Source organism: Galbibacter mesophilus (assembly GCF_023721415.1).
Lineage (GTDB): Bacteria > Bacteroidota > Bacteroidia > Flavobacteriales > Flavobacteriaceae > Galbibacter > Galbibacter mesophilus.
Window position 1 is genome coordinate 1 of the sequence record NZ_JAMQVC010000004.1, and the last position, 57,671, is coordinate 57,671.

General features: G+C 37.2%; 37 protein-coding genes (1 of these 37 running past the window's edge). 23 read left to right on the forward strand and 14 right to left on the reverse strand.

Annotated features, from left to right (window positions below):
* Nucleotides 1–178: 178 nt before the first annotated feature.
* On the reverse strand, nucleotides 179–997 hold the full coding sequence (locus tag NDQ75_RS13535) for a helix-turn-helix domain-containing protein (protein WP_202029136.1): 819 nt from the start codon (nucleotides 995–997) through the stop codon (nucleotides 179–181).
* A gap of 151 nt (nucleotides 998–1,148) precedes the next feature.
* Here NDQ75_RS13535 and NDQ75_RS13540 point away from each other — a divergent pair, with 151 nt between their 5' ends.
* The 6 genes from NDQ75_RS13540 to NDQ75_RS13565 all read left to right on the forward strand — a co-directional run bounded on the left by NDQ75_RS13540 (nucleotide 1,149) and on the right by NDQ75_RS13565 (nucleotide 7,080).
* A complete protein-coding gene (locus NDQ75_RS13540; protein WP_202029137.1) occupies nucleotides 1,149–2,348 on the forward strand; it encodes an aldo/keto reductase in 1,200 nt (399 codons plus the stop codon).
* A 23-nt stretch (nucleotides 2,349–2,371) separates the two neighbouring features.
* Nucleotides 2,372–3,490 (forward strand): aldo/keto reductase, encoded by a 1,119-nt coding sequence (locus NDQ75_RS13545; RefSeq protein ID WP_242513701.1) that lies wholly within the window; start codon nucleotides 2,372–2,374, stop codon nucleotides 3,488–3,490.
* Nucleotides 3,491–3,563: 73 nt separating this feature from the next.
* The gene (locus tag NDQ75_RS13550) at nucleotides 3,564–4,022 is read left to right on the forward strand and encodes a nuclear transport factor 2 family protein (protein ID WP_202029139.1); all 459 of its coding nucleotides are present in this window, start codon (nucleotides 3,564–3,566) and stop codon (nucleotides 4,020–4,022) included.
* Between the two features lie 310 nt (nucleotides 4,023–4,332).
* Nucleotides 4,333–5,094 carry a tetratricopeptide repeat protein gene (locus tag NDQ75_RS13555; RefSeq protein WP_202029140.1) on the forward strand — a complete coding sequence of 254 codons (762 nt, stop codon included), beginning with the start codon at nucleotides 4,333–4,335 and terminating at the stop codon, nucleotides 5,092–5,094.
* Nucleotides 5,095–5,149: 55 nt separating this feature from the next.
* The gene (locus tag NDQ75_RS13560; RefSeq protein ID WP_202029141.1) at nucleotides 5,150–6,421 is read left to right on the forward strand and encodes a YncE family protein; all 1,272 of its coding nucleotides are present in this window, start codon (nucleotides 5,150–5,152) and stop codon (nucleotides 6,419–6,421) included.
* A 170-nt stretch (nucleotides 6,422–6,591) separates the two neighbouring features.
* Nucleotides 6,592–7,080, forward strand: a complete 489-nt coding sequence (locus NDQ75_RS13565) for a hypothetical protein (protein ID WP_202029142.1) — start codon at nucleotides 6,592–6,594, stop codon at nucleotides 7,078–7,080.
* Nucleotides 7,081–7,107: 27 nt separating this feature from the next.
* Here NDQ75_RS13565 and NDQ75_RS13570 read toward each other — a convergent pair whose 3' ends face one another.
* From NDQ75_RS13570 to NDQ75_RS13590, 5 genes are all read right to left on the reverse strand, one after another.
* A complete protein-coding gene (locus NDQ75_RS13570) occupies nucleotides 7,108–11,922 on the reverse strand; it encodes a RecQ family ATP-dependent DNA helicase (protein ID WP_202029143.1) in 4,815 nt (1,604 codons plus the stop codon).
* Between the two features lie 427 nt (nucleotides 11,923–12,349).
* Nucleotides 12,350–13,798, reverse strand: a complete 1,449-nt coding sequence (locus tag NDQ75_RS13575; protein WP_202029144.1) for a type IV secretory system conjugative DNA transfer family protein — start codon at nucleotides 13,796–13,798, stop codon at nucleotides 12,350–12,352.
* The gene (mobB, locus tag NDQ75_RS13580) at nucleotides 13,795–14,829 is read right to left on the reverse strand and encodes a MobB family relaxase (RefSeq protein ID WP_202029318.1); all 1,035 of its coding nucleotides are present in this window, start codon (nucleotides 14,827–14,829) and stop codon (nucleotides 13,795–13,797) included. The genes NDQ75_RS13575 and mobB overlap by 4 nt, the downstream gene beginning before the upstream one ends.
* On the reverse strand, nucleotides 14,798–15,421 hold the full coding sequence (locus tag NDQ75_RS13585) for a BfmA/BtgA family mobilization protein (RefSeq protein WP_251762032.1): 624 nt from the start codon (nucleotides 15,419–15,421) through the stop codon (nucleotides 14,798–14,800). Before NDQ75_RS13585 ends, mobB begins: the two co-directional genes overlap by 32 nt.
* Nucleotides 15,422–15,849: 428 nt before the next feature.
* On the reverse strand, nucleotides 15,850–16,008 hold the full coding sequence (locus NDQ75_RS13590; RefSeq protein ID WP_202029145.1) for a hypothetical protein: 159 nt from the start codon (nucleotides 16,006–16,008) through the stop codon (nucleotides 15,850–15,852).
* Between the two features lie 102 nt (nucleotides 16,009–16,110).
* Between NDQ75_RS13590 and NDQ75_RS13595 the strand changes: the two genes are divergently transcribed.
* Nucleotides 16,111–16,302 (forward strand): hypothetical protein, encoded by a 192-nt coding sequence (locus NDQ75_RS13595; RefSeq protein ID WP_202029146.1) that lies wholly within the window; start codon nucleotides 16,111–16,113, stop codon nucleotides 16,300–16,302.
* 134 nt (nucleotides 16,303–16,436) lie between these two features.
* Here NDQ75_RS13595 and NDQ75_RS13600 read toward each other — a convergent pair whose 3' ends face one another.
* Together NDQ75_RS13600 and NDQ75_RS13605 are read right to left on the reverse strand one after the other, a co-directional pair.
* A complete protein-coding gene (locus NDQ75_RS13600) occupies nucleotides 16,437–16,886 on the reverse strand; it encodes a JAB domain-containing protein (protein WP_202028482.1) in 450 nt (149 codons plus the stop codon).
* 72 nt (nucleotides 16,887–16,958) lie between these two features.
* On the reverse strand, nucleotides 16,959–17,300 hold the full coding sequence (locus tag NDQ75_RS13605; protein WP_202027785.1) for a single-stranded DNA-binding protein: 342 nt from the start codon (nucleotides 17,298–17,300) through the stop codon (nucleotides 16,959–16,961).
* Nucleotides 17,301–18,079: 779 nt separating this feature from the next.
* Here NDQ75_RS13605 and NDQ75_RS13610 point away from each other — a divergent pair.
* The gene (locus NDQ75_RS13610) at nucleotides 18,080–18,256 is read left to right on the forward strand and encodes a histone H1 (protein ID WP_202029147.1); all 177 of its coding nucleotides are present in this window, start codon (nucleotides 18,080–18,082) and stop codon (nucleotides 18,254–18,256) included.
* Nucleotides 18,257–18,344: 88 nt separating this feature from the next.
* Here NDQ75_RS13610 and NDQ75_RS13615 read toward each other — a convergent pair whose 3' ends face one another.
* Complete coding sequence (locus NDQ75_RS13615; protein WP_202029148.1) at nucleotides 18,345–21,200, reverse strand: triple tyrosine motif-containing protein; 2,856 nt, start codon at nucleotides 21,198–21,200, stop codon at nucleotides 18,345–18,347.
* Between the two features lie 340 nt (nucleotides 21,201–21,540).
* On the opposite strand from NDQ75_RS13615, the gene NDQ75_RS13620 reads away from it, so the two are divergent.
* The 6 genes from NDQ75_RS13620 (at nucleotide 21,541) to NDQ75_RS13645 (ending at nucleotide 31,716) form a co-directional block, all read left to right on the forward strand.
* Complete coding sequence (locus NDQ75_RS13620; protein ID WP_202029149.1) at nucleotides 21,541–24,642, forward strand: SusC/RagA family TonB-linked outer membrane protein; 3,102 nt, start codon at nucleotides 21,541–21,543, stop codon at nucleotides 24,640–24,642.
* A gap of 10 nt (nucleotides 24,643–24,652) precedes the next feature.
* Nucleotides 24,653–26,158, forward strand: coding sequence for a RagB/SusD family nutrient uptake outer membrane protein (locus NDQ75_RS13625; RefSeq protein ID WP_202029150.1), 1,506 nt, complete (start codon nucleotides 24,653–24,655; stop codon nucleotides 26,156–26,158).
* Nucleotides 26,159–26,169: 11 nt separating this feature from the next.
* On the forward strand, nucleotides 26,170–27,042 hold the full coding sequence (locus NDQ75_RS13630) for a hypothetical protein (protein WP_202029151.1): 873 nt from the start codon (nucleotides 26,170–26,172) through the stop codon (nucleotides 27,040–27,042).
* 76 nt (nucleotides 27,043–27,118) lie between these two features.
* On the forward strand, nucleotides 27,119–28,579 hold the full coding sequence (locus NDQ75_RS13635) for a glycoside hydrolase family 30 protein (protein ID WP_202029152.1): 1,461 nt from the start codon (nucleotides 27,119–27,121) through the stop codon (nucleotides 28,577–28,579).
* Nucleotides 28,580–28,593: 14 nt separating this feature from the next.
* Complete coding sequence (locus tag NDQ75_RS13640) at nucleotides 28,594–30,312, forward strand: cellulase family glycosylhydrolase (protein WP_202029153.1); 1,719 nt, start codon at nucleotides 28,594–28,596, stop codon at nucleotides 30,310–30,312.
* Nucleotides 30,313–30,315: 3 nt separating this feature from the next.
* Nucleotides 30,316–31,716, forward strand: coding sequence for a glycoside hydrolase family 30 protein (locus NDQ75_RS13645; RefSeq protein WP_202029154.1), 1,401 nt, complete (start codon nucleotides 30,316–30,318; stop codon nucleotides 31,714–31,716).
* Nucleotides 31,717–32,016: 300 nt separating this feature from the next.
* On the opposite strand, the gene NDQ75_RS13650 is transcribed toward NDQ75_RS13645, so the two are convergent.
* Nucleotides 32,017–32,211: a hypothetical protein gene (locus NDQ75_RS13650; protein WP_202029155.1), complete on the reverse strand. Its 195-nt coding sequence runs from the start codon at nucleotides 32,209–32,211 to the stop codon at nucleotides 32,017–32,019.
* 6 nt (nucleotides 32,212–32,217) lie between these two features.
* On the opposite strand from NDQ75_RS13650, the gene NDQ75_RS13655 reads away from it, so the two are divergent.
* Entirely contained in the window at nucleotides 32,218–32,439 is a 222-nt protein-coding gene (locus tag NDQ75_RS13655) for a type 1 periplasmic-binding domain-containing protein (RefSeq protein WP_202029156.1), read from the forward strand.
* Between the two features lie 566 nt (nucleotides 32,440–33,005).
* Nucleotides 33,006–33,182: a histone H1 gene (locus NDQ75_RS13660; protein ID WP_202029157.1), complete on the forward strand. Its 177-nt coding sequence runs from the start codon at nucleotides 33,006–33,008 to the stop codon at nucleotides 33,180–33,182.
* A 273-nt stretch (nucleotides 33,183–33,455) separates the two neighbouring features.
* On the opposite strand, the gene NDQ75_RS13665 is transcribed toward NDQ75_RS13660, so the two are convergent.
* Genes NDQ75_RS13665 through NDQ75_RS13675 form a run of 3 tightly spaced genes read right to left on the reverse strand, consistent with a single transcriptional unit; the run spans nucleotide 33,456 to nucleotide 37,220 of the window.
* A complete protein-coding gene (locus NDQ75_RS13665) occupies nucleotides 33,456–34,175 on the reverse strand; it encodes an SDR family oxidoreductase (RefSeq protein ID WP_202029158.1) in 720 nt (239 codons plus the stop codon).
* A 54-nt stretch (nucleotides 34,176–34,229) separates the two neighbouring features.
* Nucleotides 34,230–35,795: a sulfatase family protein gene (locus tag NDQ75_RS13670; RefSeq protein WP_202029159.1), complete on the reverse strand. Its 1,566-nt coding sequence runs from the start codon at nucleotides 35,793–35,795 to the stop codon at nucleotides 34,230–34,232.
* Between the two features lie 9 nt (nucleotides 35,796–35,804).
* Nucleotides 35,805–37,220, reverse strand: a complete 1,416-nt coding sequence (locus tag NDQ75_RS13675) for a sulfatase-like hydrolase/transferase (protein ID WP_202029160.1) — start codon at nucleotides 37,218–37,220, stop codon at nucleotides 35,805–35,807.
* A gap of 174 nt (nucleotides 37,221–37,394) precedes the next feature.
* Here NDQ75_RS13675 and NDQ75_RS13680 point away from each other — a divergent pair, with 174 nt between their 5' ends.
* The 4 genes from NDQ75_RS13680 to NDQ75_RS13695 all read left to right on the forward strand — a co-directional run bounded on the left by NDQ75_RS13680 (nucleotide 37,395) and on the right by NDQ75_RS13695 (nucleotide 48,065).
* The gene (locus NDQ75_RS13680; protein WP_202029161.1) at nucleotides 37,395–41,408 is read left to right on the forward strand and encodes a two-component regulator propeller domain-containing protein; all 4,014 of its coding nucleotides are present in this window, start codon (nucleotides 37,395–37,397) and stop codon (nucleotides 41,406–41,408) included.
* A gap of 266 nt (nucleotides 41,409–41,674) precedes the next feature.
* A complete protein-coding gene (locus NDQ75_RS13685; protein WP_202029162.1) occupies nucleotides 41,675–44,806 on the forward strand; it encodes a SusC/RagA family TonB-linked outer membrane protein in 3,132 nt (1,043 codons plus the stop codon).
* Between the two features lie 6 nt (nucleotides 44,807–44,812).
* Nucleotides 44,813–46,354, forward strand: coding sequence for a RagB/SusD family nutrient uptake outer membrane protein (locus tag NDQ75_RS13690; RefSeq protein WP_202029163.1), 1,542 nt, complete (start codon nucleotides 44,813–44,815; stop codon nucleotides 46,352–46,354).
* 79 nt (nucleotides 46,355–46,433) lie between these two features.
* The gene (locus tag NDQ75_RS13695) at nucleotides 46,434–48,065 is read left to right on the forward strand and encodes a right-handed parallel beta-helix repeat-containing protein (RefSeq protein WP_202029164.1); all 1,632 of its coding nucleotides are present in this window, start codon (nucleotides 46,434–46,436) and stop codon (nucleotides 48,063–48,065) included.
* Nucleotides 48,066–48,240: 175 nt separating this feature from the next.
* On the opposite strand, the gene NDQ75_RS13700 is transcribed toward NDQ75_RS13695, so the two are convergent.
* The gene (locus tag NDQ75_RS13700; protein ID WP_202029165.1) at nucleotides 48,241–52,092 is read right to left on the reverse strand and encodes a glycosyl hydrolase; all 3,852 of its coding nucleotides are present in this window, start codon (nucleotides 52,090–52,092) and stop codon (nucleotides 48,241–48,243) included.
* A gap of 343 nt (nucleotides 52,093–52,435) precedes the next feature.
* Here NDQ75_RS13700 and NDQ75_RS13705 point away from each other — a divergent pair, with 343 nt between their 5' ends.
* From NDQ75_RS13705 to NDQ75_RS13715, 3 genes are all read left to right on the forward strand, one after another.
* Nucleotides 52,436–53,791 carry a family 16 glycosylhydrolase gene (locus tag NDQ75_RS13705; RefSeq protein ID WP_202029166.1) on the forward strand — a complete coding sequence of 452 codons (1,356 nt, stop codon included), beginning with the start codon at nucleotides 52,436–52,438 and terminating at the stop codon, nucleotides 53,789–53,791.
* Between the two features lie 344 nt (nucleotides 53,792–54,135).
* A complete protein-coding gene (locus NDQ75_RS13710) occupies nucleotides 54,136–57,003 on the forward strand; it encodes a sugar-binding domain-containing protein (protein WP_202029167.1) in 2,868 nt (955 codons plus the stop codon).
* A 149-nt stretch (nucleotides 57,004–57,152) separates the two neighbouring features.
* Nucleotides 57,153–57,671, forward strand: partial view of a hypothetical protein gene (locus NDQ75_RS13715; protein WP_202029168.1) — the 5' portion only. Its footprint extends 933 nt past the window's final position; 519 of the gene's 1,452 nt are visible here — the first part of the coding sequence; its start codon is at nucleotides 57,153–57,155; the stop codon falls past the right edge of the window.

The following is a 57,671-nucleotide window of genomic DNA, read 5'->3' on the forward strand; positions in this document are numbered from 1 at the left end:
TTCTATGCAACAGCTAAGAAGAAAAGAGGACTAGTACGTGTAATAAGGCATTAACTTAAAGACCGTTTTAGTTCTCCTCTTTTCTTCTATTAAATTAATAAATCAAAGTAAAGGAGACCGTTGTATGCAAGCTGAACCCAACCGCACAAGCAAAGAGTGCTATCGCACACATTGCTTTTTAGCCAACCCGATTTCGATATTCGCTTGGACTGACACCCAACATTTTTTTTACATACCGACTGAAAAAAGACAGACTTGAAAAATTCATTGAATCTGCTATTTGAGAAAAAGTTAAATTGTCGTTGCCTAATAGTAAAATCAAACGTGAGGTGGTAAAATTTTGAATCCATTCCGAAGCCGATTTGCCACTATTCTTTTTACAAACTTCCGAAAGATATTTGGGCGTGATAAATAATTGACGGGCATAAAATTCCACCTCTCTATGCTCCATACAATGTATTTCAACAAAATTCAAAAATCGCTGGAACAGCGACCCATTTTCATTTTTTAACAGTTGTTCCATTTTGTCCGCAAAAATATTCCACATTTCCATCACAAACATTTGCAACTGAAGACCAACTATTTCATTGCGGAAACGGTGTTTGTCGTCTTCATATTTCTCCTGTAACAAGTAAAAATTCTGCTTACATTTTTCAGCCAAACCCTTTCCCAATCGGACTACAGGATTTTCTTTGGAAAACAAATAACCTTTTATTCCCCAAGCAATATCAGGATTGTTTTTACTCATCAAATCAAAGGAAACCAATAAAAATGAGGCTTTAAAGTCGGACGAAAACAGTAAATCCTGAACTTTTTGAGTGGGCAAAAAAATGACAATATCATTTTTCTCAATTAGAAACTCCTTATTATCCAACGTAAATTGTCCTTTTCCACCATCGCAAAGAATATGTGTGAAATAGGATTTTTCAAAATCTTGTGGCACACGTTCGTCCGTCAATCGTTCCACAACGATTATTTCTTTCTCTTTTAGTCTCATAATTTGTTTACAAACTGCGGTTCATTCCATAAAATGGGCTTCGATTTACAAAAATACAGAAATATGTGAAAGCATTACTGTAATATATGTAATGATTCAGACGGTTACAGTATCTAATTTTGTACTATCAAAATTTAAAAATTGAAATATTATGGAATCAAACAATAATACCAACCGCAGAGATTTCCTTGTGAAATCAGCTCTTGCAGGAGCAGGAGTAGCTTTCGGAAGTTCACTTTTGGCTTCGGCAACAACTACAAACAACAGAAGTAAATCAAACAAAATGAAAAAAATATCATCAGAAATGAAAACAAGAAAGCTCGGCACACTCGAAGTAACCGAACTGGGCTACGGATGTATGAATATCGCTTGGGCTTATGGTGGTTCTACCCCAAAAAGGGAAGCTATTAATTTAATCCACAGAGCGTATGAAAGTGGCATCCGATTTTTTGACACCGCAGAAATTTATGGTCCGTTTTATAGCGAAGAAGTGGTTGGCGAAGCCTTAAAACCATACAGAAACGAAGTTGTCATTGCTACAAAATTTGGCTTTGACATTGACCCAAATTCGGGCGTAAGGGGCGGATTGAAAAGCGAACCCAAACACATCAAAGCCGTTGTTGAGCGAATGTTGAAACGCTTACAAACCGACCATATCGACTTATTGTATCAGCACCGAGTTGACCCGAATGTACCGATTGAAGATGTGGCGGGTGCAGTAGCCGATTTGGTAAAAGAAGGAAAAGTAAAACACTTTGGTTTGTCCGCAGCAGGAGAAGCCACCATTCGCAGGGCACACAAAGAGTTTGCGGTAACTGCCGTTCAAAACGAATATTCTTTTTGGACACGTGACCCCGAAAACGAAGTTTTGTCAACGTGCGAAGAACTCGGAATAGGTCTTGTGCCTTGGAGTCCGCTTGGAATGGGTTATTTAAGTGGTCAATTTGCACAAGGATTCCCGTTCCGTGAAAACGATTTGAGAGTTACGGCAAATTTCCCCCGATTTACAGATGAAAATATGATGAAAAACCGCCCGATTGTTAACATTCTTCAAAAAATGGCGCACGAAAAAAATGCAACACCTATTCAAATAGGATTGGCGTGGTTGTTAGCGAAAAAACCGTTTATCGTTCCGATTCCCGGAACAACCAATTTGAATCATTTGGACGAAAATAATGCTTCGGTAAATGTGGAACTGACCACTGCCGATATGAAAACTTTGGAAGATGCCTTTGCGAAAGAAACCATTTACGGTAGCCGTGCTCCCGAAATGTTGAAACAAGCACACGACATAGGTGTAAACTTTGGCACAAGTTCAAAAGGAACAAACGGAAAAACACCGCTTCGCTAATTATTAGTTAAAAATTATTGAAAATGAAAGACAATATTAATCGTAGAAAATTTCTGCAAAACAGTACACTTGCTTCGGCAGGATTATTACTTGGCAGTATGGGCTTGTTTTCTTTTACAGCTAACGGAAACAGAACATTAAATCTTCAAAATATTTCGTATTCCGATAGAAAGAAACGCAAAATTGGCACATTGGAAGTTTCGGCAATCGGTTTGGGATGTATGAGTATGGCAGGTGTTTACAACCCTCGTCAAGACAAAGCCGAAATGATAAAAGTAATCAGAAAAGCTATTGAAAACGGCGTTGATTTTTTCGATACCGCAGAAGTTTACGGCCCACAATACAGCGAAGAAATTGTAGGCGAAGCCTTAAAACCATTTAGAAATCAAGTAAGCATTGCATCAAAATTTGGGTTTGATTTTAGCGGAAACGGACGTAACGGAAGAAACAGTCGCCCAGAACATATTCGCACCGCAGTAGAAGGCATGTTGAAACGATTGCAAACCGACACTATCGATTTATTGTATCTGCACCGAATGGATTCGGGAACGCCCATTGAAGATATTGCCGGAACGGTAAAAGATTTGATAAAAGAAGGAAAAGCCAGAAATTTCGGTTTGTCGGAAGTCAATCCCGAAACCATACGAAAAGCAAATGCCGTACAAAAAGTAGCGGCTTTGCAAAGCGAATATTCTATGTTGGAGCGAGTGATGGAACACGACATTTTTCCGCTTTGCGAAGAACTTAATATTGCTTTCGTGCCTTGGGGGCCACTTTGCCGTGGAATGCTTACCGGAAGATTTGACGAAAATTACATTCCCGAAACAGGATTCCGAAGAGCGGGAGTTCCCTATTTCACACCCGAAGCCTTACAAGCCAATTTAAAAGTTACCGAATTAGCCAAACAATGGGCGGTTAAGAAAAACGCTACTCCTGCACAAATTGCATTGGCTTGGGCAATAGCTCAAAAACCGTATATCGTCCCTATTCCTGGAACAACGAACCCAAATCATTTAATGGAAAATATCGGAGCATTGAATGTTCAGTTTTCCAATTCGGAATTAAAAGAAATCAGAACTTCATTAGAAGCGATTCCAACCATTGGTTTTAGAACGAAAGAATCGGTATTTACCAATCTATAAATTATTCAAAATGAAAACACTAACATTAATTTTTTTCACAATCTTATTCTCGAACTTTTTAAACGCTCAAACAATGGACACAAAAATTTTAGAACAACGCATAGCCACTATTGAAGATAAAATGGCTATTAAAAACGTCGTGGATGTATTTTCAAATCTTGCAGACACCAAAGAAATAGACAAACAAGTATTGCTTTTTACTGAAGATGGCGAAGTGGAATCCATTACCAACGGACAAAGCAATTTGCTGAAAGGACGACAACAACTCAAAGAAACTTTTTCCAGTTTTCTATCCAATTTTCACACCGTTTACCACCAAAACGGACAGCAAACCATTGATGAATTGACTGAAAATACTGCAAAAGCGACTTCTTATTGCCAAGTTATATTAATTGGCGAACAAGACGGAAAACAAATGAAAACCACACTTTACACCATTTACAAAGACGAGTTTGTAAAAGAAAATGGCGAATGGCTGATTAAACACCGTACTTCAAACTTTGTACATAGGGAAGTGGAGCAAGTGAATTAGAAAGGAAAACCCCAGCGTGTACAGCACATTGCAATCCTCGTTCCTGCGGTTGCAAAGAGCTGTACTCCAACGCAAACGGACGAAACAAAAAAAAGCCTGCATACAACATTGTATAAACGCAATAGCGGATTAAGTGCTTAACTTGAACATTTGTTCTTTCTTGTCGCTACTTACAAATTCATTTGCTTTTCGTAAATTTAGCAAATAAATTTGCAAGTAGCTTACGGTTGTGCCTAACCGAACATTTCGTGCTTCCTTTTCCGCTACTGCGTTTATACTAGACCGTTGTAGCCAATGAATAAAGACACGAATGAGCAAAGAAGATTGGTATAGAAATACTGACTGGAACGACCAAATCGAAACTGATTTTGAAGCTCGACTGAAACGGTCACGTGGAAATTATCATAAAGCTCAATATTTAAGAATTCAGGCCAGTTATCTTCTCGACTCTTCAACAACTGAAAATCAGAAAAAAGGAATTCAGTTAATAGAACGAGTTATAAATGATTATCCCGAAGAAACTTTTAGCACTATACACGGAAACGAACAACTGGGAGACTATTACTTGAAAAATGGGAATTATGAGCAAGCTGAAAAGCACTTTAGAATTGTAACCGACCATTATCACTCGACAACACGTAGTGGTACATCTGGACTGGCAGATTTGAAATTGAGCGAGACAATTTTGCTTTCTGACCAAGAAGAAAAACTTCAAGAAGCTTATAAACTGTCGACTTCAAAATTTGACGAGACTGGTGGCAATTTGCAACTTAACGACCAAAAATTCTACTATGCCACATTAATGGCTAACTTATGCTTAAGAATGGGAGAAATTGAAGAAGCTTCTGAATACGCAAATTTAGCTTTGCAACTTTCGACAATAACAGAACCTCAATTCAGTAGACATAAGACTGTTGGAATTATTAACGCAGACAAGAACACAATCGACAAACTGAAAAAAATAAAAGAAAAATCACTGGCTACAACAACACCTATAAGCAAGCGGGCGGACAGTGGTAAACGAAACGATAATACTTTTAACAAACTTTGGTCTCGGCTGACAGGTAAGTAGCTTTAAAAGCCCGCCTGCTCATAGCCAAACCGTTGTGTTTAATTAAAGCCTACAAATGAAATTTAACTTCTTCAACAAAAAGAAAAATCCAACTAACATCAAAGAGGAATGGAATAGACTCGGAAGCGAATACGCTAAAAATGTTAATGAGATGGTAGAGTTTGGAGAAAAAAATGGATGGGAGAACTGGAAGGGAAAAGAACCCGAAGATAATAGAGAACACCTAGCATACGAAATTTTCAATCTCTTGAAAAAAGCTAATGAAGACAACACTATTGATCAGTTCAGAAATGATTATCCGCCCTCTCATAATCCAATAATGAAATTTCTAGAAAAAAAAGGACAGAGCATCGAACAATTACAATTCATTGACGGGCAAAAAATTGTATTCTTAACAGGTACTTCTTACCAAAAAAGACAAGCATATATTCTTGATAATAAAAATATACTAAAATTAGATTCAACTATTAATGCAATTGGTAAATCCAAAAAAAATAATGTTTTTGCAGTTTCAGTTGAAAATAAAATAACAACTACTCAAGGTTGGGAAGGGAATATTATTTCAACCTTTGAATTAAAAGAAACTAAAAATTTAGGAATAACAGAGTTAATTCCATTCAATGACGGACTTAAGATATTATTAGTCACATCTGAAGGAATATATTTGATTACTAAAGAATCTGAAAAAATGATTCACCCTGTACCTGATTTAGAAGATGAAGAATGGGATTCATACATTGACATGGAAAATGCAACATTATCAAATGACAACGATTATATTATTGTTGGAGACCAATGTGCAGACCATAGAATATTAAATCAAAACGGAGAACAGATTGGAGAAATTGGCCCTCAATCTTCTTATCCTCATTTTTGTCTTTTTTCTTCTGACGACAAACAATTAATTACTAACTCTTGTCATTTTTACAATGGAATTACAATCGGAATATCTACTACGGAGAATATAAATGGATTAAAGATTGAAGCTTATGAAGAAAGTGAGCATTATAAAGTTATTGATGATGGTATGCGTGTATATGTTGGACTAACAACAAGAGACTTATACATACTTGGAGATGCTCACGGATATATCCGAGCGATTGATAAAAATGGCAAATGTATTTGGAGACATTTTTTAGGCTCAACAATTAGTGGTATTGCAATATCCGATGATGAAAAGACATTATGGGTTGGTTCTTATTCTGGAATGCTTCATAAATTACAGTTAGGAAAAGGGTTTAGAGATGAACATACCATTGGAAATGGGAATCATTATGAAGATTTTCGACTGATTTTATGGAAAGGTGAACCAATAATGAAATGGTAAATAAAGATAACTAAACACAACAATGGCTATAAGTAATTGCTTGTTCTCGCCTACTTCTGAAAATCCTCGCGGATTTTCAGCTTGGTGTGTACTTGCTAGATTAAGTGCTAACCCACGCAACTACTCATCGCCGAGACCGTTGGCATTAATATAAAACTGATTGAAAATAAATGGCGAAAATTCCACTTTTTGAAAAAGGACAAATAATTCTGACCAATCCAGAAGATGGATATTATGGAATTGCTGTAGTGTTATCCGAAAAAGAAAAAACACCTGAATCTCATCCGAAATGCCATATTGCAATTACACCTCTGATTTTCAACCGTAAAGTAGAATTATCAGAATTAAATGTTGAGCAATTAAAACCATTAGAATTTGAACGATTTTACATATTAGAGGGTAAAGAAGAATTCAGCAAAAAGGAAATTTGTATCGGAGTTTATACACGTAGGAATAAACAATGTTTTGAGATTTTAGGAAAAGTGGATTCTGAAAAAGTATATAATGGACTTTTGCCTTTCGAACCGCTAACTGGATTAGAAATAACTTTTCCGTTATGTGGCGACGCTGAAAAATATTTGGGCAGGAAAGCATTCATTAATTGGACGAGAAATATAAAAAATACTAATGCCAACAATGTATCCTATGAAAAGCACTAACTAGTCCAGTCCTTATCCTATTGATTGTCAATTAATACCCTCATCATTTTCAAATATCACTCTAGGTAAAACTATCTTATATTCTTTATTATCATTTTTATCGTACCAAAAAACAATATATTCTGCTGTAGCATATTTTATATCAAAGCCTTTTTTGCGGAAAGGTTCGTATTTTTCTGTTAGAAAACTCTTTGAAAACAGTAACAAATTTCCCTGTGCCTTTATACCCAAGCCAGGTGCCTCATTCTCGCCAAAAAACTTACTATATTTTCCAAGGGTATCACCAGTTTTTATGGTTCTCAAAATAGATAGTGGTACTGGATATTTTTGAGAACCTAGCTGTACATCTTTATGCCCAAGAATCATTTCAAACTTTAAAGGCTCTTTAAGGTCCCCGTGGAATTGGCTTTGGTTTATGCCCCTTAATCGGATATTATCATAGAAATCAACATTAGTATGAATATGTAAGGTTTTTTTGGCCCTTGTGCTTGCCACATATAATAACCTTCTCGATTCATCGGAATGATAATCATAATCTTCCAATAGCATAATAACATGATCAAACTCCTTCCCTTTTGCCTTATGCATTGTTGACACTACAATACTTTCCGTATCGGGACTTATGGCATCCTCCATATTGATTTCCCTGCAAAATTCCCTCCACTCCACTAAAAGCTTTTTTTCTGGGTTTGAGATGTCAAACTTCTTTATCAACGCCATACAAGTATCAAAATGTGGACTTTGCCTAAAGTATTTCCTGAACCACTCTAAAGCTAAATCCCAAGATGTTTCCAATATTACACCTGACTCCCCTATGCTCGCTCCCAATTTTTTATCAAAGCATCTAATTTCATATAAATCATAAATACGGAAACCTTCAAAACCTGCCATTAGTTTCACCTGGTGGCCTAACGTTTTTAGCATTGAACTGACTTGTAAAGCCTCAATATTTGTTCTGGTTAAAACCGCTTTCGTCCCCGGAAAATGGTTGTTATTTATATACTCGACCAATGGGCTTACCAAATATTTCCCGGTGTATTTTATGATGTTTACACTACCCTGCCCCTGATTACGGCTAGCAATTAATGTCTGATTTTTCAATCTGTTATTAAGAAAGTTCAGCACAAGGTTGTTGAACTCCACAATTTGGGGGTAACTTCTGTAATTCCTTGGTAACGTATATAAGGTTGCACTGTATTTATTTCTAAATCTACCCATATAAGCATTCGAAGATCCCCTGAAACTATAAATGTTCTGGTCATCATCCCCAACAGCGATCACACGCGGCTTTTCCGCTTTTTCAATAATCAAATCTATCAGTTCCCATTCTTCTTGATTAATATCCTGAAATTCATCAAACATCAAGATACTCTTATTAGCTATGGACGATATATCTACTTCATCATCCTTAATCGCATTGATGCAATCCCGAATTACGTTTTGGGATTTGTTAAGGTCCCCCAATTGTCCCAATAATTGGAAACAAAAACCATGGAAAGTGGTTATCTTTATTAACCCTGAATATTCTGGAATTAATTTTCTCACCCGTTGTCTAAACTCCAGGGAAGCTGCTTTTGAAAATGTAAGCATTATGAATTGTTCAGGCTTTATATCTTCAATTAGAAGCAAACTAGCTATTTTATGCACCAAAACCTTGGTTTTACCACTTCCTGGCCCCGCATATACAAGAATATTATCTGATTTATTGTCTTCTATTACCTTCGTTTGGTCAATATCCAGATCTTCAATTATTTCCCTAAAACGCTTAGGTGTAATTGATCTTTGTATCTCCATTTTCTTTCTAGGAAAATACCGGGCTAAAAACTCCTCATAATCCAGTGTAAAGTAATCGTTTACATATGTCAATGCCGATTCATAACTTTGGATACATTTTTTGGCATATTCCCCAACGATATGTATTTGCTCTGTTCTGTGCAGATAAAAATCTTTTATCTTACTGTAGTTATCAGTAGTGAATACCCTTTTACTTTTATCTACTTCAGTTATATTCAATTTATTGTAAGATACCATAAAGCCCCCTTCCAAGCTTATAGCTTTGATATCATTTAAATACAATAAACAGGTTTCGTAATTCTTGGTGTTTTCTTCTACCAGATTGCCCATGAACTGGTTAGATTTCTTTAATTCCAATAACGAGAATGAAACCGGAACCTCATCCCTTTTTCCTTTATGCTCCTTATTTTTAATAGCTAAGTTCTCCAAATACTGAAATGTAAACAATGATAGATCATGCCTCCACTTTATATCCTCTAAAAGTTCTTCGTACCTATAAAACTCAATTTCATAAATGTCTTTTTCCTTATCTTTTCTACTTTTTTTAACGAACCTTCTTTTATCCCAATGTGATAAAAGGGCCCTTATATACTCAACCCTGGATTCCAATACCCCACTATCCAACAACTTCTGATTTAATTCTCTTAAAGGTATCGTCAGTTTCTTTGAGTTCATAACATCCAATATTCCCTTTTCTATTTTTAAATAGGACTCTAATATTTTTCTAGAACCATTTTTTGATTGCAATAAACTTAAAAATGCGGTTAAATCCTTGGCATCACCCAAAATAGCGTGGTCCCTTAGCATACGAATCACATCTTGTATTCTTCCAGCTTTCAGTGTTGTTATATCAGCCAGATAATCGATCCTTGTCTCTCCATCCGTTATTATCCTTTTTAAAACAATAGCGCAATCCTTTTTATCCTCATCGGTAATCTTTTTGCTATTCTGAAGTATTTCCTGTCCACTTCCAAAGCTTTTAACTAAAAGGCTGTCGGCAAATACCCTTGGTGAATTTAAGGACCTTATCAAAAAACCTTGGTCTTCCAAGGCAGAAATAGCGGTTTTTACTTTTATCTCCAAATCAAGCATTTCAGCATCCCAACCGGACTTTTTCGCAATCTCCAACGCTGACTGACTGATTTTATCCCTATACTTTGCCTGTCCTTTTATAGCTCTCCAAATATCTTTTATTTCCTTATGGTTAAGTTTGGTTTGCTGTAAAAGACTAAAGTGCTTGCTTAAATCTTCTTCACTGTATAGGATATAGCAGTTGGCATTGATATTCTCGTCTCTTCCTGCCCTACCGGACTCCTGAACATAATTCTCCAAAGAATCTGAAATATTGTAATGTATTACCGTCTTAACATTGTCTTTATCAACACCCATCCCAAAAGCAGAAGTGGCCACAATAATTTCGTTCTGTTCGTTCATAAATGCATCCATGTTGGCCTTCTTCGTATCCTTATCGAGTTTGCCGTGAAAAAAGGTTGCATTAAAACCTGCCTCATTGACCAAGGCGCAAACGTTCTCTACCTGCTTAGTGCGGGATGCATATATAATGGCAGGTTTTTCACATTTATTAAGTACCTGAAATAGATAATTCATTTTACGATCAGGCTCTTCAACATTTACCACTTCATAGGAAAGATTGGTCCTTCCTTTACTTGTGATAAATTCATCCAGCTCCAATCCCAAACGATCTTCAAAATAGAACTTGATATCTTTAATTACCTGAAGTTTAGCTGTTGCGGTAAAACACGATACCGGTATTCGGGAAACATTCTTCTCGCTTTCTATTTTCTTAATAAAATCTGCAATGAATAGGTAATCAACCCTGAAATCTTGCCCCCAGCTTGAAAAACAGTGCGCTTCATCTATAACTATACGTCCCACTGAACGAGACAATATCAATTTAAAAATCGAAGGCGACCGTAGGGATTCAGGTGACAAATACAGTAAATCTGCCCTCCCATCAGACACCATTTCAAATGCCTCTTGACGTTCAAGTGGTGAAAGCAATCCATTTATGGCTACGGCTTTGGTGATACCAAACCGTTCCCTTAAGTTATCCACCTGATCTTTCATAAGGGAAATCAATGGGGAAATTACAACTGTGAGATGCTTTGTAGAGGCACCTCTCATAAGGGCCGGTAATTGAAAAGTCAATGATTTGCCACCCCCGGTAGGAAAAACAGCCACGAATGATTTCTTTTGTAGGCCTGCCAATACTGCCTCTTCCTGTAAACTAACCGTTCGGTCAGTTTCAAATTTTCTGAAGTCAGTGTAACCAAAATATTTAAAAAGTTCTTTTCTAGGGTTTAATTTATCTGAGCAGTACGCACAGTTTTTATCATTACATGACTCAAAGCGTATTTCATTCATTATTTTTTCGGATTCGGGATACTCATACCTGACCCAAGGAGGTAAAACCGCATCCTCATCCCCCAACCTCAATAATGTGAAAACGTATGCGAGTGCTTCTGGGTATCGATCTTTATAATAATTCAAATCAACAGTTGAACAGATCTTATCTCCGATAAGTTTTCTAATTTGCTTTTCGATTAATTTGGATTCACCAAATCCAGCCATCTCAAAGAAAGTATTGAAGCTTGGCTTATCCTTGAGCAAATCATAATATACACTTCGCTCTTCAATACTTAATTCATTAAATCTGTTCAATTCCTTGATTAAGTAGTCTTCCGTTAGTTTACAGTCCGAAAGTGGATTGTTAATTTCCGATTCATTTACAATCCGATATCCTTTGGTAAGTTTATGGTTGGGTCTTTTGACAAATAAAATAGGGGACCACAACAATGTATCGATAAGCCTCTTTCCTTCAAAAATTTCATCCCCTAATTTCTTTTTTAGTTCTGGGATATCATGTTTTATAATATTATGACCGCAGACATAGTTGGCCTCCCGTATCCATTGCTCTAATCTTTTACTATTTCTTTCATGCAATTCCTGCCCCTTAAAAGTTGCTCCATAATCAATTTTATGGGTTTTGGGGTTTACTTCAATATCTAAAAACAGGATATTTTGCATAGTATTTCAGTTCAGTTATAAGATAGCTTATAATTGATCAAACCGTAGTTTTTAGTGCATTTTTAAACTAAACTTCACACTTTGAATCGAAATTTAAGCATTTATGGGGGCTTTAAATTTAATATTTTTTCTCCATTCCAAATGTGAAATACTCTGTAGATAAAAGTTTAGATATAAAATGTTATAAATTTAAACAAGTTTTAAGTTCTTATTCCAACTTGAATAAATTCAAAAAAGTTCTATGAACTACGATTCCATATTTTTTAAGGACATCGAAGGGATAATTCGACAAAGCAACATTTTCGCTTTATCATTGCAATAAACCCTTGGCTGATTAGATATATTTTAGATTAATGAGCCGTTGGAAGAAGTCTTTTGTTTGTACACGAGAGAGGGTTACATTCTCAAGCCCCTATTTTAAGAATGATTATAAGCCCTTTGTAAGAATGATTTGAATTTCCCTATGAATCTTTTGAAAATGCACCGCTAGGTCTGTATCGGATATTTGATATTTCCGTTTAGGCTTTTCTTTTATAATTGGCTGTAATCTAAAACGTACTTTTTTATCCTTCCCATCCGCAAAAGCGATAAACTCCCCCTGCTTCAATTTAAAGAATATTTCAGCCCTACGCTTGGACACTTCCCTTTCCCCTTTGGTGATACGGCTTTCAAAACTCATCCCACTGCTTTTACTGATACTTCTGGTCGGTGTTTTGATGATTTCAAAAAAACGTTCATAGTATTTGGCTGTATCCGGATCATTAACTTTTCCAAAAAACTGATACGATAGATTACTTAAAATCGCTTTACTCGCCTTCTCACCATAAAGGAGATCGTTCTGTACTTTATCCTGCATCACATAAACGGTACAGATATCATAACTGCGGAGTGTCGCAGGGACACGGTGCATATTCGTAAGTTTTATCGTTGGTGCCTCTTCCATAAGCAAAAAGGAAGGCATTCTTCCGCGCAAACTCATTTGTTTGATGATAGTATGCATCACCATAGCAATCACGGGCGAATACGCCGAATCATATTTCGGGTTGTTCACCAAGGAAATCACCGCTGGATTTGTTGGGTTATTGATATCCAAGGGTACCCCGTCTTTGGACAGTACATAGAACAGTTTTTGGGAGCTCATCTTTTTAAAGGCATTGGCAAGGGTACTTTTTACCCCGGCGGTCTGCTTTTCGGATTCGATCCCATTGATAAAAGCACTTGCCATGCTTCGGGATGTGAGGTCGGACCGTAAAAAAGTGATCAGGTTTTCAGTGCTTAAAGTCTGGAAAATGGCAATGATATGCGGTAAGGTACAGAAGTCCGGGTACCCCGTTTTCATTTTCCATATCATCCCACTGAGCAGCCCTTCCACGGCATCGGAAAAGAATTTGCTGCTTCCCCTGTTTTCTGAAAGGTTCTGCTCCAAAAGGTTTTCCATAAGAACCCGGGATACCTCGTTAACACTTTCCTCATTGGGCAGGTAATGCGGTGCGATAGGGTTTACCCGAAAATAAACTTCATCAAAAGCGATGGTGTAAAAAGGTATCTTGATTTGCCTGAACAAAGGATAGGCAATTTCCGTGAGTTCGAAGTCCTTATAATCATGAATGACCCCACAAAATCCATGCCCGCTGAAATGCTGCAGAAAGTTATACACCACGCTTTCGGTCTTCCCGCTCCCAGCGGATCCAATGACCGAAGCGCCCCTTCGGATGTTATCGATCTTGAATCGACCGTTACTGAGTTTAAAACGTACCTGATACTTTTTGTCATTAGGCTTCTGTTTTTCACCATAGAACAATCCATACAATACAGCCCCTACAAATAATAAAGGGGATATAATGTACAGGATGATATGTTCCAACTCCCAATTCATATCCCGATGGATCCCGATTCAATCGCTTTGCCTATTCCTTTTTTAAGCGCATTGATGGCTTTCATGGTCAGTTGGAGCTTATTGGTAGGGATACTGAGCAATGCGGTATTCACCCCTGTTTTCTGCAGCAGTTTAAAGGCCATTGCCCTTTCACTGGTCGGTAGTTTAATGATCATGGAAAAATACAGTTTCGGATCCCTTAAAAACGTTTTACGTGCCTTGTAGGATTCCACATAGTTCCGTTTGTAGTTGAAAAGGGTATCGAAGGTTTTTTCCGCATTGCTATAAAAAGCATCCCGATCGAATCCCCTTTTCACGGTTTTACCGTTCATCTCCACTTCCGAGGCTTTGTATTTGCTCCCCGGGGAAAGACTGTAACGGTTGGAGGCATCCTTACGGCTGACAATGATATGGACATGGCTTTGGGGACCCGGTTTTAGCATACCACGTACTATCCGTTTACCATCTATTTTGTGGGGTGCCTTTTGCTCCAAATGCTCTATCCTCCTTTGGATCCTTTTGATACTCCCACCCCGCTCCCTCCGCTCGATACTTCTCACCTGTTGCTTCAACTTCAAAATTTGTGTGGCAAAGGGCTGGTTCTCCTTTATTTCCATATCCGAATCGCCGAAGGTCCGCTGGCGTTCCACTTTGGCGTAATACTTAATATCGCGCACCGTAACGGGCCTTCCATCGATTTCGCGGTGAAAGGCTTGAGCATATGCTTTCATGGCTTCCCTTGTATATCGCTTTAAAGATTCAGGGGAATCCCCGATGGCCTTAAGTTCCCGCTGACTTGGGTTCAGGGTAATGGAATAGAACATGGGTTCGGTCTTCTTCAGCTTTGCGGTATTCCCATCGATCCCGCTTATAACTTCCTCTGAAGATATTTCATCATCCTCCCCATTAAAAAAATGTTCCATTTCGGGCATGGGCTTTCCTTCGTTCTCCTTTTCGAGATAGTCCACAAATGCGCTGGCGCTTTGACCGGCGTTCCCGCTAAGGTTCTGTGCGGTAATGGTGATGTACATGCTCCAATGTATTTTTAAAGTTTTCCAATTCCTTCCTATCCATATCCAGCCTATGGTAACCCTTTCCAAAAGTCCCTTTAACGTAGGTCAATTGTTCCAGGAGTTCCTGGATCCTATTCTTATAGTGGCTAAGTTCCTTTTGCATCACTTCATAGCGGTTTCGGTAATGTTCCAGTTCCGTGTCCCTGGTAATAGTTTCAGGGGAACCAAAATCAATGCTTCCCTCCCCTTCTTTCCATTTTCTGCTCCCCGTTTCCATTTGTGAAACCTCCTGGAACAATGCATCCAACATCGCTTTTGTCGGCAGGGTCTGTTCTTTTTCAATGTTCCTGATTATGGCAATCAGGGCATCGATACGTTTTTTGGTGTTATCGGATTTAACGCCTAGATTGTCATTTGGGGATAGGTTGTTCCACTTAAAAAAATCCAACATGGATTTCAGGGTCTCGGAATGTGAACGGGAAACCTCCCGGGAAAACTTCCGAAACCTATCCGCTGTCTCTTTTTTGATACTGATGGCGGAAAATCGATATTTTTTATAGACATCTCCCATTTTTACTGTAAAAAATTGCCGTTCTAAAGGGTTTTGCACAACATTTACTGTAAAAGCCCTTGACAATCAATTACTTGAACTTTTATAAGTCGTTGATTTTAAACTCATTACAACAAATAAAATAAACGGAACACCGCAACGCGTGTTACCCTCTTGCTGTTCCTTTTTTGTACCGAAGGGACAAAAAAATCCAGCATCCCACCCAGGTGGATGCCCAATTACAATGGTGATAGTACGGTCATATAAGGAAAGTCAAATCGAATTGTTCTCGTACCGAAAAAAACCTTGTCGGGTTCAATTATAAATATATCCATAATGTCGATCATTTAAAAATTCGGTACCGCTGCAAATATTTTCATTTGGCATCAAATCACAAAAAAAAGCCCGTTAATCCGCTTACCCGGCGCTCATGGTAAGGGTAAGGCATAAAAAAAGACCCTTTTTTCAAGGGTCTCTTTTATGAAAATTCACTCTTTGGCAAATTGCTCCCTATTGTATACATACCTGAATATCCATAAATTGATAATCAGTAAAAAAGAGTTTTCTACCGGCTTTTCTGTGGGTTTTGCCACTTTTCCTGTTTTACGGGCTGGAATCTCCAACACCTTTCTTACCTTGGTTTCCATGTTCTTATATTTTATGTTAACATTTATTTGGTGGCACACCGCCCATTTATAAAATTCCAGCTCAAAAGGAATCGGAATAAAAAGCGAGGAACGAGCGGCTTTATGCCGAAATCTTTTGATGGGGACATTTTAAAAGGGGCAACTTGCAGACAAATAAGTGATATTGTTACCGTATGGCTATTACTGGAAAAGATGGACATCAAGTCCCAAATTGATTTTCTGGGGTTCGATCCGCCAGGAAATCAAATACCAGCAAAAAAAGACCTTCACTATCTGAAAGTCTTTTTCGGTTAATCCAATCCATTTGGATCAGCTAAGGTCATACAGCTCGGGATCGAACCCGTCGGGATAGTCCCGCGGGTCATAATCCGAATGTGCTGTACTTTGGTTGAAATCTTCGTTTTCTTTCATAATTCAATGAATTTGGTTTAAAGTATGCCCTCATCCGCAAAGCTGAAATATCTCCCGTTGGGGCTTAGGATAATATGGTCAAGGACCTTTACATCGAAATAACCGGCCGCCTTTACCATTTTCTGGGTCAGCTCCCTATCGGGCGTACTGGCCTCGAGCTTCCCTGACGGGTGGTTATGGCATAGGATGATGCCCGTGGAAAGGCTTTTCAGCACCACCGCGAACAGCAACCTAATATCGACCACAGTGCCCGTAATCCCACCCACCGAATGGGTATAGATGCCCTTTATCCTATTGGAACGGTTCAGCAAAAGCACCTTAAAGGTCTCGTTAAGCGCTATGGTATCCATATCGAAGGATTGGTAAAGGACTTTGGCAGCATTGGAACTGCTCACGACAACGGTTTCCAGACTGGTCAAAAAACTCTCCCTGTAGGAAAGCTGTATCTCGTTAACTTTTATCAACATGGTTATGCTATTTTTATTAAAATTGATTTCCAACATTTAAAGAAATGGGCAGGTTTTACCCCGCCCACACTTCTATTTTCCGTTCCCGCCAAGGAAAAGGATTTCCGAAACAATTACCTCGGTCACATAGCGTTTCACGCCCTCTTTGTCCTCATAGGAACGTGAGGTGAGTTTTCCCTGCACGGCAATCTCCTTGCCGGTAAAAACGTACTCTTCGATAAGGGATGCGATTTTCCCCCACGCCACCAATTGGTGCCAATCGGTATTGGTCTGTTTCTCCCCTTTGGAATCCCTGTAGTTCTCATTGGTCGCCAATGAAATCTTGGCTACCTTTTTTCCGTTTTCCAATACGGTCACCTGGGGCTCCTGCCCTACATGTCCGATAAGCTGAACTTGATTTTTTAATGTGCCCATAATACATTGTTTTTAGTGCCTGCACTAGACAGGCATGGTTACTGAATATCCCTTTTTCCATATCGGCAACCGCTTCGAAGAACCTTAGTTGGTTCACTTCCAAAACAAAAGCCAACATTTTAAGGGGTGTTTGTTTGCCTTCTTGCGTGCACAGCACTATAAAAGAAGTGGGTTCGGTCAAGGCTTTTGGACGGAAATCGGGAGTGTCTGCAACGTGGTTTTTACCGCAAGGACTAAAAACAAGGAAGTAGATGCCCTATTTACGGGCAAAACTCCGTACAGCCTTGACGGGTTCCATAAGGGGCCTCTAAGAATCCTTATCGCGGGGGTTTTGAAAGTGAACGTACGGGAAGTTAAGCGAGCTATCAAAAGGCCGGCGATTTAGTATTCTTTGGCGCCTGCCTTGGTTTCCGCAGTACCGGGAACCAAATAAAGGCTTCTTTTATTAAGGACCCTTAAAATGTGTTGGGGGCCGGACTTCCATCTTCGGGACTTTGCCGCGTAGGCCCCCAAGAAGGGCCTACCAAAAAGGACTATTTGGGAAAATGGAAGGTCGCCGTGCGGTGGGTTTTTTAATAATTTTAAACAGGAATAACTAAAACCATAGGTACCATTTCGGAAAGAAATACAAATAATTAATTTATGGACGTACCCCCAAATTATTCCAGCTCACCAGTGCGTGGTTATGAAATAGCCTAGGAAAATAAGTGCTTTCAAAGAAAAGTTACTTTACTGGTATAAAATTTTTGGGTATCTTGACCTCAAAACATATTTAACCTATGAAAGATTTAGTAAACAAGATTGAAGCCGAATTTGAGGCATTTCAAAAAGACTCCAATGCACAGTTGGAAAGTGGGAACAAAGCGGCAGGTACCCGTGCCCGTAAATCCTCCCTAGAACTTACAAAACTGTTCAAGGAATTCAGAAAAGAATCTTTGGAGGCTTCCAAGAAGTAAACAAAAAAACGGGCTGTTTTTAGCAGCCTGTTTTTTTATATTCCTAAGAGGCCAACACCTTAACTCTTCACCTATAATCCGAAAACGGTCATATAAGATCTTTTAAAAACTCATGCAGACTTTCTTCTGTCTTAAGGTTTAACTTTTTTCGTAATCGGTAGCGAAGTGTTTCAACACCACGAATGGAAATATTTAGCAAAGGGGAAATTTCCTTATTTGTTAAATCCATTTTAATAAAAGCACACAGGCGTTGATCCTTTTTGGATAATTTCGGGTTTATTTCCCTGAGTTTTTCAAAAAACTGGTGATGTATGTTTTCAAAATTCACATCAAAAACCTCCATGTATTCTTCTCCAATCTTATGTTGATGCAGTTTTCTGAAAATATCAGAAATTTTATCCCTTGAAAGCTGTGTTTTCACCAATCGTCTAAGTTCTTTAAGGTCATTTTGAAGCTCTTGAACAATATCCTTTTTATTGACCAACTGCATTGTATAATTTGCCAATTCCTTGCTTTTAGCAATAACGTCTTTTTCCAGTATTTTTTTATCTTCTTCTACCTTTTCCTTATCGTGCTTAAGTTTTAATCTTTCTATCTCTAGTTCAAGTAATTTCTTGGCTTTTAGGTTCTCCTCTTGAATTTTTAAATTTTCTTTCTCGAGGTTTCTTTTTATCATCAAGTAGCCTAACCAAAGTATAAATATGAGCAACGCAACAAATGAGATTTTAAACAAAACGGTTTGATACCACTTGGGTGTAACCAAAAATGTAAATGACGCCATTTTACCTTTTATCCCTTTTAAATCCCTACTTCTCACGTTGAAGGTATAATTTCCCGGCTGCAAATGTGAATATTCCTTAAAGTTATTTTCCGTCCATTCCGACCATCCCAAATTGAGTCCTTCCAATTGATATTGATACTCAATTTCACTTCCGGAAATTAGATCGGGAGCGGCAAACTCAATCCTAATAATATCGGTGGCATTCGGCAATTCACTTACATCCCTATCTAAGGGCACTAACTGTTTTCGCTGGCCATTAAACATAGAAACTTGGGTGATTCCCGTTTGCCCTTCATCTACTTTTTCATTCTTTAAATCAAACAAGTATATCCCGTCGGTCGTACCTATTAAGACTTTATTATTAGGTAACGGATATATGGTTTCCATCCCCCTATTAAGCTGTCCTTTCACCTTTAAGAAGGGCCTGGAATACAATTTTGAACCAGCGCTATCGTCTACAAAATAAACAATTCCATTATCTTCAACAGCCCATGTTGTATCATTCTTCTGAAGAATTTTGCGGGTATTTTTTGTATTGTCTAAAATGGAATTTAATTTATCATATGGTTCAAAAAAATTCCCATTTTCGTTATAGGTGTATATGCCTGTATTGGTTGTAAACACAATATCTTCTTCCCATTTAAATACATTGATGTTAAAGGGCGATTCAAAACCGTTATTATCCGTGTAATGATCTATTGCATATACATGATTGTAATCATCATTGATCTTTATCTTAAAAACACCTTTGTAACCATGGCAGACCCAAAAGGTGTTTTCCTCTTTGGATGCTATAATATCACGCGTAGACTCTTCAAATCCTTTAATTTTATTAACCAACGTAAATTCATTTCCTTCTTTTCTTATTAAAGATAAACCCGCATAACCACAGGCCAATAATTCGTTTTCCTTATTGGGGATTTCTATGACTTTCCATGCACTCTGGGAAGTTATTTGTTTTGCTTCTTTACCTATCAATCGAAACAAGCCCTTATGGTGGGCAATGAGAAGATCTCCTTTATATTCATTAAATGTCCAAGCTTGGCCCTGTAGACCATCTATCACCTTAAAAGTAATCTTGTCAGGTTCTTCAGGCCTGAAATCCGAAACATACACTCCTTTATTGGTGGAGATATACAGCTGTTGGTGAAATAGTTTTATGTCATATACTTTTGAAGAATCAAAGAATTTGTAGGAAGAGGTATCATAATTTATGTAATCCAACCCATTATAGAGCATTACCCACAATCCATTTTCAACGGAAAGCAAATTTAACACAGACGGGTTCTGCAATCGGTTATATGCATCAGGCCCCGTTACAAGCTTACCGTTTGCATTAAGCGTTTTTATCCTAGACCCCAAAGTACCTATCAAGTAGCTGTTCCCTTTTTTAATTGCACTTAACACTTGATCTTTTTGCCCATTGGAAAAAAGATTTTCCCAAAAAACAACTTCTTTAGTATCAAGATTCCCTTTAAATACCTCCCCATTCTCCAAAACAATAAAAACTTCAGAGGCCCCGTTTGTTGGTAAAATGCCTTTAACGGCAATACTCTTAAGTTTATCGGTTTGAAAGACAAGTGATAAATCATCATTATCCGGATGGAAGCTTAGAATTCCAACACCCATATCCTGCACGTAGTACGTGTTGCCAATTACTGCTGAGCACATAAAATCCGTTGAGGATGGTATAACGGTTTTCCTGTTCTCATTCATCACAATAAGTTCTTTATAAAAACGAAGAATTATGTTGCTATCTATTTCATGCGCTTGCTCCAGGTTTTCTAATTCCTTTCCTTTTAAATTCAATTTTTCTATAAAAGAATTGTAATGGTACTTCCCTAGGCTATCCTTTACGACATTCCCAAACTCATTATACCCGCCTGCATAAATAGTGCCATCGGAGGAAGCTAAAAGAGAACGAACCGAAGAGCTGTTGGGGAGCTTTACTTTTTGCCAACTCTCGCCATTGTAAATAAGTACCCCATCGTTATTTCCAAAATAAAGCACCCCATCATTCCCTCTACAAGCGGACCAAAATTCCGTATCGCCCTGGAAATCACTTCTATGGTAATGAATGACTTCAGGTTGATGTAAAATTGAATTGAATATTTCGGGATAACTCGATTGAGAAACTCCTTTATAGTTTAAAAAAAGCAGCAAAAACTGGATATATAGAATGGGTAACCTCATATTAACATTAAATAAACCGCTAATTAACATCGATAATTTTAAAAAAGCCAAAGAAAAGTTAAAAAATAAAACTCTTTAAAAAATTATATATCAGCAAAATACAAATTTTGAAGTAATAAGTACGTAGTGTTCACTTTCCATGACGTATTTAAAGCGTATCGTAAAATTTCTAATGCATATTATCAAATTCTAATTTAGAGCCTACTGAAATTAGATTAAAATTGTTTTTAACAGAATTAATTATCAATATGATAAACCAAATGTTAAAAAAGGATTACGATCAAACTAACTCATTAAACTCTAACTATTTATGAAGATCAAAAAGTACGCATGGTTCTTCTTTATGTTTGCCGCTTCAATATTATCGGCACAGACAAAAGAAATAACTGGAACAGTAACAGAAGAAGGTGGTGTCCCGCTACCGGGAGCAAATGTTATGGTAGAAAATTCATCCAAAGTAACCATAACCGATTTTGATGGAAATTATACAATTCAAGCTGAAGAAGGGGATGTATTAACATTCTCTTATATAGGTTACATTAAACAAAGCATAACGGTAGGAACAAATACCGTAATTGATGTCGCTTTGGCGACCGACACCCAAGCCCTCGATGAGGTTGTGGTTGTTGGTTATGGAACGCAAAAGAAAAGTGTGGTAACGGGTGCCATTTCAAGTGTAAAATCGGAGGATTTAGAAGACTTGCCAATTACCCGGGTAGAACAATCCTTACAAGGAAGGACATCGGGATTAACAATTGCCGCTAATTCCGGACAACCAGGGGCGCCATCAACAGTTAGGGTCCGTGGTATCACTACTTTTGGAAACAATGACCCTCTTTGGGTGGTAGATGGCGTTGTAGTGGATGCAGGTGGTATCGGATATTTAAACCAATCAGATATTGAATCCATTGAAGTTTTAAAAGATGCAGCTTCACAGGCTATTTATGGTGCGAGGGCAGCAACGGGAGTAATTTTAATAACGACAAAAAAAGGAAAGTCAGGAAAACTAACCGTAAATTATAACGGATATACTGGAATTTCCAGTCCTGCCAGAGAGCTTGATTTACTAAATGCTGAGGAGTACGCCACCCTGATGAATGAGTCCTCTGTAAATGGTGGAGGTTCTATACTTTTTCCAAACCCTAGCGATTTAGGGGAAGGTACCGACTGGCAAGATGTTATTTTCAACAACAGTGCGAAACGTATTGGGCAAGAGATAAGCTTAAGCGGGGGCAATGAAGTGTCCACTTTCTACGCTTCTTTTGGGTTACTGGAACAGGAAGGCATTGTAATGCCTGAAATTTCTCAATACAACCGAAAAAACATCCGTTTAAACTCCTCCCATAAAATCACCAAAGCAATTTCATTTGGTCAGACGGTTGGTTATTCCCATGAAAAAAATATAGGAATCGGAAACACCAATAGCGAATTTGGTGGTCCTTTGAGCTCCGCAATCAACCTTGATCCTTTAACGCCAATAATAGAAAGAGATCCCAATACAATTAATGGAGCTCCTTATACAAATACAGGAATCATAAAAAATAGCGAAGGGTACCCTTACGGTATTTCCTCTTTGGTGGGTCAAGAAATGACAAATCCACTGGCATATCAACAAACAAGATTGGGAAATTACGGCTGGTCTGATAACTTTGTTGGGAATGCCTATGTCCAAATAGAAGTATTACCTGGTTTAAAATTTAAAAGCACCTTAGGTGGTAAACTGGCTTATTGGGGTGGCTTTGGATATACCCCTGTTTCCTATTTAAACGCTTCGAACATTACACCACAAAACAATGTTTCAAAAAATACAAACAAGGGGTTTGGTTGGAACATTGAGAATACGGTGATGTATGAAAGAAGCTTGGGGAATCACAACTTCAATGTTTTACTAGGCCAAGGGACTTATGTTGATAATATTACAAATGGACAAGGGGTAACCTATTACAATATTCCTGCAGACAATTTCAATGATGCCTCTTTTAATTTTGACGTCCCTACGGACCAAATTGATGCCTACGGATATGAAAATCCCGAGCACAGGGTTACCTCCTTGTTTTCCAGGGTAAATTACGACTATAACGAGAAGTATATTTTCACTGGAATTATAAGAAGGGATGGTTCATCTCGGTTTGGCTCAAATAATAAATACGGAATCTTCCCTTCTTTTTCTCTAGGGTGGGTACTTACAAAGGAAGATTTTTGGAACCCAAGCGAAGTGCTTAATCAATTGAAAATTCGTGGAGGATATGGTGTTACCGGTAGTGATGCCATTGGAGATTTCAGATATTTATCAACGGTAAGCGGTGGAAGAAACTATACCATCGGCACTTCTGGATCCGTTACCATAGGGAACAGTCCAGATGCACCGGCAAACCCGGATTTAAAATGGGAAGAAACGAGCCAAACAAATATAGGATTGGAAGCCCGTTTGTTCAACAATTTCAATTTAGTGGTAGATTTTTATAAAAAATCCACTAAAGGGATTCTACAAAGCGTTCCCATTCCAGGCTATGTTGGAGCCACAGGATTACCTGTTGGAAACGTAGCGGATATGGACAATAAAGGCTTTGATATTGAATTGGGCTACAATAGAACCTTCGGGGACTTTGGTCTATCCGTAAATGGGAATTTATCCTATTTGGAAAACGAAGTTACATATTTAGGTAACGGAATTGATTTTCTATCCGGAGGCCAAACGGTTCAAGCAAGTACTTACCCTATTACCAGAACAGCTGTTGGAGAGGCCTTCAACTCATTTTTCGGCTTTAAAACACAAGGGATTTTTCAAAATCAACAGGAAATTGATGCCTATACCAATACTGAAGGAAACTTAATACAACCAAATGCGGTTCCTGGGGATTTCAAGTGGAAAGATGTAAATGGTGATGGAAGCATTACTGAAGAAGACCGCGACTTTCTAGGAAGCTCCATACCTAAGTATACATTTGGATTTACAGTTAACTTAAACTACAAAAACTTCGATTTAATGGTTTTTGCCCAGGGTGCCGCCGGAAACCAAATATTTCAGGGATTGAGACGTTTGGACATTCAAAACGCAAATTACCAAACCACTGCCCTTAACCGTTGGGTAGGCGAAGGAAGTTCCAATAGTTTTCCAAGACTAACCACCAACGACACTAACAAAAACTTCAACAATCCATCCGATTTTTATCTGGAAGATGGAGATTACTTAAGGTTTAAAACGATCCAGTTTGGCTATACCATTCCAACAGAGGTAATCAAGAAGATAGGCCTACAAAGAATCAGGCTTTACGTTACCGCAGAAAACCTTTTCACATTTACAGAATATACGGGTTACGATCCAGAAATTGGTGGAGGTGTATTTGGTATCGACCGAGGATTTTACCCGCAAGCAAGAACAGGAATGTTAGGAGTTAATGTTCAATTTTAAAATTTAGACCATGAAATTTATAAATAGAAAATATAAAATAGTAGCACTAGCAATAGCAGCAACATTGGGTTCTTGCTCTAAGGATTTCTTAGAAGTAGAGCCAAAAGGAACGGCTTTAGAAGAAAATTACTATTCTAATGAAGCTGAAGCTTACTCTGGCTTAGTAGCCGTTTATGACGTACTCGGTAAACAGTCGAAAGGCTTTGAGAATATGGTTACCATGATGAATGCGGGCTCAGACGATCATTACGCTGGCGGTGGAGGTGCCACCGATGGAACAGGAATGCAGTCATTCTCCAATTATTCAATCGATGCCTCTACTGTTCCGGCAAGCTATTGGAACGATTTTTATCAAGGAGTTTTCCGAGCAAATGTATTATTGGAAAAGTTACCGGAAGTACCGATGGATGAATCACTTAAAAAAAGATTTATCGCAGAAACTAAAGCGCTAAGGGCATACTATTATTTTGAATTGGTTCGATTGTTCAGAAACATTCCGCTAATTACAGCACCGATAGAGACCAGTGAAATTTATAATGTTGAACAAGCAGCTCCGGAAGCTGTCTATGCACAGATAGAAACAGACCTACTGGAAGCCATTCCCGATCTACCTCTAAAAATTACGAATCCAGAAGATGAGGCGGCTCGTTTTACTGAAGGAACCGCTAAAGCTATCCTAGGAAAAGTATACTTGTACCAAGGCAAAAACAGTCTTGCGGCAAGTACTTTGGAAGAAGTAAACGGAACCCCAGGAGGAACCAGCAAATATGGCTATAAACTTTTGGATAACTTTTCAGATTTATGGGTTATTGCCAATAAGTACAACTCGGAATCAATTTTAGAGGTTGCCCATACCGACAAAAGCAATGCAGACTGGGGAAATTGGGGAGCCGGGGACGACGAAGGCAACTCGGTAAACATCATGGTAGGTCCTAGAAATTATTCTAGCTCTGGGGGACCAGATTATGTTTCTGGATGGAGTTTTAATCCCATTACACAAAATCTATACGATGTCTTAAAAAACGATCCTAGGTTCGATGCTACGATTGCAGATGTGAAAGCACTCAAGGCGCAAGGATTGGCGGATTACTCACCAGGGTATCTTGATACAGGATACTTCTTAAAGAAATTTATGCCGCTTAATTCAGATACTTCCACTGGAGGAGGTGCATCGGCATTGAACTACAAACAAAATGTTTATGTAATTCGTTTGGCAGACACCTATTTACTGGAAGCGCAGGCCTTAGGTGCTCAAGGAGCAAGAGCACAAGCTTTATTGGACGCAGTTAGGGCAAGAGTAGGTTTGCCTTCGGTTCCAGTTTCCGAGGATGCAATTATGTTGGAAAGAAGAATGGAACTCGCGGGTGAAGGACATAGATGGTTTGACCTTGTAAGAACCGGTCGTGCAGCAAGTGTACTGGCCGATAGAGGTTTTACTCCCGGTAAAAATGAAATTTTCCCGATTCCTTTAAAAGAAATGGAAAACACTCAAATTGAACAAAATCCTAACTACTAAAAACAAACACCATGTTGTACACTATATTAAATAAAAAAATACCCGTATTGGCATTTGCTGTCACTGCCTTTTTCACAAGTTGTCTTCCAGACGAAATTAATGAGGGCAATGGACTTTCAGATCCAAATGTAGATGCTTCATTTGTTATAACTCCAATTGAAGGAAAATCCAATATGTATTTGTTTGAGGCTCAAACTCAGTATGTAATTTCTTCGAGATGGGATTTTGGTTCGGGATTGCTCCCGGGAAAAATGACAGAAGAAGTTTTCTTTCCCGATGCCGGAACGTATGAAATTGTACATGAAGCCGTAGGAAGAGGGGGCTTAACTGGACAGTCATCGCAAGAACTTGTTGTAGAAACTTCCGATCCTACTGCAGGAAATCTTGTAGTTGGCGGAAGGTTTGAAACAGAAGAAGACCACGCACAATGGAATCGATTAAAAATTAGCGACTCAGGTTCGGAATGGGTTTTTAATGATGGAAGCGCAACTATTTTTTCTACGGAACAATGGAGCCAACAAGGGATATATCAAGCCATTGAAGTAGAAAAAGAAAAAGAGTACGCTATCGATATGGTGGTTTCTGGTGAAGCGAATACGGATACTTGGCTAGAAGTATATGCAGGTACAAAAATTCCGGTAACAGGAGAAGCCTACGACGATACAAAAGTTATGGGACTAAGCACTTGGGATGGTTGCGGAAATGCAACATTTTCTGGGAAACTTTCCAATCTTGGCTGTATTCCGAACACTACAACAAATACGCTTTCAAATAAAATATCATTTAGCGAAAGCGGCACAATTTACCTCTTAATTAGAAGCGGCGGTGGAGCAATGAACCCAAAAGGGATTACCATTACCAATGTAGAAATGAGAGGCTCTTGATTAAGTTAGCCAGCAAAAGCCTATGAAATTCATCATAGGCTTTTGTTTAAAGTCTTACATAACTAAATATACATTTATGGAAATCGCTATAAAAAAGCTATGGATGCCTTTAATGATTTTATTCCTTTTTGGCTGTTCTTCTTCAGATGAAGAATCAATTCCCCCTGAACCTACCCCTACCCCGAACCCTCCTGCTGAAGTTAAAAACGAGGTAGACTTCTGGTTGACTACTGGAGACAAAAAGGAACTGCTTGCAAAGCAAAACCAAGTAATCGCTTTTCAGTCAAAAGTGAATACCTTTAACACCATTGAGGTTAACAGTCAACGACTTTACCAAACAATAGACGGTTTTGGTTTTACCCTTACAGGCGGAAGCGCAAAAGCAATAAACTCTCTTTCTACTTCCCAGAAAAATGAGTTATTAAATGAGCTTTTTGGTTTTAAGGAAAATTCCATTTCCATTAGTTATTTAAGAGTGAGTATTGGCGCATCTGATCTAAATGAAAGCCCGTTTACTTACAATGATATTGCCGATGGACAAACGGATGAATCGCTTAACGCATTTTCTTTGGAGAAGGATATAAACGGTGTTATTGCATTGCTTCAGGAAATTAAGGCAATAAATCCGAACATAAACATTTTAGGTTCTCCATGGAGCGCCCCAGTTTGGATGAAAGACAACAAAAGCTTTATCGGCGGTAGTCTATTGCCCCAGTATTACAGTGTGTACGCGCAATATTTTGTAAGGTATATTCAGGAAATGAAAAAGTTAGGAATCGCCATAGATGCGGTTACCGTACAAAACGAGCCCTTACACGACGGAAACAATCCAAGCATGTACATGACAGCCACAGAGCAAACAGATTTCATAAAAAACCATCTAGGTCCTGCCTTTGCCGCGGCGGGTTTACAAACAAAAATTATTGCTTGGGACCATAACTGCGATCGTCCAGAGTATCCTATGGCCATTTTAAACGATGAAGAAGCATATAAATATACCGATGGTTCGGCTTTTCATTTATATGCAGGAGATATTAGCGCCCTAATCAAAGTACATAATGCATTCCCTAACAAAAATATTTACTTTACGGAACAATACACCGCGTCCAATGGGAGCTTTGATGGGGACCTAAAATGGCATTTAAAAAACGTAATTATTGGCTCGATGCGGAATTGGAGTAAAAATGCTTTGGAATGGAACTTGGCAAACGATGAGAACTTTCAGCCACATACCGATGGCGGATGTAATGTTTGTAAAGGGGGCTTAACCATTAACCCATCGGGTAATATTACCCGAAATGTAGGCTATTACATTGTTGCGCACGCCTCAAAATTTGTCCCTGAAGGTTCGCAAAGAGTTGAAAGCAATATTTCAGGCCCATTAGTAAATGTGGCATTTAAAATACCAAATGGAAAAACGGTTTTAATTGTTTTAAATGAAGGAAATACAGATACACAATTTAATGTTAAACAAGGAAGTAAGTGGTTTACAACTTCCCTTCAAGCCGGAGCAGTAGGAACCTTTTTATGGGATTAACAGATAATTACAGGATGAAAAAAATAATTCTAATAACACTATTCATAACAACACACTATGTAAATGCTCAAAAATTTTTACATACGGAAGGACAAAAAATAATAACTGCTGAAGGACAAAATATTGTTTTAAAAGGGGTAGGCCTTGGCGGGCATATGTTACAGGAGGGATACATGATGAAAGTTCCATTTTCTGGGCAGCAATATGTCTTTAAAGCACATATGGAAGAGTTGATCGGTAAAGAAGCTACTGCCGAATTTTACGAAAAATGGCTCGCCAACCACACCCAAAAAACAGATATCGACTCGTTAAAAAGCTGGGGGTTTAATTCGGTGCGCTTACCAATGCATTATAACCTATACACGCTACCAGTAGACCAAGAACCCGTAAAAGGAAAACACACTTGGATTGAAAAAGGTTTTCAAATGACCGATTCATTATTGAAATGGTGCGAGCAAAATAAAATGTACCTCATTCTCGATATGCATGCCACACCCGGTGGACAAGGTCATGACGTGAATATTTCTGATAGGGACCCTTCAAAACCATCCTTGTGGGAGAGTAAGGCCAATCAGGAAAAACTTATTGCCCTTTGGGGAAAATTAGCTGAAAGATATGCGACTGAGCCATGGATCGGGGCTTATGATATTATAAACGAGCCCAACTGGGGTTTTACCGGTGAAAATAAAAACGGCCTCGATGAAAAGGAAAACAAACCTTTAAAACAATTAATGGTAGCTATTACGGAAGCTATTAGAAAAATGGATAAAAACCATATCATTATTATTGAAGGAAATGGATGGGGAAACAACTACAACGGAATTTTACCTCCTTGGGATGATAATATGGTCATAAGCTTCCACAAATATTGGAACAACAATACAAAGGAAGCCATTCAAGGTTTTTTAAATTTCAGGGAAAAATATAATACTCCTATTTGGTTGGGAGAATCTGGCGAAAATTCCAATACTTGGTTTACGGATGCTATCAGTTTAATGCAAGAAAACAACATTGGTTGGTGTTGGTGGCCATTAAAAAAGCTTGGTTCCAATAATCCACTTGAAATAAAAGTAAATGACGGTTATTTACAAATCTTGAACTACTGGAAAGGTGAATCGGAAAAGCCAACTAAAGAAGAAGCCTATAACGCATTTATACAACTTGCCGAAAATGCTAAAATAGAGAACAATGTTTTCCATAAAGGTGTTATCGATGCTATGATACGCCAAACTACTTCAAAAGAAACCAAACCCTATAAAACGGTTGTTATTAATACAAGTGGAACCATTAAAGCCATAGATTATGACATGGGTCATTTAGGTAAAGCATATTTTGATACTGGTGCAGGCAACTACTATATTTCTACTGGAGGGGAAAGAACAGGCTGGAACAATGGCAGAACTTACAGAAATGATGGTGTTGATATTTTTAAAGATAATCCTTCAGAAGAAATGTACGTTGGAGATATTGAAAAAGGGGAATGGCTTCAATACACTTTTAATGTGCTTGAAAAAGGAACTTATGAGGTGTCCGTTTCGTTTGAATCAACTTCAGCAGGAAAGATAAAAATAGGAACAGAAAAGTCTCAGTCTACCACCATAAAAGTTCCAAACACATCTTCTTGGCAAACAACAACTACCACAATAGAACTACAAAAAGGGGAAAATAAATTAAAAGTCGAGTTCCTTAACGATGGAATTCAATTTAGAGAGTTAAATTTTAAAAGATTATAATTAATGTTCAATTTTAAAAATGCATTGCTATTAGGACTTGCCGTAAGTACTATGGCATGCCAGCAAAAAAAAGAAGTAAATAAGGAAGCTTCACTTTGGGTAACAACTTTGGATAAGAAAATGTTGCTGAAGAAAACCGAAATAATAAATGATGAAACTTTAAAACCAGCACACACCATTACTATTGATACTACAAAAAAATATCAAGAAATGGATGGTTTTGGTTACAGTCTGACAGGAGGAAGCGCCATGTTGCTTCATAAAATGTCAGATAGCGCAAGGGCTTCCATACTTCAGGAAATATTTGGTGATAAGGAGAACGATATTAATGTTAGTTATTTAAGAGTAAGCATAGGTGCCTCGGATTTAGATGAAAAAACATGGTCCTATAACGATCTGGCCTCTGGAGAAACCGATGAAAATCTAGAACAATTTACACTTGCATATGATACGCTTTATTTAGTGCCCGTTTTAAAGGAAATTTTAAAAATAAAACCAAACTTAAAAATCATGGGGTCTCCATGGTCGCCACCCACTTGGATTAAAACAAATAACGATGCCCGTGGCGGAAGTTTAAAAGAGGAATACCATCAAGTATATGCGGATTATTTTGTAAAATACATAATGGCAATGAAATCCCATGGAATTCACATCGACGCGGTTACTATTCAAAATGAACCATTGCATCCAGGGAATAACCCAAGCTTATTAATGTTACCTGAACAACAAAAAGAATTTGTGAAAAATAATTTAGGGCCGACCTTTGAAAGGCATCAAATAAAAACTAAAATTGTGGTTTACGACCATAATGCGGACAGGCCAGATTATCCTATTTCTATTTTAAACGATCCTGAAGCTGCAAAATTTATAGATGGTAGCGCCTTTCATTTATATGGAGGAGATATAAGTGCTTTGAGCCAAGTACATGAGGCACACCCTAATAAAAACCTGTATTTTACTGAACAATGGGTAGGAGCACCAGGTGATTTTGCCAAAGAACTAGACTGGCATACGGAAAATCTCATTATTGGTGCACCCCGTAACTGGTGCAAAACGGTTCTGGAATGGAATCTTGCCGCCGATGAAAACCAAGATCCGCATACCGATAGAGGAGGCTGTGACCGTTGTTTAGGGGCCATAACAATTCAAGGAGATAAAGTAACCCGAAATCCTGCGTATTATATCATTGCGCAAGCATCAAAATTTGTGGCACCTGGTTCTATTCGGGTAGCTTCGAATACCGGAAGTGAGATTTTGAATGTGGCTTATAAAACATCCAAAGGAGTTGTTTCAATCATTCAGAATAGAACGGATAAAGAACAACATATCGCAGTTCAAATTGGTGGGAACAACACCCTGACTACCCTTCCGGCAAAATCCGTTGGGACTTTGGTAATGGATTAATTATAAGTATTATGTAGTAGATGTATTGGAAACGTTTGTATTGCACATTTTTGGTTTCTGGATTCAACTATTTCCCATAATTATAAGATTGAGTGTTGTCTCTGTAGAAATATCTATAAGTCTTCACAAATCACAAGAAGAAGCTTGAGAAAAATGTAAGAAAAACCGTTTCAAAATTAATTGAAACGGCTTTTCTTTATTTTAAATGTCAACTATAAGGTTTTATTTTTTAATAGTCCCGGTCAATTAAGTATAGTAAAGTATATTAAAGACCATAGCTTTCAGTAGATGATGTAAGCATTATTCCCCATCAAAAAAGAGCATAATACCCGCTACAATGGCTAAAATTACAATGGAAATTACCACATCTACCCAATTGTAACTATTCTTATTATTTCTTTTCTCTTCTTCGGAAATGGTTGCAAAAGTAAGATTCTCAATTTTTTCTTCAGAAGGTGCCTTCGATAAAAGGCTCACCGCTACAATAAGAAGCACACAGAAATGGAAGAACCATGCCGGGTTGTCGGTTATGATCTCCTAAACTCAAACAAAAAATTACTGGATACCGGTTTTATAGATTTTCTGATAAATACGCAACCTAATAAACAGGCATACAAGTCTTTAGAATGCTTATATCGCTACTTGGTTTTAAAAGAGAAACCGGAGCGTAATATTACCATGCCACTTGATATAGTTACCAAAGAAAAACTTTCCTACTATTAAAACTTTAAATTCTAGAAATAATTAATTTCCATGTTAAAATACTTATCCCAATTTCCTTTAAAATGAATTTAAAGTTTTTTTCGTTTATGTAATGTTCTCTTCAGCTAGTTCGAGGCCACTTAGGCAGAATCCAAAGCGTCTTTAAAATGGATTATTTCCAAATTTAAGTACAAGCAATCAAGATAGCAAACTGAGCTATCAAAAGACTGGAGTCTAGAATTTTATGACACTTTCCTTGCTTTCTGAAGTACTGGGAACCAAATAGTTTTTTTTATTAAGTACCCTTAAAATTTGTCGGGAACGCACTTCCATTTTTTGGACTTTTTGGAGAATGGTAGACCGGCCAAACGTTGTCTTTTTTCACAATGTAAATATGAAACAACTAAAACGAAAATAAAACTTTAGCATGAGGAACAAAATAATATGGATTTAACCCCATGCCCAAATTATTCCAAGCCAACAACTCCTAGTCATGAGATAGCCAAGGAAAATAGGTGCTTTCGAAGAAAAGTTACTTTAAAGGCCTGAAATTTTTGGGTATCTTGGCCTCAAAATATATTCAACCTATGAAAGATTTAATAAACAAGATCGAAGCCGAATTCGAAGCTTTTCAAAAAGACTCCAATGCACAATTGGAAAGTGGGAACAAAGCCGCAGGTACCCGCGCCCGTAAATCGTCCTTAGAACTTACAAAACTGTTCAAGGAATTCAGGAAAGAATCTTTGGAGGCTTCGAAGAAGTAATCGTTAGAAGCCGTTTTTAACATTAATTAAAACGGCTTTCTCTCTCCCCCCCTATCCGTGAACGGTTTAAAATACTCAATTCTGAGAGAAGTTGTTTGAGTATTGAGACACAATCCTTTTAATCTAAATTAATACTCTCCTTAAACTATTAAATACACGCTTCACATATCTAGAAACTTATAATTTCCATAAGTTAATCTTCAACCACCGGATTATTTTAAAACTTAATAGAGTTTTATTGTTTAATTTTCTTTGCATTATGCTAATTTAATTTTAAGCATAATTTTTCTCTATTAAAGGCCTGATAACCAATTCATCTATCGATGTAACATCATTAAAATTCATCATTGAAATTATTGAATCTGCAACTTGTTCTGGCTTTAAGTACTCAGGTCTTAAAGTTTCTCTAAAATCACTATCCACGCCCCCTGGGTATATTGATGATACTTTTATATTATCGGCTCTAGACTCCTTTCTAAACACCTTCATTAAAGCATCTAAACTCGCCTTAGAAGCCGTATAAGCACCTGTACCTTCATTGGAAAAATTACAGACAGTAGATAACACATTTATTATTTGACCCGATTTTTTATTTGACATAGCACCGTACAATTCCCTGATAAAAATAAAAGGCGCTATAGTATTCAACTTTAACATATATTCAAGATCGTTAAGCTGAATATCTTTAACACTATCTTTTGCCGTATTTGCTCCAGCACAATTTACAAGTACATCTATTTCCCCAATTTTTTCAGTTGCATTATTTACAAAGTGAATAATTTTATTTTCATCTGTTACGTCAAAGCACTCAAAAAAATAGTTTTGTTCAGAAACTGAGATTTCATCAATTAGTTTCTTCATTTTAGTTTCTTTTCTACCGCAGAATGCTACGCTTGCTCCAATTTTCAAAAGTTTTAAAGTTAAAATTCTTCCTATACCAGATGTAGCGCCAGTTACCAAAATCTTTTTATTTTTAATACAAGAAATTTCCATTTCAATTAATTCAAATTTTATTTTATTTTCCAGGTTGATAATCCTTGACCTGTATTATTTAAGCTCTATTGTTTTGTTACTGGACTCAAACTCACCTCTAATTGTCTTAAATTCTTCGAGCATTTCGTTGAGTTTTTCGGGTTTGGACTTTACAAGATTCATTTGTTGTCCTGGATCCTCTGTAACATTATACAATTGATAACCATCACTGTTTCCTATTTCTATATCAACCTGTTTTAACACTTCAGGGCCTTTATAAGGTGGAATTAAAACATAATCTCCAGACCGCAAAGCAGTCCTTCCTGTGGCTTCCAATATTACCGCGTTTCTTCCTTGAGAAGACTTTCCTACTAGTACATCCAATAAATTTTTACTATCATCTGTTGTGGCATTTTCTCCAACTAACGAGGCTAAAGACGACAAAAGGTCCACTTGGGAAATAATTGCATCATTGATTGCAGGTTTTATTTTTCCTTTCCAATAAGTAGCAAAAGGGACCCTTGTTCCTGCCTCAAAAAGACTATACTTTCCTCCCCTTAATCCTCCTGCCGCATCGTGATTCCCAAGTTTTTCAACAGCATTGTCAAAATAACCATCGTTGAGCACCGGACCGTTATCACTTGTAAAAATAATTAACGTATTTTCTAATAAATCCCGATTTTCCAAAGTATTTAAAAGTTGCCCTATACAATAATCAGCTTCCAGAATAACATCGCCCCTAGGCCCCATACCAGATTTCCCAACAAATTCTGGTGCTGGTGTTCTCGGCACATGAGGTTGTTGCATGGCATAATAGAGGAAAAATGGTTTATCTTCAGCATCTTTTTGTATAAACCCTTTTACTTTTTCAAGAAAATGAAATGACATTTTTTTATCATCCCATTTTGCTTTTTCGCCTCCTTTCATATAACCAATTCTTGGAATTCCATTAACAATACTATTATTATGACCATGGTGCCACTTCATTTCCAATAGCTCGGGATTTTCTACACCAGTAGGCTCCCCTTCAAAATTATGCTCGTAACTAACCTCAATTGGGTCGTCTGGATCTAAATTTTCTACTAATCCATCTTTAATATAAACCGTGGGCACCCTATCTTGAGTAGCTGCCATGATATAGCTATAATCAAAACCCACTTCATTTGGGCCTGGACTTATTTTCTTGTTCCAATTTATATTCCCATCTGCTAAACCTAAATGCCATTTTCCAATGATTCCAGTTTTATACCCCGCCTTTTTAAATACCTTTGGCAGTGTTGTCTGTTCTATATCGATTAACATAGGTGCTGTTCCTGGCAGTATTTTTGCGTTTTCATTACGCCATGGATATTCCCCTGTTAATAGTGCATACCTGCTGGGACTGCAAGTAGCTGAAGTTGCATAACCATTCGTAAATTTCACTCCGCCATCAACAATTCTATCCATATTCGGGGTGTTAAGGGTTTTTGCACCGTAGGAACTTAAATCGCCATACCCCAAATCGTCCATGTAGATAATAATTACATTTGGATTTTTAGATTTAGAAATAGCCTCTACCGAAGGATTGGATTTCTTTTTTTGCTGACATCCTATAAATAAAATGCTTGACAATATTAGTAATGATAATGTTGTTTTTTTCATATTTTGTGGTTATTCGTTTTTTTTAAATCTATTTGGATGTAATTTGTTGTATTCATTATTTTGTAGCAGTCCTAAAAAAGAAGGTGGCTTTAATTGGCTTTTCCATATTTTATATTTTTTCAATAACCTTGCTTCCAATTCTTTATTATCAACTTCAACAGATTCTGAAATATGTTGTTGAACATTGAACAATGATAACTTTTCATTTTTACTTAAAATCTTATTTCCATCTGAGGATCTAACAGCAAACCAATTCGCATCAAATTTCCTCCAAAAGATATTTGAATGAGGTGGTTCTTCAATCTCCCCTTTAACGAATGGTACCAAATCAACACCGTCCAGCGCTTTCTTTAATTTTATACGATTCACTACCGGCTGTATGGCTGTAGCAAATATGTCCAAAGAAGATACAGGCTTATTAAATACTAGGTTGCCTTTTACCTGTGCTGGCCATCGCATAGCGAAAGGTATGTGAATTCCACCTTCGAATAAATCCCCTTTACCACCCCTCAAAATTCCATTATTAGAACCATTTACCTTCTCTGGCCCGCCGTTATCACTTAAAAAGAAAACAATGGTATCATTAGAAAGATTAAGTGATTCAAGTTTATCTAAAACTTTACCTATACCATCATCCATTGCACTCACCATAGCTGCATACGCTTTTCTTTTGCTATTTTTAATATGATTGAACCTTTCCAAATATTTCTCGGTTGCTTGCAAAGGCGTATGTGGTGCATTATATGCTAAATACATAAAAAAAGGTTGCTCTTTATAGGTCTCAATATACTGAACCGCTTCCCTGGAAAGTGCATCGGTGAGGTATTCTTGTTCCTCTATTCTTTCAAAATTTCTAAGAAGTTTGGTTTTATAACCATCGAATTGCGATTTTGCCTCAAAAGGATCTTTTAATGTCCAATTTTCGGGAAAATAATCGTGACCACCACTCAAAAAGCCAAAAAAATCATCAAAGCCCCTATTGAGAGGGTGTAAATCTTTATGGGCTCCTAAATGCCATTTTCCTAAAATCACGGATTTGTAATTAGCTGGTTTTAAAACCGTAGCCAAGGTCTGTTCCGTTAGGGGTAATCCCATATCTCTATCATTGGGTGCAAAAAGAGGATTTCTAGCAAAACCAAACCTATCTTGATATCTACCGGTTATGAGTCCTGCCCTACTCGGCCCACATACAGCGTAAGTTACATAGGCGTTGGTAAACTTTACACCCTCATTAGCTATTCTGTCTATATTTGGGGTAGGAATATCTTTACACCCATTAAAACCTACATCGGCATATCCCAAATCATCTGCCAAGATAATAATGATGTTTGTTTTTTTTGAACTCTGACCATTTGATTGTTGGGCGCAAATACAACTAAGGAATAGCAAAATAAGTAATCGGTCTAGTAAAAATAATCTTCCCATTTTTCTTTAAATAAAATCTTTTAATCCAGTGTAAAATTAAGGATATGTATTCTGTATAAAGTGGTAAATCAACCAGAATATGGGATAATGAGGTCAAATCCCAGTTTGCTGGATGTTAACATAAATTTACTTGAATAAAATTCATTATTTTAACACCCCTAAAAGTAATTATATATGAACCAAAATAGATTCATTTCTATTTTTATTCTACTCGTTTTGAATACGCTTTGCGCCCAAAATGAGAATGAATATTCCTTTGAATATTTAAGCACCAAGGAAGGGTTGTCCCATAATTTTGCTACTTCTATTGTTAGCGATGACTTAAATAACAAATGGATTGGCACAGAAAATGGGATTACGAAAACCAATGGTAACAACTTAGAATACATCAAACCTCCATTGGGGTTTGAAGATGTTGGTAATGAAAATATTGAAACGCTTTTTCGGGACCATAAAAACAGAATATGGATAGGAACAAAAAGTGGAGGTATTTCTTATATTGATCCTAAATATGGCAGTGTAAAAAGTTTTAATCACGTAATAGACCTCAAACAAGAAGGTGATTTAAGAATAACAGCAATTACCGAAGATTATAATGGTAATATTTGGGTAGGTACTTGGAGCCATGGTTTTTACGTAATAGATGTTGAAAAAGAAGAATTGGTGTACAGTAAAAACCTGCAATCGGTAATTTTTTCCATGGAAAGGGCAAATGATAAAGAAGTCTGGGTTTCCTACGAAAAACAAATAGACAGGTATAATTATGATTATAAAATAATTAAAACCCATCATTTCCCTACCGCAATTTTTGATTTTTATTATGATGATTATCGCGAACGTCTATGGTTTGTAGGCTCTTCTGATAATGAAAATTTATACTTCTATGATTATAATTCTGCTTCCTTAGACAGTGTAGATACTAAAATAAGTGTAGGTAAATATCGAAAAACTTTAACCAAGGATAACGAAAATAGGATTTGGATTGGTACATGGGGTGGCGGCATATATAGGAGTAATAATAAAATCGATGAGTTTCAAAAAATTAAAATTTCCCCTAAGGGCAGTGAACCAATCGAAAAAAATTACAATATTATATTATCCATTCATTGCGATAGCAATAATCAAATTTGGGTAGGAACTGCTAACGCCGGGGTCATAAAGTTGATCCCGGGAAAGGGATTTAAAACGTTAACAAACATACCAAACTTCAATTCAGATGTTTTTGACGGCGACCTCAACATAACCAGCATCTATAAAGATGAAGATAAAGTGTTTTTAGGAACTTTAAAAAGTGGGGTTCTTTATGGCAGTAGCTTTATTTCTCTAAAACCGATGAAAGACCTCTCCAAAATAAAGATTTTTGCATTCTATCGATACGAAAACAACCTATTTATTGGTGCCCAAAATGGGTTCTACATCTACGACCTTAAAAAACAAAAAATAACCTTTAAAAATCTGCGATTATCGAAAGTTACCTGCTTCTTTATAGACCAAAATGAAATTTTATATATAGGCACACAACAAAATGGTATGTATACAGTACCATTTAATCGCATACATTCAAAACAAAATTATCAAATTTTCAGGGATAATAGAACAAAAGAGAGTCCCATGAAAAGCAACCGGATTACAGCAATACAAGGTGACAATGAGGGAAGGATATGGATAAGCACTTATAATGGCTTGCATATGTATGACCAAAACTTGCAAACCGTACAACATCAAAACAAATTATTACAAATCAATCTTCCAAGTGTTATAACCAATTCTATGCATATAAATAACGAACTTATTTGGTTAGGTACACCAAGCGGTCTTTTTGGTTTAAAATTTGAAGAAAAAAACAATAAGCTAAAAATTGAAAAAAAATTGACTCAAAAAGACGGGTTAAGGAATGACTTTATTTCTTCTGTAACCTCAGATAGCAAAAACAATATTTGGTTAAGTTCGGTTTCTGATATTATAAAATATACACCCAATAAAAATAGTTTTACAAGCTATGGCAAGCTTTCTGGTGTTAGAACATCTTCCTTTAATAATAGAAGTGTATTCAATGAAGCCAATAAAAATATATTTTTTGGAGGAATGGATAATTTAACCTATTTCAACCCCTCTAAAATCGACCCTTATGAAAAACTTCCAGAAGTAGTATTTACCTCTTTGAGAATAAATAACAACCCCATCCCTTTCTATAAAGATGAATCCGTGGACAAAAATTTCAGCTACAGTGAAAGCTTGGTGTTGAAGCCCGAGGATGACTTTTTTTCTATTGGATTCTCTGTTAATGACTTTTTAGATCCTGAACATATCAGTTTTCGTTACAAGCTTAAAGGACATAATAATGAATGGATTGATCTTCAAAATAAAAACGAAATTAATTTTGCAGGTCTAGCCCCTGGAAATTACCAATTAGAAGTTTCCGCTACAAGGAATAATCAAGACTGGAGTACACCCAAAAAGCTATATATTAGGGTTAAGCAGTCATTCTGGTTAACTTCGTGGGCATTTTTATTCTATGCATTTTTACTTTCCATTTCTGTCTACTATTTTGTGAAATTCAAGAAAAATCAATTGAAATTAAAAACGGATTTAGAAATCACGAAAATTGAAAAACAAAAAGACATAGCCTTAAATGAAGCAAAAATTAATTTTTTTACAAATATTTCTCATGAATTCAGAACCCCTTTAACACTTATTGTTGGACCAGTAAAAGAATTAATAAACTCATCGCAATTAGACAACAAGCACAGAAAAAAACTTAGCTTGGTGGAAAGAAACGCAGATAAGTTGTTGAATTTAGTAAATCAACTGCTCGATTTTCGCAAAGCAGAACACGGTTTATTAAAATTAAATGCTTCAGAAGGAAATTTTGTTCGTTTCTCAAAGGAAGTCTATTTATATTTTAAAGAATTAGCATATGAAAAGAAAATAGATTACACATTTAAATCATCAAAACAAGAGATTCGTTTTCCCTTTGACAGAAATAAATTGGAAATTGTACTATGTAATTTAATTTCAAACGCCATAAAATATTCCAATGCTGGCGATTCCATTAAAATTAGGTTAAAACAAGAAGACAACAAATGCATCATCTCTATTAAGGATTCTGGGATAGGTATGAGTGAGGAAAACTTAGGTAAAATTTTTAATCGCTTCTTTCAAATAAAAACTGCTGAAACGTCTAGACTAGTTGGCAGTGGAATTGGCTTAACTTTTTCTAAAAAATTGATTGAATTGCATCATGGAAGAATATCAGTAAAAAGTAAACTTGGAAAAGGCTCAAAATTTACGATTAAATTAGAAATGGATCCAAATTTATACATAGGTCAATTAGACGATTCATTTAAGCATACAGACAATATGGATGCCTACACTATAAAACCCAAATCCTACGAACCAAATTTAAAAAATATGAACAAGGAAATGGTGTTAATTATTGATGATAACCCAGATATTCTGACGTATTTATTTGACATTTTACAGGATGATTATGATGTAAGGTTAGCTGATGGCGGAGAAAAAGGGTTAGAATTGGCATTGAAAGAAATCCCCGACTTAATTGTTAGCGATGTTATGATGCCTCGAAAAGATGGGATTACATTATGTAAGGAGCTAAAATCTAATATAAATACTTCCCATATCCCTATCATTCTTCTTACTGCACGTACATCAACAGTTTTTGAAATTGAAGGTTTAAACACAGGTGCAAGTGACTATATAAGTAAACCTTTTAACCCAACTATTGTAAAAGCTAGAATTGGATCAATTCTAGAGAACCAAGCCAAAATGAAAGAATTTTTGGCTAATAAAATTAGGTTCGAGCCTTCCAATGAAATAAACGATTCATTGGATGACCGCGATAGCAAATTTATAAAGGAAGCTATAGGTCTTGTAGAAGATAACTTGCAAAATACATCATTTGGAATTGACCATATGTTGGAAAAATTTTATATGAGCCAGTCTACCTTATACAGAAAAATTAAATCATTAACCGGTTTGTCCATCACTGCATTCATCCGCTCAATACGTTTAAAACATGCTGCAGAACTTATTAGGAACACCGATAGAAATATGAATGAGATTGCATATGATGTCGGTTTCAATGACTATAAATATTTTAAAGATAGTTTTAAAAAACAGTTTCAATGCCTTCCTTCTGAATATAAAAAACAAACCTCTAGCATTTAGATGTTTTAGCTTGCATTTGGATAATCTACACCTTCAATTGCATCATTACCCCCTTCGCTTTAAAGCGTATAAATATAAATTTGAAATGATCATCCACCCTGATGCATTCAAGCCTTGGGAGCATTTGAAGTGTACGATTGAGAATATAATACAACCCATTTCGCACCCTGCCTATCTTAGGTAAGTGAAGGTAAAATAAGTCCCAAAAAAGGGATTTAAGACTACTTATATTCCAACTAACTAAATAATTAACTAAAACTTGATTTATGATCAAAAAAAATGCGAAACTAGTAGGAAATTCTAGATTACAAAGACACTTTCTTTCATTGATTTTCTTGTTTTTAGGGTTCTCATATATAATGAGTGCTCAGGAAACACAAATATCCGGTACAGTTACCGCTGCCGATGGAGGGGTTCCATTAGCAGGAGTGACCGTTAGTGAGGTAAACAATTCGAACAATGGGGTTGCCACAAATTTTGATGGTGAGTATCAAATAACCGTTTCAGGTCCCAATACCCAATTGGTATTTAGCTATGTTGGCCTAGAAAGTCAAACTATATCAGTAGCAGGCAGATCTATAATAGACATTTCGATGAAGGAAGATCTTTCCCAATTGGACGAAGTGGTTGTTGTAGGTTATGGAAAACAAAAAAAAATTAATTTAACAGGCTCCGTACAAACAGCAGAATTTAATGGCCCTGTGAACACTCCTGTCACCAATGCAGGTCAATTAATGTATGGTGAGTTTTCGGGAGTTCAAATTACTCAAGGCAATGGATTACCAGGCAGTGATGCTTCCGACATTGTAATTAGAGGGGTTGGTACATTTGGCTCCACTAACCCACTCATCGTGATTGATGGTATCCAATACGAGAATCTACAACAGTTTAACAACTTAGCTCCATCCGACATTGAAAGTATTTCTGTATTAAAGGATGCTTCTGCTAGTGCCATTTATGGTGCGAGAGGTGCAAATGGAGTAATTGTTGTAACCACTAAAGGAGGGCGTGCTGGAACTATGCAAGTTAATGTAAATTCCTATACAGGATACCAAAGTGCAACAGTAGTCCCGGAATATTTGAGCGCGCCAGATTATGCTAGGTTGAGAAATGAAAGGGACATTAACTTGGATGGCGAAGACACTCCGTTAAGATATACAGATCAAGATATTCAGCAAATGATAGATGGTTCCAATCCAGATCAGTTTGCAAACACCAAATGGTCGGACGTATTACTCCGCCAAGCACCTATTCAAAATCATTACATTGATTTTTCAGGGGGTAGTGAAAAAACCACCTATAAAGTTTCTTTTAATTACTTAAATCAAGAGGCTATAGTAAAAGGAAAATTCCAAAATAAGCGATATACCCTTGGACTAAACCTTAAATCCGATGTAAAGGATTGGCTTACCATAAGCAATGTGTTTAATTCTTATTGGGAGGTTTTTAAAGGCCCAGAGGGAGGTGCAGATGCAATTACTGGGGAAAAAGGTATTATCAATCAATTTCAAAGATCATCGCCTACAATTCCTGTGTTCTATTCCAATGGTAATTATGGTATTGTAGACGGAGCATACCAGAGAACAAACTTTTCCTATGGGGCCGATAACGGCATAAGAACTGGTGTTTTGGGTGATTACAGTGCCGATAGAATAAGCATAAGCGATAGGCTTGGGCTTCAATTTAATATTGCGGAAGGGTTAACTTTTGAAACCAGTGGTAGTTTAGTGCTCTTCTTCTCAAACATTTCAAATTACAATCCGCGATATGTAGAAGAGGATTACAATGGCGAAATTATTTCTGAAAAACTTACCAATTCCTTATTTAACAGTAACAATTTTAATTATAGGTTACTTAATGAAAATATCATTCGATATGCCAAATCCTTCAACTTACATAACTTTAGTGTACTGGGCGGTTTTTCGGTGATTTATGACCGTAATGATGGTTTTAATGGATCACTGGAAGGATTTCCTTCAGATGAAATTCAAGAATTCAATGGAGGAGGTGTACTAAATCCATCCGTTAACGGAGGTGCTAGCGAAGAAACCCTACAATCTTATTTTGGTAGAATTAACTACAATTATAACGATAAATATCTTCTTGAATTCAATATCAGAAGGGATGGTTCTTCCAAATTTGGGCCCGATAACAGATATGGTACATTCCCATCGGCGTCAGCAGGGTGGGTGTTGAGTAAAGAATCTTTTTTAAACAAAACTGATTGGCTTTCATTGCTTAAAATAAGAGGAAGCTGGGGAATAAGCGGAAACGATAGAATTGGCAACTATATCTACGAACAAACCTACAATTCAGGGCTGGATTATGTTTTAGGTAACGATCAAACGGTTGGGGCTGTGGCGCTCACCAGTTTGGCTAACCGAAGTATTACCTGGGAAACCATAGAACAATATGATTTAGGTATCGATTTGGCTTTTTTTAAGAATAAGTTTTCTTTTACTGCCGATTATTTTGAAAGAGAAAGCTCTGATATTCTCTACGGAAACTTTCCTATACCCAGTACTATTGGTGTTACCAATCTTGCCGCACAAAATGCAGCAAGTATGATTAATAGCGGTCTAGAATTTAGTACTAGTTACAGAGATAATATTGGCAGTTTAAATTTTAGTATTAATGCCAATATCTCGAAATTCTTGAACAATGAAGTAACGGGACTTGGTGAAAATGGGGCGGAAACCATAGGAGGCAATAATATCATTAGAATTGGAGAACCTTTTCGAGCCTATTTCGGTTATAAAAACATAGGTATTTTTCAAACTCAAGAAGAGGTTGATAATGCACCTGTACAATTTGGAAACCAGAATACGGGACCAGGTGATTTAATTTATGAAGACATTTCAGGTCCTGATGGTACACCCGACGGAATCATAGATGCAAACGATCGCCAAATTATTGGAAATCCTTATCCAGAATGGGTATATAACGTTAACACCCGTTTAAATTTTGCTGGTATAGACTTAAGTATTCTATTTCAAGGCGTGTCGAATATAGACCGCTATTTAAACTCTAACGGTCAGCAACCGATGCCCGACTTAAGAAACAATGCATTATCGTATTGGATTAATAGATGGACCCCTGAAAATCCTTCAAGCGAATTACCACGTCTTGGGGGACAGAACAATAGTGCGACTTCAGATTTTTATATCCAGGATGCCTCTTACCTCAGATTGAAAAATTTGGAATTGGGCTACACTATTCCAAATGATGTAACTGATAAATTTGGTGTCTCAAGGTTACGGTTATATCTCGCAGGTCAAAATTTAGTTACTTGGACAGACTTTGAAAATTTTGATCCCGAAAGAGCCAGAGGTGGAAACTCAGATCAATTAACTCCACTTTACAAAATATATACTATAGGTATTAACTTACAATTTTAGAAACAGATGAAAAAGATAAGCATAATAATAGTAGCATTAATAATTTTTGGTTGCAGTGAAGACTATCTCGAAAGAAGTTCTTTAACAGATCTTTCGGAAACTTCATTCTGGCAGAACGAATCGGATGCACTCTTGGGCATCAATGGAATTTATGATGCATTGCAAGATCGTGTACTTTATAGTGGAAATTTAAATGGTGCCACTGGTCTACCGCAACATGGCAGCTTTGGGGATGAGACATTTAACCGTTATAAATTTGAGGGAGCAGGTAGATATGTAGAAGGCAATGTAGATCCTTCTACCGGTTATTTTCAAAACTTATGGAGATCTCTGTATAGTGGTATTGGGCGAGCCAATGCAGCTCTTGAAAAAATACCCGAAATACCAAAGGAAAACATTTCAGAAGAAAGCAGGGACATACTATTGGGACAAGCCAAATTTCTAAGGGCCTTATTCTATTATCATCTTGCCGTGTATTTTGAAGAAGCTCCTTTAGTTTTAAAAGTGCAAACATTAGATGAAGCCTACGTGAAAAAAAATACTTTCGAAGATATTGCAAATCAAGTTATTTTAGACCTAGAAGAGGCAATTGAAGTTTTACCACCCAGTTATCCAGATGATCAATATGGCTATGCCACCAAAGCTGCCGCACAAGGTATTTTGGCAAGATTTCACCTCTACAACGGAAATTATCAAGAAGCTGCAGATCTAACTCTAGAAATTATGGGAGCTGGATATTCTTTGGAAGAGGATTACGCAACCTTATTTACCATGGAAGGTGAAAATTCCAATGAAATAATTTTTTCGGTTCGGTTTTTTCAAGATCCAGCCACAGGCAATGGGGAAACGTTTTCTGCCACCTTTCAAGGAATCCCTAAAGTTAATGAACAACCCATGCCAAATGCGGTAAATGATTACTATTGTATAGATGGATTGCCAATCGATGAATCTCCATTGTTCGACCCTAAAAATGAAAAAGAAAACAGGGATCCCCGTCTTTCTGCCTCTGTATTCTTTGAAGGAGATATTTTTAATTTTGATCTGAACCGCCCATTTAAAGGTAATACAAATACAGGATACGGAAAAAGAAAATACATAAGAACTCGAGCCTCTGCAGATGGTACCATAAATACCAATGGTCCTGGAAGCCAAGATTTTATTGTTTTAAGATATGCTGATATTTTGCTCATGCGGGCTGAAGCACTTACAGAACTTGGCCAACTGGGGGAAGTGCCCAGTTTAATTAATCAAGTTCGACAACGTGTAGGCATGCCAACCGTAGAAGAAGTTGAAGGAACCGGATTAACGCAAGATGCCCTTATGGATATTGTTAGGCATGAAAGGAGGATTGAGTTAATGTTTGAAGGATTACGGTTTTACGATTTGAAAAGATGGGGAGAAATGGAAGAAGCCTATCAGAGAATTATTGCGGATAATGTTCCTGCCTATAATCCAAATTATAGAGGCCAAAAATCTACCACCTTCCCGATTCCACTCAGTGAATTGGATGCAAATACAAATCTGACACAAAACCCTGCATGGCAGTAGTTTAATTTCAGTAGGCTATTTTTAAAACAAAAGCTATTTGAAATTTTCAAATAGCTTTTTAAATTATAATTGATTTTTTATGGAAAAGCAAACTAAATACGTTCTCCTATCAATAATATTAGCATTACACTTAAAATCTTTAGCTACAGACTATTACATTCACCCTTTTATTGGATCGAATGAAAATAGCGGCTTAACTTCCAAAAAACCATTTAAAACCCTCTCGGCACTTGAAAAAATAAACTTTAAGCCTGGAGACACAATATTTATCGCTGCCAATACCATTCATTACGGAAATATTGAAATTACAGATTATTCAGGAAAAAAAGGCAATCCTTTAGTAATCACTTCTTTTAATTGGACTTCAAATAAGGATACAACTTCAAAAGCTATAATTAATTTTAAGGGATTGGCAAATGGTTTACTACTTGAGAATTCCAATAATATCATAATATCGAATTTAACATTGACAGGAAACGGACATAATGGGACTGCAAATCCCAATGGCATGAGTTGTGGAGTTTTACTTAAAACCAATAGAAATGGGACTTCCCAAAATATAACATTAAATGGTTTAAGCATCTACGATGTCTTCAATAAAAATACAAACTTCCAACGAGGAGCAAACGAAGTGATGACTGCGAACGGGACACAGGCCTATGGCTGGGGCATTAGGATTATTTCCAGTGAAGATTCAAAAATAAAGAACGTATCAATTAAAAATAGTAGTATACAAAACGTAAGCCATACGGCTATTAAGCTCACCGGAAAACAAAGAAATATAAGTGAAGTCGAGATCTTAAATAATCATGTTAGCTATTCCGGGGGTCCAGGAATACAAATGTCTAATGCAACCCAAGTTTTGGTACGAGGGAATACCGTTGAATACTCCGGGAGCAACAATGATAGTAGAAAATGGGGCCGTGGCAGTGGTTTATGGACATGGTCTTCTACCGATATTTTAATCGAAAAAAATAAATTTCTATTTGCAAATGGCCCTGCAGACTCCTCAGGTGCACACATCGATTTTAACTGTAATAACGTTATAATACAATACAATTTAAGTGCCTATAATGCTGGAGGTTTCTGCGAGATTTTGGGTAACAATTACAATTGCATCTACAGGTATAACATAAGTATTAACGATGGGCACAGGGTTAAAGGCAAAAATGGGGCTTTTCAAGAAGGAAAGATATTTTGGTTAAGTGGCTATCAAGGAAAAAACAACAAAAGAAAAGGTCCTGTAAATACATACTTCTATAACAATACCATATATACAAATGGCAGCTACACCCCTAAAATTGCCATTGAACAATCCAGTAAGGGGATTTTTATTGCCAATAATATTTTTGCTTTAAAAGGAAAAACCCAATTGGTTATGGGCGACCAATACAATCCTGAAAAGAAAAGTGATGAAATAGCAAAAAACATTGTGTTTAGCAACAATCTTTACTTGACTGAAAACAGTTGGCCTGATAATATTTATCCAAAAGACCAAAACCCTATTTATGGCGATTCTGGATTTAAAAATGAAGGAAGCCTAACGATTGATAACTACATTCCAAAAAACAAAACGTTTGTAAAGCAAGGTATTAAAATTTTACCGTTACCGCAAGATGATTTTAGAACTGCTGAAGATTTAAACGTACCCAAAGATTATTTGGACAGGCCAACCAACAATCTTGAATTTATAGGTGCTATTAAGCCATAGAAGTTAAGTCGCATTCTCGTCGCTTTGCTCCTCGCTATGCATCGCAGTGCTTACAGGAATACCTTTTGGGAACATTAGTCTAATTACGACAGTAAACCTATTTTTGAAAAAAGTCTGCCCTCATGAATCAGGACAGACTTAAATCTCACATTAGAAAACAACTTTTTATAATTGATTATTTTACGATTAAGTATTTACTAACTTTTCTACCATTGTTTTCTATAATCAAGAACATATATTGTCCCGTGTTAAGGTTTGGGTTTAATTTTACAGTATCACCTTCTCTTTGAAAATTTTTTGCATACACTAATCTACCAGACATATCGTAAACTTCTACCCGAACCTTCCTATCGAAACCATCTGGCATAAATACGCTTACGCTTTCTCCAGGATAGACCGGGTTTGGTGCTATTTCAATAGCTTCGATGTCTTGTTGAAGCTCACTCGGTGATGTTCTGGAAAGTGTCTGATCCATGCTTTCACCTTCCGAAGAAATTTCAACAATACTTATTTTGTCGACAAGTGGCGCAGCAACCCCAGCGTTACCCAGCAAAATGGTATGCGTTCCAGCATCTAAATTAATTATTTTAGAGAATGTTGTTGGCGTTCCACCTTGAAAGCACCATTCACCAGAACTTCTAAAATCGATAAGGCCTTGTAATTTGCCATCGACAAAAAGGTGCATCTGCCGCTCGTTTTTGGAAATGTAATCAATGTTTATTTCATACCTCCCAGAACTTGAAACAGAAATATTTTGAAATTCAATCGAGTTGCCAGAAAATTCCAATGTATTTACATAGGCGCCATTGGAGGCATTCTCACAGCTTTGTACAGTAGCATTTCCGTTAAGTACCGCCATTTCTGCTTCCATATTATAAAGCGGTCCGGATTTAAAGCTTATTTTGTCTATAAAAGGTGCACTGCTACCAGCTCCGGTAATTTCAATACTATTGGCTCCTGCTTGTAATTCCACCTCCACTTCGTAAACTGCTGTTTCGCCACTTCCAAAACACCAAGCACCAGAAGATTCTACGGTTTGGTCTGGAAGCTTTACATTGTTAACCACCAAGCCAAACACTCTTGAATTGGCACTCATATAGGTAATCTGTAAGGTACGTATTCCCGGTTTTGAAAAAGAAACATTTTCGAACCTTATACGGTTTGTTTCAGCATTTGCCGGCCTAACTTGTTGAGCATTGGAAGCTTGGTCGCAATCCCCAATTGTATGGTCTCCTATTAATAAAGCATTTTCGGCTTCGAAAGACAGTTGAGTATCACCCAACAAAACATTTGGATCTTCCAGAGCTGGAGACTTATCGACACTGGAAATGGCTATTCTATCTATTTTAGTATTTGCCTCATTATAGGCAATGGTAACGGAATGCACACCGCTGTCAAGGAAAAAGGGATTGCTTCGATCCTCGTTGGGATAACTATTATGTACTTTCTTCCAATACCATAAAAAATCTTCATTTTTCAAATTATCCCAACGTAAGAAAGAGCCGTCATCAACCTTAACCCAAAAAGCATCTGAACTGGTTTCTAAAGCCTGCACCTTGCCCCAGACTTCATAGGCATCGCTTTCGGCAATTTCAAAATTAAATACAGCGTGTGCGGACGCTGCCGGAGGTGTACTTACTGAAGATAACTCACTCTGAATAAATGCTCCGCCAATAGCTTTATCATTGCTCCTTATTTGCCAAGACTCTCGCAATGGATTGGACGCTTCAGCCTCTTGAAAATAAGTAATATCAGTATCGTTTGCACCCCAACGATCGTCTGGCGGAATACAGGATTCGCCATCTTTCGGTAATAAATCTATATCTCCACTACCACTAATCAAAGCCACCGCATCAAAAAGGAATCGATTATCTTCCAGTTCGATTGTTAACCGATGGTTACCTTCCTCAAAATTGTAAAACCGGGGCAGTTGTTCCCAACGAAAATTATTGCTATTAAGTCCCCCTAAAGCATCATATTCTTCTGAACCATCAACATAAGCGTGGATGGATGAATTTGTTCCTGTTGAAGATTTATAACGTACCCAAATTCTATAGGTATCTGCTGTATCTAATTCAAATTCAAAATGAACTTGCTTTGCCAAATCTTTTGCTCCTTCTTTGTCTTCATCCAATTTTAAATAATAATTATTAGAAGCCGTTTCATCTGCCAAAAGACTTGCTTGATTCCCTAAATATGGTGAGCATTCTGCCTCAAAAGCAATAACAATGGGGTCTTCTTCTTCAAAAGGTTGATCTATTCCTTCGAGATTGTTGGGTGCTTCATAACTAAGCTCAGGAATACTCGCCGTAGATTTTTGATTAAGGTACAGATTTCCAATGTTTGTTAAATTACCGGCATCATCATAAAAATAGGCAGGTTCGTTAGGCGTACTTGAATTTTTTGGGTTGGGCTGAAAATAGGCGTAGCGCTCTACATACTCCAGAGACTCAAGATATGGCAAAGCCAGTCTAAGAAACTCTTCTTGTGTGGCATTACCGCGATTAGGGTTTGCATTAAACTCTGTAATCCAAATAGGTAATTTATATTTTTCATGTACACGATTGAGATAATTTTTAAACCTATCAAAAATTTCCCCAGCAGGAGCATTTGGTGAGTTTCGGGGGTTACTTCCCCAATCGTACCAGTGAACAGCTACAAAATCGAACCGTACATTGCGGTCTTTTGCAATTTGTGCAAATTCGTCCAACCAACCAAATGGGCCATTTTCCCTTGGTGCTGGTGTCCCCAAGCGCAAACCGGTCCCCATTATATTTTCGTAGTAGGCTACCGCCACTTCGGGTTCACATAAATTATTAAACTGCCCCGATTGATCCTCACAATTATCAGATTCATTAAATCCAAGCAATTGATTTACATCTTGTTTTGCGATAATTCTATTTATACCATCTGGGCGCGTGGGGCCAGCACCCCATGTCATCGGTGCATAGTGATAGTTGGGTTCACTATCTGCACTATTCCCCCAGTTGTAGTACCATCCGGCATTCAGCCCATCGTAATACCCACCTGTTCCTCTTTTTACTACCCACTCCCAAGGCATTACCCTAATAAAACTAATATTATTCTGTAATGCGAGCGGCAAGTTATCTATAACCAAATCTTCTTCTGAAGCGATATAAACCTTACTCATACTGGTTCCGTTCTCTTCGATGGCAAAAGTGGCCTGAAATCCCCGCTTTAATGTAAAGGATGTAATGGAATTATCCATCCCTTCTGGTATCGATGCTCCCTCATAAATGTTGTAATAAGGTATTTCTGCGGAATTCCCTGTATTATTGTTACCATTGTAAACGGTAAGTGGAGCATAAGTTACGGACTCTCTCCTGTAAACCGAACCCGCTTGGTAGTATTGATCAATCCTTACTGAGTTCAGTTCCGTTATTTCGTGGTTTTGATATAGCGATTCTATAGCATTGGTCAATAATTCGTTAGGATTATTTTGATGAAAATAGATCCACGACCGTGCATCGAGAAGATTGTACTTTACACCCTCATGCGATTGTTGTTCTAAATTAAAATGAACGGTACTTTCTTTATCAAGACTAACCACACCGCTATTCCATTGGTTATTGTGGACAAGTGTTGAACTTTTTAACGTAAGCCCATTTTCATTACAATCGAACACCACATCACCGTTAACTTCCAAATTGGCGTTTTCTGCATACAAATTGTGTTTTATGGGCTGCCCTGGATCAATTGTACCACTTCTGGGGTGCGCATTAAACCATCTATCGTGCCGAACCAACCAAATAACGTGTTTTGGTTTGTTATACCATTCACGAATAGAACCCCAATCGATACTTCCGTCCAAATTAATCCTTATCGGATTTTGGATAGCTATTCTCCAGTTTTTTTCATTAAAAAAATCGTTATCCACTTCCCCCGTCCAATACAAATATTTCAGCGAAGTCTTACATTTTCCAGGATATGGTTGGAGATTGTCCCTTGCCGAAAGTTGAAACGTAAAAAAAATAATTATAAATAATATGGGGTAATTTACTTTCATACTAAGTGTTTTAGGCTTTATATCTTTTAAAAGCTCATAGGTTGAAAGAATGAGCTCATTAAAATTACCATTCAATCCTCAAAAAGAGAACCGTAATCAATTATTTATAAAGGGCAAAGTGTTCATTTTTCTAACTAAGTGAGATTTATAGACCACTACTTTCATGACAGTTGCTGCACCGTTTATCAGCCTGAAATGCCATGGAAGACGGGGCTACCTAGCTGCCAAGGCGAGATTATATTAAAAAAGAAAATAAACCATATAGCCTTGAAATTGAATTATTTACACCTTAATATTCGTTTTATTGCTACTATATTGATACCAACTAATTTTAAAACCCAAAATGATGAATTTAAGAAAACAAATAGCTTTATTAACCTTAATTGGCGCTGCGGGATTATTATCATGTAACGTCGATAAGCTAGATGACACTACAGAAAATCCTTCAAGCAAACTAATGAGCGAGGAGTCATATCTAACCAACCCGATTGATCCTGAAACTCCACAAGGAATACTGCCAACATTTAAAAAAAATACTTTTAAAGCGCGTCCAGGAGAAGCAGGAAACTATAAACTAATATGGTCCGACGAATTTAATGGTTCTACCTTAAACACTTCCAAATGGACCAAAAGTGTGAGCACAAAAAGTAGAAACCCAAGAGCAAATTTAGGAGTCTCCGATTGGTGGTGGGTGGAAGACCATGCCTATGTGAATGGGAGTGGGGAATTAATTTTAGAAGGGTCTAAAATAGATCATAATACCATGTATTGCGGTGCCGTGGAATCACGGGATATTTTTGAACCGCAATACGGCTATATTGAAGTCAAAATGGATATTGCCGAAACGAGTAAAGGAAATCATACCGCTTTTTGGTTGCAAGGCCACAATCAAAGAAACATTGACAATTCCGGTAATGACGGCGCAGAAGTTGATGTGTTTGAAAGTGCATGGACAGGCGATTACACAAAATCTGTTGTTCATATTGATGGTTATGGTTCTGCTCACCAAGCAAATACCAAGCGTTGGGATGCTGCCAATTTACATAGTGGTTATCATATTTTTGGAATACTATGGACACCAACGAAAATGGAAATTTTCTATGATGGTGAAAAAACGACTGAGTATTCTGGAAAATGGGTACCAAATGTACCGGAATGGATATGGCTATCTGTGGGAGCCAGTTTTGGAGATGGGGATTTCCAGAGTCAGGCTACTGGAATTTTATCGAATGCGAAAGTGGACTATGTAAGAGTATGGGATTTTGAACTGGAAGCAAACCCAGAAAACACTTTCTTCAGATTAACAAATAAGGAAACAGGGAAATGGATTAAAACTTTTGGTGATACCGAGAACTCGTTGATTAAACAATCCGATCCTTTTAGCACGGGCAATTGGACCACTTGGAAAACCGCTGATGCAGGAAACGGATTCTTTTATTTTGTTAACGAAGGGACGCAAAATTACTTCAGGCCTGAAAATAATAATGATGGTTCCACTTTACAATTGAAACCAACTAGTTTTACCGGGGGTTGGACGCAATGGGAATTTATCGAAACCGGAGATGGTTTCTATTACATTAAAAACAAGCAAACTGGTAAATATATTAGACCGACTTCTTCTTCCAACGGTGCTGAAATTATTTTGTCCGCCACAGCCAATAGCGATTGGGAAAAATGGTATTTTGATTTTGTAGATTGAGTATTTCAAAAACATAATCTGAAATCGTCTAAAAGTAATTTTTAGACGATTTTTTATTACATGTATGACATTTTTTGAAGCTAATCTTTTGATTTATTGATAGGTTTGCTTATATGGCTAAATCGATTTTTTAGAGATTATGAGGAGGTATAAAGACTAAATTACACCCTCTGAAGACTAATTTGCCCCAGCTAAATTTATCATAAATTTATGATATTTACTTACTTTTGGCACCTACCTTTTTATTAGGATAGAAATTTCATTTCGGTTTATTTGCCATGTAAAATCAAAAAAATAAAATCATTCCCATTTTCAAATCTTCAATTAAATAGTATCATTCCTTTATGAAAATTTTACTTTCAATAACATTATTTTTCACAATTACAGCCATAACCGTTGCCCAAGAAGTTATAAATCTAGCTGGGGAATGGGAGTTTAAATTAGACCCAAAAAATCAAGGAATAGAAGAGAAATGGTTTGAAACGGCTTCCTTTAAAGATATTATTAGGCTTCCTGGATGCCTTCAAGAGCAGGGGTATGGCAATATCCCGAATATAGAAACTGAATGGTGGGGTGGTGAAACCATGGAAGAATGGTTTGGTGAACGTCCTTGGTTAGGTGTATATACCGAAGCATCAAACTTTAAGTCTCAGGAATTTTTGGTTCCAGACCGGCATTACCTAGGCGCCGCCTGGTATGCAACTGAAATTAACATCCCAAAGGGTTGGCAACAAAAACAAGTAGCACTTTTTTTAGAGCGTTGCCACTGGGAAACCAAACTTTGGGTTGACGGGAAATACATTGGTCAAAATAGAAGCTTAGGCACACCCCATTCTTATTCATTAAAAGAAATACAACCGGGCAAACATCGTATTGTGCTTCGTGTAGATAACTCTAAATTGGTGAATTTAGGCAACAAACCCCACTCCGTTTCAGAACAAACCGCAGGGACTTGGAATGGTATTGTGGGCAAATTAGAACTACAAACCAAACCAGCAATTACCCTCGATAATGTGCAACTCTACCCAAACACAGAAAGTTCAAGCGTTAGTGTAAAAGCAATAATAACAGGTCCAGATGTAAACGAAAAAAAATGGACTTTGGACGTTGAAGTTACTGGCGTTGGATCCAATAGTCATCAACCTGAAAGTCTAAAACTAAAAAGCAATTCCATTATTCAAAACGACGATACCATTAGTTTTGAATTCCCTATGGGAAATGGCGTACAGTTTTGGGATGAATTTACCCCGAACCTTTATGAAATGAAATTATCATTAAAGCAAAAAGGGCAAAACCAGCAAACTCTTTATGAGAGCACACAAAGGTTTGGGATGCGCAACTTTGAAAGCTCGGGAAAACATTTTGCCATAAATGGAAAGAAAACTTTTATAAGGGGTAATGTAGACTGCGCAGTTTTTCCAGAGACAGGATATGCACCGATGGATGTTGCCTCTTGGAAAAAAGTGTTTAAAACCTATAAAGAGTTTGGTCTGAATATGGCGCGTTTCCATTCCTGGTGCCCTCCCGAGGCTGCCTTTATTGCAGCCGATGAAATGGGCATTTACCTTGCTCCAGAAGTTGGAGAATGGGTTTGGATAGGACAGCAAGACCAATATGATTTTTTTTCTGAAGAAGCAGAAAAAATCTTGGACACCTACGGTAACCATCCCAGCTTTATACAAATGGGCTTAGGCAATGAAGCCAATGCCAAGAAAGAATTTTCGAAACCTATAATCGAGTCGTGGAAAGAAAAGGATTCCAGACATTTATATACGTTAAAAGCCAATAGTAAAGGTAATCCTGAAAACATAGAATTTGAAGTGGTTCGAGGCGCCGGTAAACCTTTTGAAAGAATAAGATACCAAGATGGTTGGCCGCCTGTTCCAGAAAATTCATTGTTTCATACCGAAGAGCCGAATACTATGGTGAATTGGGATTTAGGGGTTTCCAAAACCGATTATCCGCTTATTCAGCATGAAACCGCACAAATATGTGCATACCCAGATGTTATGAATGAAATTTCTAAATACACGGGTTACCTAAATCCGACTTATTTGGAAATTGCTGCTGATCAATTGCGGGAACGGGGGATGTTGGAGCAACTCCCTGATTTCGTGGAAGCCTCTGGAAAATGGCAGGTTGAACTCACAAGGGAGGAATTTGAAGCTGCTTATAGAACCAAAGATTTGGCAGGTTTTCATTGGTTATGCCTAGCAGATTTTACTGGACAAAATACAGCTCCTGTAGGTTTTACTGATGCTTTTTACAATGTTAAACCTTATGTAAATCCTAAAAAAGTCAGAAATTGGAATGCCCCTACGGTGCTTTTGGCAAGTATGCCCAAGCGTGTTTATACGTCCCTTAATGAGTTTAAGGCTAATATTTTGATTAGCCATTTTGGTAAACAAGACATCGACCTTACAGTTAGCGCCGAATTGAGAGATGAAACCGGTAAGCTGGTAAAATCTTGGAAACTACCGCAACAAAAAATCACCCAAGGGAATGCACAAAAATTAGGGGAAATTACCGCCCCTTTAATGAAAATTGAGCAACCTACTAAGTTAATTTTAGAGTTAAAATCGGAGGATGGGAAACTGAAAAACGAATGGGATTTATGGGTGTTCCCAAAAACAAAATCCAAAAAAATGCCAAAATCTATTACTGTTGCAAAAAAATGGGATGCCAACGTAGCCCAAAAACTTAAAAACGGGGAAACGGTATTGCTACTGCCAAAACAGGAAGATTTAAAAGGACAACTTCCCATTTGCTTTACCAATTATTATTGGACCAGTTTTGGTGAAAATGAAGGGCAATCTTCTGCTGCTGGGGTTTTAATTGATTCTGAGCATCTTATTTTTAAAGATTTCCCTACTGAAAATCATGTAAATTGGCAATGGTGGGATTTACTTACCTACGCCCACCCGATGATTTTGGATTCTTACGATTCTAAAAACCCTTGGCCAAAATCATTTAAACCCATGCTTCAGCCTATTGATTCTTGGAAAATCAATCGAAAATTGGCCTTGTTGACAGAAGTAAAAGTTGGAAAAGGAAAACTGATGATTTGTTCTATCGATATCGAGACAGCATTAGACGAGCGCCCTGTAACCAACCAATTTCGAAATAACTTATTGGAATACTTGTCCTCTAACAATTTTAATCCGAAAACAGAACTTACGAAAAAAACAATAAAAGAAGTATTCAGCTATTAAAAACTATACACATTAATAATTGGATTAAATAGTTCTTATTTGGTTTTAAAAATCCTGCTGTCATCTAAGCGCCGGTACTGAAAAAAGTTTCAGTATTTCGAAACCTGTCATAGAACTTTATATTATTCCCATTAATAAACCAACAAACCATGTCATTCTTATACAAAACTGTTTCTTTAGCATTCTTTAGTATTTTATTTGTGGGGATATTCGCTTTTTCCCAAGAAAATATTAAAGTTGATTTTTCCGAAGTGATAAAGCAAAATGTAAACCCTGGTTTTGGTTCTGCAAATCTATGCTGGCTTACGGACTCCGATAAAAATCGGCCCAACACAGTACAATCAATGGAAAGCGCCATAAAAGAACTAGGGACTGGATCCCTTCGTTTTCCGTACGGCCATTTGGCAGATAATTATCTATGGCACTCCCCTCCATACTATGATGTGAAAAATGGTTTACGACCCAAAGTCGCAGCACCCTCCCAAGCTCCTTTTGGATGGGATTGGGCTGTAAATGAAGATGGCAGCTTTAAATCTTCGATGGATTTTGATGAATTTATGCAACTGTGCAAAAAGTTGGACATCAAACCATTGGTAGTAATCAATGTATTTTCCTTTAAATATAAAGGAGGTCCCAGTTATGAAGAATTAAAAACCGCAGCGGTTGAA

What these genes read in the sequence shown, in the direction of transcription:
- NDQ75_RS13535 (WP_202029136.1), bottom strand. Translation starts at nt 997, where the DNA reads ATGAGACTAAAAGAGAAAGAAATAATCGTTGTGGAACGATTGACGGAC.
- NDQ75_RS13540 (WP_202029137.1), top strand. Translation starts at nt 1,149, where the DNA reads ATGGAATCAAACAATAATACCAACCGCAGAGATTTCCTTGTGAAATCA.
- NDQ75_RS13545 (WP_242513701.1), top strand. Translation starts at nt 2,372, where the DNA reads ATGAAAGACAATATTAATCGTAGAAAATTTCTGCAAAACAGTACACTT.
- NDQ75_RS13550 (WP_202029139.1), top strand. Translation starts at nt 3,564, where the DNA reads ATGGACACAAAAATTTTAGAACAACGCATAGCCACTATTGAAGATAAA.
- NDQ75_RS13555 (WP_202029140.1), top strand. Translation starts at nt 4,333, where the DNA reads ATGAGCAAAGAAGATTGGTATAGAAATACTGACTGGAACGACCAAATC.
- NDQ75_RS13560 (WP_202029141.1), top strand. Translation starts at nt 5,150, where the DNA reads ATGAAATTTAACTTCTTCAACAAAAAGAAAAATCCAACTAACATCAAA.
- NDQ75_RS13565 (WP_202029142.1), top strand. Translation starts at nt 6,592, where the DNA reads ATGGCGAAAATTCCACTTTTTGAAAAAGGACAAATAATTCTGACCAAT.
- NDQ75_RS13570 (WP_202029143.1), bottom strand. Translation starts at nt 11,922, where the DNA reads ATGCAAAATATCCTGTTTTTAGATATTGAAGTAAACCCCAAAACCCAT.
- NDQ75_RS13575 (WP_202029144.1), bottom strand. Translation starts at nt 13,798, where the DNA reads ATGAATTGGGAGTTGGAACATATCATCCTGTACATTATATCCCCTTTA.
- mobB (WP_202029318.1), bottom strand. Translation starts at nt 14,829, where the DNA reads ATGTACATCACCATTACCGCACAGAACCTTAGCGGGAACGCCGGTCAA.
- NDQ75_RS13590 (WP_202029145.1), bottom strand. Translation starts at nt 16,008, where the DNA reads ATGGAAACCAAGGTAAGAAAGGTGTTGGAGATTCCAGCCCGTAAAACA.
- NDQ75_RS13595 (WP_202029146.1), top strand. Translation starts at nt 16,111, where the DNA reads ATGCCGAAATCTTTTGATGGGGACATTTTAAAAGGGGCAACTTGCAGA.
- NDQ75_RS13600 (WP_202028482.1), bottom strand. Translation starts at nt 16,886, where the DNA reads ATGTTGATAAAAGTTAACGAGATACAGCTTTCCTACAGGGAGAGTTTT.
- NDQ75_RS13605 (WP_202027785.1), bottom strand. Translation starts at nt 17,300, where the DNA reads ATGGGCACATTAAAAAATCAAGTTCAGCTTATCGGACATGTAGGGCAG.
- NDQ75_RS13610 (WP_202029147.1), top strand. Translation starts at nt 18,080, where the DNA reads ATGAAAGATTTAGTAAACAAGATTGAAGCCGAATTTGAGGCATTTCAA.
- NDQ75_RS13620 (WP_202029149.1), top strand. Translation starts at nt 21,541, where the DNA reads ATGAAGATCAAAAAGTACGCATGGTTCTTCTTTATGTTTGCCGCTTCA.
- NDQ75_RS13625 (WP_202029150.1), top strand. Translation starts at nt 24,653, where the DNA reads ATGAAATTTATAAATAGAAAATATAAAATAGTAGCACTAGCAATAGCA.
- NDQ75_RS13630 (WP_202029151.1), top strand. Translation starts at nt 26,170, where the DNA reads ATGTTGTACACTATATTAAATAAAAAAATACCCGTATTGGCATTTGCT.
- NDQ75_RS13635 (WP_202029152.1), top strand. Translation starts at nt 27,119, where the DNA reads ATGGAAATCGCTATAAAAAAGCTATGGATGCCTTTAATGATTTTATTC.
- NDQ75_RS13640 (WP_202029153.1), top strand. Translation starts at nt 28,594, where the DNA reads ATGAAAAAAATAATTCTAATAACACTATTCATAACAACACACTATGTA.
- NDQ75_RS13645 (WP_202029154.1), top strand. Translation starts at nt 30,316, where the DNA reads ATGTTCAATTTTAAAAATGCATTGCTATTAGGACTTGCCGTAAGTACT.
- NDQ75_RS13655 (WP_202029156.1), top strand. Translation starts at nt 32,218, where the DNA reads ATGGAAGAACCATGCCGGGTTGTCGGTTATGATCTCCTAAACTCAAAC.
- NDQ75_RS13660 (WP_202029157.1), top strand. Translation starts at nt 33,006, where the DNA reads ATGAAAGATTTAATAAACAAGATCGAAGCCGAATTCGAAGCTTTTCAA.
- NDQ75_RS13665 (WP_202029158.1), bottom strand. Translation starts at nt 34,175, where the DNA reads ATGGAAATTTCTTGTATTAAAAATAAAAAGATTTTGGTAACTGGCGCT.
- NDQ75_RS13670 (WP_202029159.1), bottom strand. Translation starts at nt 35,795, where the DNA reads ATGAAAAAAACAACATTATCATTACTAATATTGTCAAGCATTTTATTT.
- NDQ75_RS13675 (WP_202029160.1), bottom strand. Translation starts at nt 37,220, where the DNA reads ATGGGAAGATTATTTTTACTAGACCGATTACTTATTTTGCTATTCCTT.
- NDQ75_RS13680 (WP_202029161.1), top strand. Translation starts at nt 37,395, where the DNA reads ATGAACCAAAATAGATTCATTTCTATTTTTATTCTACTCGTTTTGAAT.
- NDQ75_RS13685 (WP_202029162.1), top strand. Translation starts at nt 41,675, where the DNA reads ATGATCAAAAAAAATGCGAAACTAGTAGGAAATTCTAGATTACAAAGA.
- NDQ75_RS13690 (WP_202029163.1), top strand. Translation starts at nt 44,813, where the DNA reads ATGAAAAAGATAAGCATAATAATAGTAGCATTAATAATTTTTGGTTGC.
- NDQ75_RS13695 (WP_202029164.1), top strand. Translation starts at nt 46,434, where the DNA reads ATGGAAAAGCAAACTAAATACGTTCTCCTATCAATAATATTAGCATTA.
- NDQ75_RS13700 (WP_202029165.1), bottom strand. Translation starts at nt 52,092, where the DNA reads ATGAAAGTAAATTACCCCATATTATTTATAATTATTTTTTTTACGTTT.
- NDQ75_RS13705 (WP_202029166.1), top strand. Translation starts at nt 52,436, where the DNA reads ATGATGAATTTAAGAAAACAAATAGCTTTATTAACCTTAATTGGCGCT.
- NDQ75_RS13710 (WP_202029167.1), top strand. Translation starts at nt 54,136, where the DNA reads ATGAAAATTTTACTTTCAATAACATTATTTTTCACAATTACAGCCATA.